This is a genomic window from Streptomyces coffeae (genome assembly GCF_016741875.1).
Classification (GTDB): Bacteria; Actinomycetota; Actinomycetes; order Streptomycetales; family Streptomycetaceae; genus Streptomyces; species Streptomyces coffeae.
Genome location: NZ_JAERRF010000014.1, coordinates 115,344 through 170,431 on the forward strand (window position 1 = coordinate 115,344; position 55,088 = coordinate 170,431).

57 protein-coding genes and 1 tRNA gene (2 of these 58 cut by a window edge) are annotated in these 55,088 nt (G+C 70.5%); 40 read left to right on the plus strand and 18 right to left on the minus strand.

What is annotated here, in order from left to right; all coding sequences use genetic code 11:
- The 4 genes from JK363_RS23620 to JK363_RS23635 all read left to right on the plus strand — a co-directional run.
- Positions 1-432 carry the 3' portion of a YeiH family protein gene (locus JK363_RS23620; RefSeq protein ID WP_201877200.1) on the plus strand. Its footprint begins 624 nt before the window's first position, so 432 of the gene's 1,056 nt are visible here — the last part of the coding sequence; its start codon lies beyond the left edge, outside the window; its stop codon occupies positions 430-432.
- Positions 433-616: 184 nt separating this feature from the next.
- Positions 617-2,413: a DEAD/DEAH box helicase gene (locus JK363_RS23625; RefSeq protein WP_201877057.1), complete on the plus strand. Its 1,797-nt coding sequence runs from the start codon at positions 617-619 to the stop codon at positions 2,411-2,413.
- 386 nt (positions 2,414-2,799) lie between these two features.
- Entirely contained in the window at positions 2,800-3,441 is a 642-nt protein-coding gene (locus JK363_RS23630) for an IclR family transcriptional regulator (protein ID WP_201877065.1), read from the plus strand.
- A 143-nt stretch (positions 3,442-3,584) separates the two neighbouring features.
- Positions 3,585-4,370: a S16 family serine protease gene (locus JK363_RS23635; protein WP_201877066.1), complete on the plus strand. Its 786-nt coding sequence runs from the start codon at positions 3,585-3,587 to the stop codon at positions 4,368-4,370.
- Here the strand turns inward: JK363_RS23635 and JK363_RS23640 are convergent.
- From JK363_RS23640 to JK363_RS23655, 4 genes are all read right to left on the minus strand, one after another.
- Positions 4,309-5,667 (minus strand): MFS transporter, encoded by a 1,359-nt coding sequence (locus JK363_RS23640; RefSeq protein WP_201877067.1) that lies wholly within the window; start codon positions 5,665-5,667, stop codon positions 4,309-4,311. The genes JK363_RS23635 and JK363_RS23640 overlap by 62 nt on opposite strands.
- 21 nt (positions 5,668-5,688) lie before the next feature.
- The gene (locus tag JK363_RS23645) at positions 5,689-5,889 is read right to left on the minus strand and encodes a hypothetical protein (protein WP_201877068.1); all 201 of its coding nucleotides are present in this window, start codon (positions 5,887-5,889) and stop codon (positions 5,689-5,691) included.
- Between the two features lie 39 nt (positions 5,890-5,928).
- A complete protein-coding gene (locus tag JK363_RS23650) occupies positions 5,929-6,525 on the minus strand; it encodes an ArsR/SmtB family transcription factor (protein ID WP_201877070.1) in 597 nt (198 codons plus the stop codon).
- Positions 6,526-6,606: 81 nt separating this feature from the next.
- On the minus strand, positions 6,607-7,074 hold the full coding sequence (locus JK363_RS23655) for an Lrp/AsnC family transcriptional regulator (RefSeq protein WP_201877072.1): 468 nt from the start codon (positions 7,072-7,074) through the stop codon (positions 6,607-6,609).
- Positions 7,075-7,220: 146 nt separating this feature from the next.
- On the opposite strand from JK363_RS23655, the gene hppD reads away from it, so the two are divergent.
- Positions 7,221-8,366 (plus strand): 4-hydroxyphenylpyruvate dioxygenase, encoded by a 1,146-nt coding sequence (gene hppD, locus JK363_RS23660; RefSeq protein ID WP_201877073.1) that lies wholly within the window; start codon positions 7,221-7,223, stop codon positions 8,364-8,366.
- A gap of 112 nt (positions 8,367-8,478) precedes the next feature.
- Positions 8,479-9,846, plus strand: a complete 1,368-nt coding sequence (locus JK363_RS23665; RefSeq protein WP_201877075.1) for an FAD-binding oxidoreductase — start codon at positions 8,479-8,481, stop codon at positions 9,844-9,846.
- A gap of 15 nt (positions 9,847-9,861) precedes the next feature.
- Here JK363_RS23665 and JK363_RS23670 read toward each other — a convergent pair whose 3' ends face one another.
- The gene (locus tag JK363_RS23670) at positions 9,862-10,623 is read right to left on the minus strand and encodes an SCO2400 family protein (RefSeq protein WP_201877077.1); all 762 of its coding nucleotides are present in this window, start codon (positions 10,621-10,623) and stop codon (positions 9,862-9,864) included.
- Positions 10,624-11,072: 449 nt separating this feature from the next.
- Here JK363_RS23670 and JK363_RS23675 point away from each other — a divergent pair, with 449 nt between their 5' ends.
- The 3 genes from JK363_RS23675 (at position 11,073) to JK363_RS23685 (ending at position 13,977) form a co-directional block, all read left to right on the plus strand.
- Positions 11,073-12,686, plus strand: coding sequence for an RDD family protein (locus JK363_RS23675; RefSeq protein ID WP_201877079.1), 1,614 nt, complete (start codon positions 11,073-11,075; stop codon positions 12,684-12,686).
- A gap of 76 nt (positions 12,687-12,762) precedes the next feature.
- Entirely contained in the window at positions 12,763-13,380 is a 618-nt protein-coding gene (locus JK363_RS23680) for an RDD family protein (RefSeq protein WP_201877081.1), read from the plus strand.
- Positions 13,381-13,476: 96 nt separating this feature from the next.
- A complete protein-coding gene (locus JK363_RS23685) occupies positions 13,477-13,977 on the plus strand; it encodes an RDD family protein (protein ID WP_201877083.1) in 501 nt (166 codons plus the stop codon).
- Positions 13,978-13,989: 12 nt separating this feature from the next.
- Here JK363_RS23685 and JK363_RS23690 read toward each other — a convergent pair whose 3' ends face one another.
- A complete protein-coding gene (locus JK363_RS23690) occupies positions 13,990-14,286 on the minus strand; it encodes a hypothetical protein (RefSeq protein WP_201877085.1) in 297 nt (98 codons plus the stop codon).
- A 331-nt stretch (positions 14,287-14,617) separates the two neighbouring features.
- Here JK363_RS23690 and JK363_RS23695 point away from each other — a divergent pair, with 331 nt between their 5' ends.
- Both JK363_RS23695 and JK363_RS23700 read left to right on the plus strand, forming a co-directional pair.
- Positions 14,618-17,005 (plus strand): immune inhibitor A domain-containing protein, encoded by a 2,388-nt coding sequence (locus tag JK363_RS23695; RefSeq protein WP_201877087.1) that lies wholly within the window; start codon positions 14,618-14,620, stop codon positions 17,003-17,005.
- 133 nt (positions 17,006-17,138) lie between these two features.
- Entirely contained in the window at positions 17,139-17,456 is a 318-nt protein-coding gene (locus JK363_RS23700; protein ID WP_201877089.1) for a hypothetical protein, read from the plus strand.
- 66 nt (positions 17,457-17,522) lie between these two features.
- Here the strand turns inward: JK363_RS23700 and JK363_RS23705 are convergent, their stop codons facing one another.
- Both JK363_RS23705 and JK363_RS23710 read right to left on the minus strand, forming a co-directional pair.
- Positions 17,523-18,107, minus strand: a complete 585-nt coding sequence (locus JK363_RS23705) for a nicotinamidase (protein ID WP_201877090.1) — start codon at positions 18,105-18,107, stop codon at positions 17,523-17,525.
- Positions 18,108-18,244: 137 nt separating this feature from the next.
- Complete coding sequence (locus tag JK363_RS23710) at positions 18,245-19,579, minus strand: nicotinate phosphoribosyltransferase (protein ID WP_201877091.1); 1,335 nt, start codon at positions 19,577-19,579, stop codon at positions 18,245-18,247.
- Positions 19,580-19,668: 89 nt separating this feature from the next.
- Here JK363_RS23710 and clpS point away from each other — a divergent pair, with 89 nt between their 5' ends.
- The 8 genes from clpS to JK363_RS23745 all read left to right on the plus strand — a co-directional run bounded on the left by clpS (position 19,669) and on the right by JK363_RS23745 (position 25,291).
- Positions 19,669-19,968, plus strand: a complete 300-nt coding sequence (clpS, locus tag JK363_RS23715) for an ATP-dependent Clp protease adapter ClpS (protein WP_201877092.1) — start codon at positions 19,669-19,671, stop codon at positions 19,966-19,968.
- Entirely contained in the window at positions 19,968-20,576 is a 609-nt protein-coding gene (locus JK363_RS23720; RefSeq protein WP_201877093.1) for a DUF2017 domain-containing protein, read from the plus strand. The genes clpS and JK363_RS23720 overlap by 1 nt, the downstream gene beginning before the upstream one ends.
- Positions 20,577-20,772: 196 nt before the next feature.
- Positions 20,773-22,197, plus strand: coding sequence for an amino acid permease (locus JK363_RS23725; RefSeq protein WP_201877094.1), 1,425 nt, complete (start codon positions 20,773-20,775; stop codon positions 22,195-22,197).
- 136 nt (positions 22,198-22,333) lie between these two features.
- On the plus strand, positions 22,334-22,756 hold the full coding sequence (locus JK363_RS23730; protein WP_201877096.1) for a M67 family metallopeptidase: 423 nt from the start codon (positions 22,334-22,336) through the stop codon (positions 22,754-22,756).
- A gap of 89 nt (positions 22,757-22,845) precedes the next feature.
- Positions 22,846-22,962: a putative leader peptide gene (locus JK363_RS44730; protein WP_372444831.1), complete on the plus strand. Its 117-nt coding sequence runs from the start codon at positions 22,846-22,848 to the stop codon at positions 22,960-22,962.
- 113 nt (positions 22,963-23,075) lie between these two features.
- Positions 23,076-23,354 (plus strand): MoaD/ThiS family protein, encoded by a 279-nt coding sequence (locus JK363_RS23735; RefSeq protein ID WP_201877097.1) that lies wholly within the window; start codon positions 23,076-23,078, stop codon positions 23,352-23,354.
- Positions 23,354-24,304, plus strand: a complete 951-nt coding sequence (locus tag JK363_RS23740; protein WP_201877098.1) for a PLP-dependent cysteine synthase family protein — start codon at positions 23,354-23,356, stop codon at positions 24,302-24,304. The genes JK363_RS23735 and JK363_RS23740 overlap by 1 nt, the downstream gene beginning before the upstream one ends.
- A 234-nt stretch (positions 24,305-24,538) precedes the next feature.
- The gene (locus JK363_RS23745; RefSeq protein ID WP_201877099.1) at positions 24,539-25,291 is read left to right on the plus strand and encodes an MBL fold metallo-hydrolase; all 753 of its coding nucleotides are present in this window, start codon (positions 24,539-24,541) and stop codon (positions 25,289-25,291) included.
- 87 nt (positions 25,292-25,378) lie between these two features.
- Here the strand turns inward: JK363_RS23745 and JK363_RS23750 are convergent, their stop codons facing one another.
- Positions 25,379-26,620, minus strand: a complete 1,242-nt coding sequence (locus JK363_RS23750; protein WP_201877100.1) for a PTS transporter subunit EIIC — start codon at positions 26,618-26,620, stop codon at positions 25,379-25,381.
- A 215-nt stretch (positions 26,621-26,835) separates the two neighbouring features.
- Here JK363_RS23750 and JK363_RS23755 point away from each other — a divergent pair, with 215 nt between their 5' ends.
- The 4 genes from JK363_RS23755 (at position 26,836) to rdgB (ending at position 29,176) form a co-directional block, all read left to right on the plus strand.
- Positions 26,836-27,162 carry a PTS sugar transporter subunit IIB gene (locus JK363_RS23755; protein WP_268981080.1) on the plus strand — a complete coding sequence of 109 codons (327 nt, stop codon included), beginning with the start codon at positions 26,836-26,838 and terminating at the stop codon, positions 27,160-27,162.
- A gap of 85 nt (positions 27,163-27,247) precedes the next feature.
- Entirely contained in the window at positions 27,248-27,979 is a 732-nt protein-coding gene (gene rph, locus JK363_RS23760) for a ribonuclease PH (protein WP_201877101.1), read from the plus strand.
- 142 nt (positions 27,980-28,121) lie between these two features.
- On the plus strand, positions 28,122-28,517 hold the full coding sequence (locus JK363_RS23765; protein WP_201877103.1) for a hypothetical protein: 396 nt from the start codon (positions 28,122-28,124) through the stop codon (positions 28,515-28,517).
- A 23-nt stretch (positions 28,518-28,540) separates the two neighbouring features.
- On the plus strand, positions 28,541-29,176 hold the full coding sequence (gene rdgB, locus JK363_RS23770; protein ID WP_201877105.1) for an RdgB/HAM1 family non-canonical purine NTP pyrophosphatase: 636 nt from the start codon (positions 28,541-28,543) through the stop codon (positions 29,174-29,176).
- A gap of 47 nt (positions 29,177-29,223) precedes the next feature.
- Here rdgB and JK363_RS23775 read toward each other — a convergent pair.
- Together JK363_RS23775 and bcp are read right to left on the minus strand one after the other, a co-directional pair.
- Positions 29,224-29,307 (minus strand) — tRNA-Leu (locus tag JK363_RS23775).
- Positions 29,308-29,426: 119 nt separating this feature from the next.
- Positions 29,427-29,894: a thioredoxin-dependent thiol peroxidase gene (gene bcp, locus JK363_RS23780; RefSeq protein WP_201877106.1), complete on the minus strand. Its 468-nt coding sequence runs from the start codon at positions 29,892-29,894 to the stop codon at positions 29,427-29,429.
- 136 nt (positions 29,895-30,030) lie between these two features.
- On the opposite strand from bcp, the gene JK363_RS23785 reads away from it, so the two are divergent.
- Together JK363_RS23785 and JK363_RS23790 are read left to right on the plus strand one after the other, a co-directional pair.
- Entirely contained in the window at positions 30,031-30,351 is a 321-nt protein-coding gene (locus tag JK363_RS23785) for a DUF3618 domain-containing protein (RefSeq protein WP_201877107.1), read from the plus strand.
- Positions 30,352-30,464: 113 nt separating this feature from the next.
- Entirely contained in the window at positions 30,465-30,767 is a 303-nt protein-coding gene (locus JK363_RS23790) for a GroES family chaperonin (RefSeq protein WP_051886695.1), read from the plus strand.
- Positions 30,768-30,854: 87 nt separating this feature from the next.
- Here JK363_RS23790 and JK363_RS23795 read toward each other — a convergent pair whose 3' ends face one another.
- Positions 30,855-33,158: a transglycosylase domain-containing protein gene (locus JK363_RS23795; RefSeq protein ID WP_201877108.1), complete on the minus strand. Its 2,304-nt coding sequence runs from the start codon at positions 33,156-33,158 to the stop codon at positions 30,855-30,857.
- A 349-nt stretch (positions 33,159-33,507) separates the two neighbouring features.
- On the opposite strand from JK363_RS23795, the gene JK363_RS23800 reads away from it, so the two are divergent.
- The 4 genes from JK363_RS23800 (at position 33,508) to JK363_RS23815 (ending at position 37,006) form a co-directional block, all read left to right on the plus strand.
- On the plus strand, positions 33,508-34,308 hold the full coding sequence (locus tag JK363_RS23800; RefSeq protein WP_201877109.1) for an ABC transporter permease: 801 nt from the start codon (positions 33,508-33,510) through the stop codon (positions 34,306-34,308).
- Between the two features lie 70 nt (positions 34,309-34,378).
- A complete protein-coding gene (locus JK363_RS23805; RefSeq protein ID WP_201877202.1) occupies positions 34,379-35,143 on the plus strand; it encodes an ABC transporter permease in 765 nt (254 codons plus the stop codon).
- Between the two features lie 3 nt (positions 35,144-35,146).
- Positions 35,147-36,196: an ABC transporter ATP-binding protein gene (locus tag JK363_RS23810; protein WP_236076050.1), complete on the plus strand. Its 1,050-nt coding sequence runs from the start codon at positions 35,147-35,149 to the stop codon at positions 36,194-36,196.
- Positions 36,197-36,232: 36 nt separating this feature from the next.
- Positions 36,233-37,006 (plus strand): DUF1707 SHOCT-like domain-containing protein, encoded by a 774-nt coding sequence (locus JK363_RS23815; RefSeq protein WP_236076051.1) that lies wholly within the window; start codon positions 36,233-36,235, stop codon positions 37,004-37,006.
- Positions 37,007-37,374: 368 nt separating this feature from the next.
- On the opposite strand, the gene JK363_RS23820 is transcribed toward JK363_RS23815, so the two are convergent.
- Positions 37,375-38,682, minus strand: a complete 1,308-nt coding sequence (locus JK363_RS23820; RefSeq protein WP_201877110.1) for an SGNH/GDSL hydrolase family protein — start codon at positions 38,680-38,682, stop codon at positions 37,375-37,377.
- A gap of 276 nt (positions 38,683-38,958) precedes the next feature.
- On the opposite strand from JK363_RS23820, the gene JK363_RS23825 reads away from it, so the two are divergent.
- The 5 genes from JK363_RS23825 to JK363_RS23845 all read left to right on the plus strand — a co-directional run bounded on the left by JK363_RS23825 (position 38,959) and on the right by JK363_RS23845 (position 43,365).
- Positions 38,959-40,281, plus strand: a complete 1,323-nt coding sequence (locus JK363_RS23825; RefSeq protein WP_236076052.1) for a DUF445 domain-containing protein — start codon at positions 38,959-38,961, stop codon at positions 40,279-40,281.
- Positions 40,282-40,456: 175 nt separating this feature from the next.
- A complete protein-coding gene (locus JK363_RS23830) occupies positions 40,457-41,167 on the plus strand; it encodes a class E sortase (RefSeq protein WP_201877206.1) in 711 nt (236 codons plus the stop codon).
- 60 nt (positions 41,168-41,227) lie between these two features.
- On the plus strand, positions 41,228-41,554 hold the full coding sequence (locus JK363_RS23835; RefSeq protein ID WP_201877113.1) for a DUF6412 domain-containing protein: 327 nt from the start codon (positions 41,228-41,230) through the stop codon (positions 41,552-41,554).
- A 146-nt stretch (positions 41,555-41,700) separates the two neighbouring features.
- Entirely contained in the window at positions 41,701-42,369 is a 669-nt protein-coding gene (locus tag JK363_RS23840; RefSeq protein WP_201877114.1) for a YidC/Oxa1 family membrane protein insertase, read from the plus strand.
- Positions 42,370-42,498: 129 nt separating this feature from the next.
- Positions 42,499-43,365 (plus strand): fumarylacetoacetate hydrolase family protein, encoded by an 867-nt coding sequence (locus tag JK363_RS23845; protein ID WP_201877116.1) that lies wholly within the window; start codon positions 42,499-42,501, stop codon positions 43,363-43,365.
- Positions 43,366-43,538: 173 nt separating this feature from the next.
- On the opposite strand, the gene JK363_RS23850 is transcribed toward JK363_RS23845, so the two are convergent.
- Both JK363_RS23850 and JK363_RS23855 read right to left on the minus strand, forming a co-directional pair.
- Positions 43,539-44,042, minus strand: a complete 504-nt coding sequence (locus JK363_RS23850) for a heme-degrading domain-containing protein (RefSeq protein ID WP_201877118.1) — start codon at positions 44,040-44,042, stop codon at positions 43,539-43,541.
- The gene (locus JK363_RS23855; RefSeq protein WP_201877120.1) at positions 44,039-45,133 is read right to left on the minus strand and encodes a Gfo/Idh/MocA family protein; all 1,095 of its coding nucleotides are present in this window, start codon (positions 45,131-45,133) and stop codon (positions 44,039-44,041) included. The genes JK363_RS23850 and JK363_RS23855 overlap by 4 nt, the downstream gene beginning before the upstream one ends.
- A gap of 56 nt (positions 45,134-45,189) precedes the next feature.
- Between JK363_RS23855 and JK363_RS23860 the strand changes: the two genes are divergently transcribed.
- A complete protein-coding gene (locus JK363_RS23860; protein ID WP_201877122.1) occupies positions 45,190-46,344 on the plus strand; it encodes an ROK family transcriptional regulator in 1,155 nt (384 codons plus the stop codon).
- Positions 46,345-46,514: 170 nt separating this feature from the next.
- Positions 46,515-48,191: a hypothetical protein gene (locus JK363_RS23865; protein WP_201877124.1), complete on the plus strand. Its 1,677-nt coding sequence runs from the start codon at positions 46,515-46,517 to the stop codon at positions 48,189-48,191.
- 24 nt (positions 48,192-48,215) lie between these two features.
- On the opposite strand, the gene JK363_RS23870 is transcribed toward JK363_RS23865, so the two are convergent.
- A complete protein-coding gene (locus JK363_RS23870; protein ID WP_201877126.1) occupies positions 48,216-48,404 on the minus strand; it encodes an antitoxin in 189 nt (62 codons plus the stop codon).
- A 239-nt stretch (positions 48,405-48,643) separates the two neighbouring features.
- Here JK363_RS23870 and JK363_RS23875 point away from each other — a divergent pair, with 239 nt between their 5' ends.
- From JK363_RS23875 to JK363_RS23890, 4 genes are all read left to right on the plus strand, one after another.
- On the plus strand, positions 48,644-49,426 hold the full coding sequence (locus tag JK363_RS23875) for an HAD-IIA family hydrolase (protein ID WP_201877127.1): 783 nt from the start codon (positions 48,644-48,646) through the stop codon (positions 49,424-49,426).
- A 155-nt stretch (positions 49,427-49,581) separates the two neighbouring features.
- On the plus strand, positions 49,582-50,139 hold the full coding sequence (locus JK363_RS23880) for a hypothetical protein (protein WP_201877128.1): 558 nt from the start codon (positions 49,582-49,584) through the stop codon (positions 50,137-50,139).
- Between the two features lie 104 nt (positions 50,140-50,243).
- Positions 50,244-50,921: a class F sortase gene (locus JK363_RS23885; protein ID WP_201877207.1), complete on the plus strand. Its 678-nt coding sequence runs from the start codon at positions 50,244-50,246 to the stop codon at positions 50,919-50,921.
- A gap of 373 nt (positions 50,922-51,294) precedes the next feature.
- Complete coding sequence (locus JK363_RS23890; protein WP_201877129.1) at positions 51,295-52,371, plus strand: glycoside hydrolase family 6 protein; 1,077 nt, start codon at positions 51,295-51,297, stop codon at positions 52,369-52,371.
- Positions 52,372-52,380: 9 nt separating this feature from the next.
- Here the strand turns inward: JK363_RS23890 and glxA are convergent, their stop codons facing one another.
- Positions 52,381-54,348, minus strand: coding sequence for a radical copper oxidase GlxA (gene glxA, locus JK363_RS23895; protein WP_201877130.1), 1,968 nt, complete (start codon positions 54,346-54,348; stop codon positions 52,381-52,383).
- Positions 54,349-54,351: 3 nt separating this feature from the next.
- Positions 54,352-55,088 carry the 3' end of a glycosyltransferase family 2 protein gene (locus JK363_RS23900; protein ID WP_201877131.1) on the minus strand. The gene runs 1,165 nt beyond the window's last position, so only the last 737 of its 1,902 coding nucleotides appear in the window; its start codon lies beyond the right edge, outside the window; its stop codon occupies positions 54,352-54,354.

The window sequence follows — 55,088 nt, forward strand, 5'->3', positions numbered from 1 at the left end:
GCGGTGCTGGTCAAGCTGGTGCGAGTGGCGCTGCTCGCACCACTGGTCGCGGCTCTGGCGCTGTCCGTACGGGCGCGCCGGAACGCGGCCGAGGCGGCCGTGGTGACCAACACGGCCGCGGGGGGTAACGGGGGCGAGGAAGCCGGGGGTTCGGAGCGGGCGGGGACGCGGCGACCGCCGCTGGTTCCGCTCTTCGTCCTCGGCTTCCTGGCCATGGCCGCCGTGCGCAGTACGGGCGTGCTGCCCACCGCCGCGCTCGACACCGCCGGCGACGTCCGTGAACTCCTCCTCGCCGCCGCCCTCTTCGGCCTCGGCAGCGCGGTCCACCTCCCCTCGCTGTCCCGGACGGGGGCGCGGGTGGCGGCGCTGGGGCTGTGTGCGTGGGTGGTGATCGCGGGGGTGTCGTACGCGGGAGTGCTGTTGACCGCATGACCGTGTGACCGCGGGCCTTCGCCCCACCCGGCCGCGGACCGGAAGACGATCCGGTTCGCGGCCGCGGTGTGAGCCTGGTCCCACCCTCGGGTGGTCTCGTGGCGTACCCCCGAAGCGTGAATGGCGGCACAGGTAGGCTGACGCGGTTCCCGAACCACGCCGCCGAGCCAGCCCGACGGAGACCGTGACTACTACCGCCTCCAGCACCAGCCATCACCTCTCGCCCGCCTTCCCGGGGCGGGCGCCCTGGGGTACCGCGAGCAAGCTGCGCGCCTGGCAGCAGGGCGCCATGGACAAGTACATCCAGGAGCAGCCGAGGGACTTCCTCGCGGTCGCGACGCCCGGCGCGGGCAAGACGACCTTCGCGCTGACCCTCGCGTCCTGGCTGCTGCACCACCATGTGGTGCAGCAGGTGACGGTCGTCGCGCCCACCGAGCACCTGAAGAAGCAGTGGGCGGAGGCCGCCGCGCGGATCGGGATCAAGCTGGACCCGGAGTACAGCGCGGGCCCGGTCGGCAAGGAGTACCACGGGGTCGCGGTGACCTACGCGGGCGTCGGCGTCCGCCCGATGCTGCACCGCAACCGCAGCGAGCAGCGCAAGACCCTGGTGATCCTGGACGAGATCCACCACGCCGGTGACTCCCGCTCCTGGGGCGAGGCGTGCCTCGAGGCGTTCGAGCCCGCGACCCGGCGGCTGGCGCTCACCGGTACGCCCTTCCGGTCCGACACCAACCCCATCCCGTTCGTCACCTACGAAGAGGGCAACGACGGCATCCGCCGCTCCTCCGCCGACTACACCTACGGCTACGGCAACGCGCTGGCCGACGGTGTCGTCCGGCCAGTCATCTTCCTCTCCTACAGCGGCAATATGCGCTGGCGCACCAAGGCGGGCGACGAGATCGCGGCCCGGCTGGGCGAGCCGATGACCAAGGACGCCGTCTCGCAGGCGTGGCGCACCGCGCTCGATCCGCGCGGCGACTGGATGCCCAATGTGCTGCGCGCCGCCGACCAGCGGCTGACCGAGGTCCGCAAGGGCATCCCGGACGCGGGCGCGCTGGTGATCGCCGCCGACCAGGAGTCGGCCCGCGCCTACGCCAAGCTGATCCGTGAGATCACCGGCACCAAGGCCACGCTGGTGCTGTCCGACGAGGCCGCGGCCTCGCAGCGGATCGAGGACTTCAGCCACTCCGACGACCGCTGGATGGTCGCGGTCCGCATGGTGTCGGAGGGGGTGGACGTGCCCCGGCTGGCGGTCGGGGTGTACGCCACCACCATCTCCACCCCGCTCTTCTTCGCCCAGGCCGTCGGCCGCTTCGTACGGTCGCGGCGGCGCGGCGAGACCGCCTCGGTGTTCCTCCCCACCATCCCGATGCTGCTCGGCTTCGCCAACGAGATGGAGGTCGAGCGCGACCACGTCCTGGACAAGCCGAAGAAGGACGGCGAGGAGGAGAACCCGTACGCGGAGGAGGAGAAGCTCCTCGAGGAGGCCGAGAAGCAGCAGGACGAGGACACCGGCGAACAGGACCAGCTGCCCTTCGAGGCGCTGGAGTCGGACGCGGTCTTCGACCGGGTGCTCTACGACGGCGCCGAGTTCGGGATGCAGGCGCACCCCGGTAGCGACGAGGAGCAGGACTACCTCGGCATCCCCGGGCTGCTCGAACCCGACCAGGTGCAGATGCTGCTCCAGCGGCGGCAGGCCAAGCAGATCGCGCACAGCCGCAAGCGGCCGGACACGGAGGCCGATCTGCTGGAGATCCCGGCCGAGCGGCGGCCGGTGGTCACCCACAAGGAGCTGCTGGAGCTGCGCAAGCAGCTCAACACGCTGGTGGGGGCGTATGTCCACCAGAGCGGCAAACCGCATGGGGTGATCCACACCGAGCTGCGCCGGGTGTGCGGAGGGCCGCCGAGCGCGGAGGCCACGGCCGGGCAGATCCGTGAGCGGATCAAGAAGGTGCAGGAGTGGGCCACGCGCATGCGGTGACGGAAGGCCGCGCATGTGGTGATGCGAGGGGTGGTGCGGATGGTGTCCGCACCACCCCTCGCGCTTTTCACAACCCCTTTGAGGGAACGTCGCCAACTCGCCACTGAATATCCGGGCGTATGGCGCTAAACGTCACAAATTGCCGACCGGCGGGGCGGTGACAGCGGAAAGCTCTGCTCGGATTCTGGACGGACTCTTCCGCTCAGCGAACCGGGTCGCTAGCGTTCGGGCACGCACACGCCCCGTGGCAGCGCCGCCGCGGAGCGCAGCCGGATGCGTACCAGCCGTACCAGCCACCGCGACCGGCGGCCTCTGCGCGCGCCGTCGTCGGGACCGGCGGTGCACCTCCGCGAAGGGCCGCCACCCATCACCGAGGAGGGGGCGTCGTGACCGCGGAGACCTCTCAGACGCTCGACCGGGGACTGCGTGTCCTCAAACTGCTCGCCGACACCGACCACGGGCTGACCGTCACCGAGCTGTCCACCAAGCTCGGCGTCAACCGCACCGTGGTCTACCGACTTCTGGCCACCCTCGAGCAGCACTCCCTGGTCCGCCGTGACATCGGCGGACGGGCACGCGTCGGGCTGGGGGTGCTCCAGCTCGGCCGCCAAGTGCATCCGCTGGTCCGGGAGGCGGCACTGCCCGCACTGCGCTCCCTCGCCGAGGACATCGGCGCGACCGCCCACCTCACCCTGGTCGACGGCACCGAGGCCCTCGCGGTCGCGGTGGTCGAGCCGACCTGGACCGACTACCACGTGGCCTACCGGGCCGGGTTCCGCCACCCGCTGGACCGGGGCGCCGCGGGCCGGGCGATCCTGGCCGCCCGCGCGGCCCGCATCGACGACCCGGGCTACGCCCTCACCCACGGCGAACTGGAGGCGGGCGCGAGCGGTGCGGCCGCCCCGCTGCTGGGGGTGACCGGGATAGAGGGCAGTGTGGGTGTGGTGATGCTCTGCGACGCTGTACCGGAACGGGTCGGTCCGAGGGTGGTGGACGCCGCCCGGGAGGTGGCCGACGCGCTGAGGTGACGGCCGGGCCGCCGCCCCGGTCCGTGCGGTGGCCGCCCCGGGCGGTCAGGAACGGTCAGGGCGGCAGCCGGAACGGTCAGGGCGCCGGTAGGAACGGTCAGGGCGGCGGCACACTCATCTCGGGCGTCAACTAGATTCACAGCATGCCTGCCGTCTCCCCCCGCGCCCGCATTCTCATGATCTGCTCCGCGATCGTGCTCGCCCTGCTGGCGGTCGCCGCGTTCGCGCCGCTGCCGTTCACCATCGCCCAGCCGGGCACCACCGTGAACGTCCTGGGCTCCGACCAGGGCAAGCCGGTGATCACCATCTCGGGAGCCGACACCCGCAAGACCACCGGGCAGCTGCGGATGACCACGATCGTGGCGACCGGACCGGACGCCACCGTGCGGCTGGGGGACGTGATCGGCGGCTGGCTGGACACCGACCGCGCCGTGATGCCGCACGACTCGGTCTACGTGGGCGGCACCACCGAGGAGATCGAGCGGCACAACACCGAGGAGATGGAGAAGTCGCAGTCCACCGCCACCAGCGCGGCGCTCGGCTATCTCCACCGGTCGGCGAAGGACGTCAAGGTCACCCTGCGGCTGGCCGATGTGGGCGGCCCGAGTGCCGGGCTGCTGTTCTCGCTCGGCATCATCAACAAGCTGGACGGCGACGGCAGCGGTGGCGATCTCACCGGCGGGCGGACGATCGCGGGCACCGGCACCATCGACGCCAAGGGCAAGGTCGGCGCGGTGGGCGGCGTTCCGCTGAAGACCCAGGCGGCCAAGCGGGACGGCGCGACGGTCTTCCTGGTGCCCAAGGACGAGTGCGCGGACGCGAAGGCCGAGCTGCCCAAGGGGCTCCGGCTGATCCCCGTCACCACCCTCAAGGGCGCGGTGTCGGCTCTGCGGGGGCTGCGCTCGGGCGGGGCGGTCCCGCACTGCTGAGCGCGGCCGGGACCCCTGCCGCCGGGGCCACGGGTTCGCGGTCCATGCCACGCCAGACCGGGAAGGCCAGCGGGCTCAGCGTGGTCAGGAAGTACACCCCGCCGGTGACCAGGAACGCGGTGGTCAGCCCGGCGCCCTCCACCAGATAGCCGGCCGCGAGCCCGCCCAGCGGGATCACCACCCACACCCCCGCGGTGAGCGCCCCCATCACCCGGCTGCGCAGCTCGTCCGGTACGGCCTCGTACGTCACCGTGGTGAGGATCGGATTGAGCATGCCCGCCGCGAGCCCGCTGACCACCATCGTCACGGCGAGCGGCGGGAGGCCCGGGACGAACGCGGCGACCGCGAACCGCGGCAGCCCGCAGAGCAGAAAGCAGACCCCGAAGACGGTACGCCGCGGGAAACGGTCGCCCACCGCCCCGTACAGCAGCGCGCCCGTCAGCGCCCCGCCGCCGAACAGCGCGGTCACCAGCCCGAGATCGACCGAACCGTCCAGGTGGTGTTCGGCGTGCACCGGCAGCAGCACCGAGGAGTAGCCCTGGTCGAGGCCGTTGGTGACCATCACCATCAGCACGATGGCCAGCAGCAGCCGGTGGCGCAGCAAGAACGCGTACCCCTCGCGGAGTTCGGCCCGGTACGCGCGGAGCGAGACCGGCGCGGCCGCGCGGCGCGGGGCGGCCGCGGGCAGTCCGCGCAGCCCCGCCGCGATCAGCAGCGCGGAGACCCCGAACGTCACCGCGTCCAGCAGCAGGACGGAGGCCGGGCCGAGTAAGGCGATCAGCACACCCCCGAGGGCCGTGCCCAGCATCCGGGCGCCACGCGAGGCGCCGTCGTAGAAGCTGGCCGCGCGGCTGAGGGTGGTGCCCGCCCGTTCGGCCAGCGCGGGCACCAGCACCTCGCGGGCCGTCTCACCCGGTGCGTGCAGCAGTCCGGAGAACGCCATCAGGGCGCAGAGCTGCCAGAACCGCAGCAGCCCGGCGAAGTGGAGCAGCGGGATCGCGGCGACGGCCACCCCGCACAGCGCGTCCGAGGCGATCGAGACCCGCCGCCGCCCCAGCCGGTCGATGACCGGTCCGCCGACGACGGCGGAGACGACCACCGGGAGAGTGGCGCAGAAGGCGACGAGCCCGGCCCTGGCGGCGCTGCCCGTGGTCTGGAGCACAAACCACGGGACGCCGATCAGGGTGAGTGAATTCCCCGCGATGGAGATGGCGTTGGCGGCGAGGACGAGCGCGAGCGGCCGTCGGTCGGGTCTGCCGCCGGGTCTGCCATCGCCCTTGCCGTTCTTGTCGCTCATGGTCCCCCCTGTACGTCTCGGTCAGTAGTCGAGCCGTGCCGTCAGTGCCGCCTGCGGGCCGCGCGGTGTCGCCAGCCGCAGCCCGACCTCCACGAGCGTCCAGCCCAGCCGGGTGCGCAGCGGGCGGGCGTCCGGGCGGTGCGCGGTCGCTTCCCGGGCCTCCTGCCGGAGCCGTTCGGCGCGGATGCGGTGCAGCCGCAGATGGATGTCGTCGCTGTACACGGGTGTCCCCCCTGGGTTCCCTGGATTCCCTGGATTCGGTCAGTGCTCATCGCGCGGGAAGGCATGCAGATGGACCCGGAACCGGGCCGAGTTCTCGGTGTCCTGGTCCACCTCCTTCTCGCGGTAGCTCTCGATCACTTCGTGCACCCGGTCGCGCAACTCCTGGGCGAGTTCGGGCGTCAGCCGCAGGGTGAAGTCACTGATGTCCCAGGAGAGTTGCCACTCGTCGGACCAGGTGTGCAGGGTGCCGAGCCAGGTGGACAGATCCTGGGTGTGGGTGGTGGCCACCTCGTGGAGCAGGGTATTCATCGCCCCGCGCACGGAGGGGTCGGAGTGGCGCAGCAGTTCGTCCGTGCCCAGCCGGGTGCCCCGCTGCGCCGCCTTCCACCACCGCTCCCGGCCCTTGCCGCGCTCCGGGTCGTCCTTGACGAAGCCGTGTGCGGCGAGCTGCCGCAGGTGGTAGCTGGTGGCACCGCTGGACTCGCCCAGCCGCTCGGCGAGTTGGGACGCGGTCGCCGGTCCGTACTCGCGCAGCGCGCCGAGCAGGCGCATCCGCAGCGGATGCGCCAGCCCGCGCAGGGAGCGCGGGTCGAGCTCCCGTACGTCGTCGGGCAACGGCTTCTTGTTCTCTGCCATGCCCGGAGGGTAAGCATGCAAAGGTTCCGTTGCAAGGACTTCTTTGCAACGGAATCTTTGGATCCGCTCATTGCCCCCGGATCAGTCCAGCGCCGCCTGCTGCACCAGCGGGATGATCCGCAGCGGCACCGGGTTCTCCATCACGATCGCCGTCGAGGCCCGGACGATCCCCTCGAACCCCACGACCAGGTCGATCACCCGCTGGAGATCGGCGTTCGAGCGGGCGACCAGACGGCACAGCATGTCGCCGTGGCCGGTGGTGGTGTGCAGCTCCAGCACCTCCGGGACGCCCGCCAGATGCGTCCGTACGTCCGCCCCCTGGCCCTGCTTGATCTCCAGCGTGGCGAACGCGGTCACCGGATAGCCCAGCGCCGCCGGATCCACCTCCGGACCGAACCCGCGGATCACCCCCTGCGCCCGCAGCCGGTCCAGCCGCGCCTGCGCCGTACCGCGCGCCACCCCGAGGCGGCGGGACGCCTCCAGTACGCCGATCCGCGGCTCGTGCGCGAGCAGCTCGATCAGCCGGGCGTCGAGCGCGTCGATTCCCATGGGCACCTCCCGTCACGTGATGACCAGCCCTGTGATGGTGGTCACTGTGTGCAGAATGCCGCCTCCGTTGCGCGTGTGGCTATACAGAGTGCTCAGCATTTTCGCGAACTATTGCGCACCCTGAATCACGGGGAGACGCTTTCTGTATGACTGAGATCCTGAATCCCACCCCGTCCACCGCGCGGCAGGCCGACCCCTTCCCGGTGAAGGGGATGGACGCGGTGGTCTTCGCGGTCGGCAATGCCAAGCAGGCGGCCCACTACTACGCCACCGCCTTCGGCATGAAGCTCGTGGCCTACTCCGGACCGGAGAACGGCAGCCGGGAGACCGCCAGTTACGTCCTCGTCTCGGGCGGCGCCCGCTTTGTGTTCACCTCCGTCATCAAGCCCAGCACCGACTGGGGCCGCTTCCTGGCCGAGCATGTCGCCGAGCACGGCGACGGGGTCATCGACCTGGCCATCGAGGTGCCGGACGTACACGCCGCGTACGCCTACGCCGTCGAGCACGGCGCCACCGGCATCGAGGAGCCGCACGACGTCAAGGACGAGCACGGCACCGTGGTGCTCGCCGCCATCCGCACCTACGGCAACACCCGCCACACCCTGGTGGAGCGCAGCGGCTACGACGGCCCCTATCTGCCCGGTTATGTGGCCGCCGCCCCCATCGTCGCCCCGCCCGCGAAGCGCACCTTCCAGGCCATCGACCATTGCGTGGGCAATGTGGAACTCGGCCGCATGGACGAGTGGGTGGCCTTCTACAACAACGTCATGGGCTTCACCAACATGAAGGAGTTCGTGGGCGACGACATCGCCACCGAGTACTCCGCCCTGATGTCGAAGGTCGTCGCCGACGGCACCCGCAAGGTGAAGTTCCCGCTGAACGAGCCCGCGGTCGCGAAGAAGAAGTCGCAGATCGACGAGTACCTCGAGTTCTACGGCGGCCCCGGCGTCCAGCACATCGCGCTCGCCACCAACGACATCGTGGCCACCGTCCGGACCATGCGGGCCGCCGGGGTGCAGTTCCTGGAGACCCCCGACTCGTACTACGACACCCTCGGCGACTGGGTCGGCGACACCCGGGTGCCGATCGAGACGCTGCGCGAGCTGAAGATCCTCGCCGACCGTGACGAGGACGGCTATCTGCTCCAGATCTTCACCAAGCCGGTCCAGGACCGGCCGACCGTCTTCTTCGAGATGATCGAGCGCCATGGCTCGATGGGCTTCGGCAAGGGCAACTTCAAGGCCCTGTTCGAGGCGATCGAGCGGGAGCAGGAGAAGCGCGGAAACCTCTGATCTTTCCTGCATCTCCCCCTGACGGCCCCGGGCGACCCCCCACCGCCCGGGGCCGTCGTCCGTCCACCGCGGCGATCTTCCCTGGCGGGCGGCCGGGTGCGACGCTGGACGCATGACCGACCTCATCGAGCTGCTGCGGGAGGGCCTCCCGGAGGAGGCGGTGCTGACCGACCCCGATGTCACCGGGTCGTACGCACACGACATGGCCGGCTTCTGCGAGGCGGGGGCGCCCGCCGTGGTCGTCCTCCCTCGCACCGTCGAGCAGGTGCGGCACGTCTGCCGTACCGCCACCGCGCTGCGCGTCCCGGTCGTCCCCCAGGGCGCGCGCACCGGCCTGTCCGGCGCGGCCAACGCCTCCGACGGCTGCATCGTGCTGTCCCTGGTCAAGATGGACCGCATCCTGGAGATCAACCCGGTCGACCGGATCGCGGTCGTGGAACCGGGCGTGGTCAACGCGACGCTGTCCCGCGCGGTGATGGAGAAGGGGCTGTACTACCCACCGGACCCCTCCAGCTGGGAGCAGTGCACCATCGGCGGCAACATCGGCACCGCTTCCGGCGGACTGTGCTGTGTGAAGTACGGGGTCACCGCCGAATACGTACTGGGCCTGGATGTGGTGCTGGCGGACGGGCGGCTGATGCGCACCGGCCGCCGTACCGCCAAGGGCGTCGCGGGCTATGACCTCACCCGGCTGTTCGTCGGCTCCGAGGGCAGCCTCGGCATCGTCGTACGGGCGGTGCTCGCGCTCAAGCCCAGTCCGCCCGAACAGCTGGTGCTGGCAGCCGAGTTCCCGTCCACGGCCACCGCGTGCGACGCCGTCTGCCGGATCATGGAGCGTGGACACACCCCCGCGTTGCTGGAGCTGATGGACCGTACGAGCGTCCGCGCGGTCAACGCGATGGGCAGCATGGGGCTCCCGGAGACGACCGAGGCGCTGCTGCTGGCCGCCTTCGACACCCCCGACCCGGCCGCCGACCTCGCCGCCGTCGGCGAGCTGTGCACGGCGGCGGGCGCCACCGAGGTGGTTCCGGCCGAGGACGCCGCGGAGTCCGATCTGCTGCTCCAGGCCCGCCGGATGACCCTGACCGCCCTGGAGGCGGTCAAGGGCGTCACCATGATCGACGACGTCTGCGTACCGCGCTCCCGGCTGGCCGAGATGATCGACGGCACCGCCGCCATCGCCGAGAAGTACCGGCTCACCATCGGTGTGGTCGCCCACGCCGGTGACGGCAACACCCATCCCACCGTCTGCTTCGACGCCTCCGACCCGGACGAGTCCCGGCGGGCCCGGGAGTCGTTCGACGAGATCATGGCGCTCGGTCTGGAACTGGGCGGCACGATCACCGGTGAGCACGGTGTCGGGGTGCTCAAACGGGAGTGGCTGGCCCGTGAACTCGGCCCGGTGGGCGTGGAGTTGCAGCGCGGCATCAAGGACGTCTTCGACCCGCTGGGCCTGTTGAACCCGGGCAAGCTCTTCTGACCACCGCGCGTCCGGTCACCGGTCGCGGTCCGGGGACGACGCGGAGCCGGACGGTGTGGGCGTGGCCGTCCCCGACGCCGTGGGCCCAGGGCGGCTGGTCGACGAGGGCTTGGGAGGCTTGGGCGTGTGGCTGGGCCGCCGACTCGGGGTCTCCTTGGGCGGCTTGCGGGTGGCCGACGGCGACGCGCTGGTCTTCTCGGGCTCCGGTTCGCTGGTGCTGGGCGACGGCCGGGGCGGGGCCGCCGTACGCGGGGGAGCGGTGAACGTGGGCCGCGACTGACGGCTGGCCCGGTCCGGCTCACGTGTCGCGGACGACGCCGCGTTGCCGGGGGTGGACTCCGACGGATCGGCCCCGGGCTTCAGGGGCGGTTCGCTGGCCCGCTCCGCGACCGCGTGCGACGGACTCTGCGACCGCTGGGTCAACAGCAGCGAACCGGCGGCCAGTCCGCCGACCACCGCGAGGGCCGCCACGGCCACCGCCCTGCGCCGCCGCCGGTTCCCTCCGGGGGTGCGCCGCCGCCGTGAGCGGTCCGGCTCCGTGAGCGTCACGGCACCGAGCTGAGCGGTCAGCGGGGCGACGGCGTCGGACGCGGAAGCCTCCGCTCTGCGGTCGGCCCCGAAGACCTGCTCGGCGATGGCTTGCGAGCTCAGCGCCTTGGGGTCGGCCGGTCCGGCCAGCGGGTCGTACGCACCGCACTCCGGGCAGGTCACGACCCCGTTGAGAGTCCTGCGGCACGAGGCGCAGTAGTCCATCTGTTGCCTTTCCGTCGTCGGCACGTCCCGCGCCGCCCTCCTGAGGCGATCGGCCCGGGGGCGGGCTCGGGTTCCATGCCGGATGGTGCGGTCCGCCGTCCGACGCGGTATCACGTAACGGTAACGGCCGACCGAAACGAGGTACGCCACCCCACCCTGTGGTGTTCAACTCCCCGGCCGGCCAGGCCCCCATCGTGGCCCGATTCACACCGGCCCCGCGGGAGGCGGCGGTTCGCCCCGGGCGGATGCCCGGTCCTTCGTACGACCGCGGACGGCTCGATGGCTCGCACGGGAGGGTGGTGCCGAGGCGTGACGGGCACATGACGCCGGTCCGTCTGATAGACCTTGACCCGCGCGCTCCGGGTTGCACCGCGGCTCTTGTACGGCAGACTGCTTAGGCCCCCCACCCGCGAGGCACCACACAGGCGCAGCGCAGGACAGCACGGCAGAGCAGATACGGGATATCGGAGATCATGAGCGCCTCTACCTCGGGATCCGCGGACGGTAGCTCCATTCCTGGCTTTTATCCGGATCCGTCCATCCCCGGCTACATCCGTTACTGGAACGGCGCGGCCTGGGTGCCGGGCACCAGCAGGCCCGCACCGGCCGAGGGCGAGTCCATGCCCGCGCCGCCGCCCGGCGTCACCCATACCCAGGTGATCGCCCCGGCGGGGGACGAGACCGGTCCGATGTTCCTGGACGAGGACCCGGCGCCGGGCTCCGCGGAGGAGACCGGCGGGGCGCTGCCCGAGCTGCGTCCGCGCGGTGAGATGGACGTCCGGGACACCGGCGCGGGTGACGCGGGTGGGGCGGGGGCCCAACCGGTGCCGCCCGGTGGGACCGCGGGCCCGGTGGACTGGGACGATCCGCGGCGGCTGCACGGCTCCCGGCCCGAGCCCGCCACGGCCTGGCAGGCCGACGCCGCGCGGCAGGGCGGGTTCGGCGGTGAGCAGGACCACCGGGTCTCCTGGGGTTCGGAGCACGACGGGCCGGGCGGCGCCCCGGCCGGGCCGCTGCCCGGGGTGCCCGATCCGCGGCGCCCGGCGGAGGACCCGGCCGGTGGTGGCGACCAGCCGGGCGGCCCGGACCATTCCACGCTGACGATGCGTGGGGGCGGGACCCGGCCGCCGAAGGACCGTTCCACCCAGGCGCTGCCGCCGGTCCGGCGGAACCCGGAACTGCCCCCGGCGGACGGCGGGGAACCGGCGCCCGCTTCCGGCGACGGCACGCTGTCGATCCGCGCCCCCCGTCCGCAGGGCGGCAAGGACGCCCCCGCGACCGGCCAGAGCCAGGGGCAGGGACAGGGGCAGGGACAGGACCAGGGCACTATGGCGTTCCGCGCGGTTGGCCGCGGTGGACCGGGCCAGGGTGCCGGTACAACACCCCCGGCCCAGCCGCAGCAGCCACAACAGCCGCAGCAGTCCTACGGCGGTGTGCCCCCGCAGGGCGGCGCACCGGGCGCACCGGCCTGGCAGCAGCAGGTGCACCAACTCGCCCAGCAGCACGGGCAGCAGGCCGGTCACCAGGGCGGCGCGCCCGAGGGCGTCATCCCCTGGAAGCCGCCCGTCGACAACCCCTTCCTCCAAGCCGCCCAGAGCCAGGGGCGGCCCGTCGCGCTCGGCCGCCGTCTCATCGCCCGGCTGATCGACACCGTCGTCCTGCTCGGCATCGTCGGCGCCGCCGCGCTGCCCCTGTGGAGCAAGGCGAGCGACCACATCGACGAGAAGGTGGAGACGGCGAAGCAGACCGGCGAGACCGTCACCGTCTATCTGCTGGACGGCACCACCGGCGGCTATCTCGGCATGGTGCTCGGTCTGCTGCTGGTGCTCGGCATTGTCCTGGAAGCGCTGCCCACCGCCGTCTGGGGACGCACCCTGGGCAAGAAGCTGGCCGGGGTACGGGTCCTGGACATCGAGGGGCACGACAAGCCGTCGTTCGGCGCCGCGCTGCGCCGCTGGCTGGTCTACTCGGTGCTGGGGCTGCTGGTGATCGGTGTGCTCAACGTGATCTGGTGCCTGTTCGACCGCCCGTGGCGGCAGTGCTGGCACGACAAGGCGGCGCGCACCTTCGTGGCGGCGTCCGGCTGAGGCGGATGGACCATCCGGGTCGCCCGAACGGGGCATGCCGGATGCGGCGGCCCCGGCTCCGGGTTCGACTCGGGCCATGAGCACCGACCAGCCGCCCCCCGGGGCCGATGAGCCCCGGGACCGGGGCAGCGATCCGTTCGCCAAACACCCGCCGACCGGCGGTGCCGAGGGCACCGGCGGTACCGGGAGCACCGGCGGCACCAACGGCACCCCGTACGGCGACCACCGCGACGAAGGCGATCCGCTCGCGGGCATGCCCCCGCTGGCGCATCTGGGCCGCCGTCTGATCGCCCGGATCATCGACGCGCTGCTCATCGGCATTCCGGTGGGTCTGGTCATGGCCGCGATCCTGGGCGGTTATGACCCGATCGACGGAAGCGCCCGGTCGTCCACCGTCACCATCGTGTACGTGCTGGTGTACTTCATCTACGAAGGATTGATGCTCACCCGCTACGGCCAGACAGTGGGAAAAAAGGCGATGAAGATCCGGGTCGCGATGCTGGAGAACGGCCAGACGCCGGCCGGTCAGCCCGGCTGGGTGCGCGCCGGGATCTACGCCCTTCCGGAGATCGTGCCCTGCTGCGGTTTTCTTTTCTGGCTGGTCAATGTCTTGTGGTGCACCTGGGACCGGCCGTACCGGCAGTGTCTGCACGACAAGGGGGCCAAGACGGTTGTGGTGTCCGCCGTGCCCTGACGCCATGCCGTGACGCCGTGTCCCGAGGCCGTGCCTGCGGACGTTCCGCCGACCCTGAGCTACCGGCCCGTCAAGGGCTGCTGATGTAATCGGGCCATGAGCCCCGATCCGCTGACGCCACCGCAGACCCCCCAGCTCGCCGGGATGCCGCCGCTGGCGACGCCCGGTCAGCGCTTCGCCGCCCGGCTCATCGACACCGTGGTCCTCGGCGCCATGTGGACGGTGGCACTGACCGCCACCGGTGCGCTCCAGTACACGCTGGACCACCCGGGCAAGCAGGACATGGGCAAGGTGACACTGGCGCTGGTGATCACCATGGCGGTCTATTTCGGCTACGAAGGGCTGATGCTGTCCCGTACCGGTCAGACACTCGGCAAGATGGCGCTGCGGATCCGGGTCGCGATGCTCTCCGACGGGGACATCCCGGGGCGGCAGGGCTGGGTGCGGGCCGCGGTGTACGCACTGCCGGGGATGCTGGTGCCGGTGCTGGTCGGCACGGTGTTCTGGGTCGTCAACTCGGTCTCACTGCTGTGGGACAAGCCGTACCGGCGCGCGCTCCACGACAAGGCGGCGCGGACCGTTGTGGTGACGGCCTGAACGACAGCGGTGTCAGCCGTGGAACGAGTGCTCGCCGACGCCCGCCGTCTCGGCGGAGGCATGCGCCGGAGTGCCCGTCCGTGGCCGGTTCGTCCGGACCGTACGGGAGCCCCGGGGCGCATGGGGCGCACGGGTCGCACGGGCGAACGGCCCGGTGACGGCCACCAGGAGCCCGAGCAGAAGACCGGCCACGGCGATGACCCCGACCCACAGCGCTGACCTGGCCTGGGACAGCAGCAACAGGGCGAAGGTCGTGCATACGACGGTGGCCGAACCGTAGGCGAGCTGTGCAGGAGTCGGACGCGGCATGGCGGGATCCGTCCTCAAGGCATCGGTATGCGGGGGGTTATGCGTCTGGCAGGAGTCAGGCTGAAGTGCACCGTCAAAATGACTCTACGGTGCTGGATGCCCGAGGGGGAACGCCGGTAAGCGTGACCTCACCCACGGTGCCGTTGCATGAGGGGCGCACGGAATCATCGCACCGTCCAACTGGCGAGATGGACGCGCCCGTTGGCGTCCGGTAACCGGTAACCCACAAACCGGTGAACGTACTTGTCACACCAGTCCAAGTCAAGGTCTGTCTTTTCTCCTGCCACTCCGGTCAAATGTCCGCACCGGCGTAAAGGGGAGGAATCAACAAGTGAACAGACAACGGAGGGCGGCCAGATCGGCTGCCATAGCCACGGTGGTGGCCGCGCTCGGCGCTGCGGCCCTGTCCACCGGTATGGCACAGGCAGACGCACCGTCTACGCGAGTGGAACGCCATGACCCGGCGCCCGCGAAGACGGATGTGAAGCACGATCTGGCCGGCCCCTACAGCAAGACGCAGGAAGCGCAGCGCGAGGAGGCCCTGCGTCAGGTCATCTCCGGGGACGCCAAGGCCACCAAGCGCGGTGGGTCACAGGTGGTGAAGCTCGGCAAGGGGAAGTATGTCGAGCTGGCCCGGGAGAAGACGGACAAGATCTTCACCATCCTGGCCGAGTTCGGCGACAAGGTCGACAACACCACGATGGTCGACCCGGACGGCGACGGCCCCAAGCCCCCGGTGAAGAAGTACGGCGGTGACCCGGGCCCGGCCCACAACACCATCGCCGAGCCGGACCGCAAGGACGACAACAGCACCGCCTGGCAGAAGGACTACAACCGCCGGCACTTCCAGGACCTGTACTTCTCCAAGGACAAGAAGAAGCAGTCCCTGAAGAAGTACTACGAGCGGCAGTCCTCCGGCCGGTACTCGGTCGACGGCGAGGTCTCCGACTGGGTCAAGGTCGACTGGAACGAGGCCCGCTACGGCTCCAACTACTGCGGTGACACCAACTGCTCCAACGCCTGGGACCTCGTCCGCGACGGGGTCAACCAGTGGGCGAAGGACCAGAAGGCGGCGGGCCGTACCGACGCGCAGATCAAGGCGGACCTGGCCAAGTACGACCAGTGGGACCGCTACGACTTCGACAGCGACGGCAACTTCAACGAGCCCGACGGCTACATCGACCACTTCCAGATCGTCCACGCCGGTGAGGACGAGTCCGCGGGCGGCGGCGCCCAGGGCGAGAACGCGATCTGGGCGCACCGCTGGTACGCGTACGGCCCCGACAAGGGCCGCACCGGCCCCGGGGAGAACAAGTCGGGCGGTACGCAGATCGGCGACACCGGCATCTGGGTCGGCGACTACACGATGCAGCCGGAGAACGGCGGCCTCGGGGTCTTCGCCCATGAGTACGGCCATGACCTCGGTCTGCCGGACGAGTACGACACCAGCGGCAAGGGCGAGTCGTCCGTGGCCTTCTGGTCGCTGATGTCCTCCGGTTCCTGGCTGGGCACCGGCAAGGACTCCATCGGTGACCTCCCCGGCGACATGAACGCCTGGGACAAGCTCAAGCTGGGCTGGCTGAACCACGCCACCGCCAAGGCCGGGAAGAAGTCGACGCACACCCTGGGTGTCGCCGAGTACAACACCAAGAACAAGCAGGCGCTGGTCGTCGAGCTCCCCGACAAGCCGGTCACCACCGAAGTGGTCAAGCCCGCCGAGGGCGCCAAGCAGTGGTGGAGCGGGATGGGTGACGACCTGAAGAACACCCTGACCCGGTCGGTGGACCTCACCGGCAAGTCCAAGGCCACCCTGGACCTCCAGGGCTGGTGGGACATCGAGGAGAACTACGACTACCTCTACGCCGAGGTCTCCACGGACGGCGGCGCCAACTGGACGCCGGTGGACGGCACCGCGGACGGCAAGGCCATCCCGCGGGACGCCGCCGACCAGCCGGCCCTGACCGGCACCTCGGGCGCCTACAAGAAGCTCTCCTTCCCGCTGGACGCCTACGCGGGCAAGAAGATCGACCTGCGCTTCCGCTACCAGACCGACGGCGGAGTGGCGCAGAAGGGCTTCGCGGCCGACGCCATCACGCTGACCGCGGACGGCTCCCAGGTCTTCTCGGACAACGCCGAGGGTGACGACAACGGCTGGACGGCCAAGGGCTTCTCGCGCATCGGCGGCTCCTTCACCAAGGACTACCCGCAGTACTACCTCGCCGAGAACCGCCAGTACGTGTCGTACGACAAGACCCTCAAGACCGGTCCGTACAACTTCGGTTGGTCCTCCACCCGGCCCAGCTGGGTCGAGCACTTCCCCTACCAGAACGGTCTGCTGATCTGGAAGTGGGACACCTCGCAGCCGGACAACAACGTCAGCGCCCACCCGGGCAAGGGTCTGATCCTGCCGATCGACGCGCACCCGACCGCCGAGAAGTGGGCGGACGGCTCGCTCATGCGCAACCGGTTCCAGGCGTACGACTCGCCCTTCAGCTGGTACCCGAGCGATGGCTACACCGTCCACAAGGACGGGAAGGCCGCCAAGGTGAAGCGCAAGGCGGGCATCCCGGTCTTCGATGACCACAAGGGGACGTACTGGGATGAGAGCAACCCCACCGGTGGTGTGCAGGTTGCTGACACCAACACCCGGATCAAGATCCTCAAGGAGCTCCCGGGTGGCTCGACGATGACCGTACGCGTCGGACCGTCAGCTTCATAAATCAACAAAATCTGCGTCTTAGCAGGTCAGAGCGGTAGCGGCCGCCGCCCCCTAGCGGGCGGCGGCCGTACGCGTTTAGATGCCCCTACGACCTTCTTATTGACACGACGTCTCACGGGGGACATGAACCGCAATGGCCGATGGAGGATTCACCAAGCTGCCCGGCGGCAGTGTGGTGGTCGCGATCACACTGCCGCGCCCGCTGGGCGACGGCGGCGTCCGCGTCCTGGTGCACGCCGCCAACCGTCAGCGCGCCCTGACCAGGCTGCGCAATCTCGGGCTCCGCGCCGTCTATCTGCGCGGCAACAGCGCACCGCCGACACCCGATGAGGTGACGGCGGTCCTGCACCATCCGGACGGGCTGGTCTGGCGCACCGCGCCGGACAGCGGAGGGGAGCTCTGGCACCCCATCGCCGCCCTGCTCAGGCCCCCGGCGGCGCGTACGCCTTAGGGCCCCAGGGGCCCCTTTGAGCCGCGGCGCGGCTGAGGGGGCCCTTTCAGGCGCGCCCTCGGGGCGTCAGACGACCGGGGTGCCGGTCAGCTCCACACCCGCGGCCCGCATCTCCTCCAGGGCCTGCCCGGTCGTCTTCTCGGCGACCCCGGCGGTCAGATCCAGCAGGACGTGGGTGGTGAACCCCTCGCGGCGCGCGTCCAGCGCCGTGGCCCGCACACAGTGGTCGGTGGCGATGCCGACGATGTCCACCTCGGTCACCCCGCGCTCGCGCAGCCAGCGCGCCAGCGGGGTGCCGTGCTCGTCGCTGCCCTCGAAGCCGCTGTACGCCGCGGTGTACTGACCCTTGTCGAAGACCGCGTCGATCGCCCCGGAGGCGACGGCGGGCGCGAAATTCGGGTGGAACCCGATGCCCTCGGTGCCCGCGACACAGTGCGGCGGCCAGCTGTCCACGTAGTCCGGGTTGGCGGAGAAGTGATCACCGGGCTCGATGTGGTGATCACGGGTGGCCACCACATGGCGGTAACCGGGCGTCGCCTCCCCGATCAGATCCGTGATGGCGGCGGCGACCTCGGCCCCGCCCTTCACGGCGAGGCTGCCTCCCTCGCAGAAGTCGTTCTGGACGTCGGCCACAATCAGTGCCCGGTGCATGACACACGCCTTCCGACGAGAAACGGACAGGACCGGGAAACCCCTCGTCCCGAAGCGGATGATGTGGTAGTGGCTGTCACCGAGGGTAGACACTCGGCGCCTGATACGACAGTGGGCATGGTCCTCGCTCGCCTCCTTCAGTTCCGCGGGTATTCGGTGGGGATCACCGGCTCACCGCGCGAGAGCTGGGTCGCCGACAGCGGCAGCCCTGCCCGTGCCACCCGGTGCCGGTCGCGCGCCGCGTCCAGCGGCTCCCGCCCGACGATCTCGCCGCCGCGCACCAGCTCCACCAGCAGCTCCCGCCCGGCCAGCTCCGCCGGGACCTCACCGCCGCCGATCACCTCGGCCTCGGCCACCCCGTCCGCGTCCAGCCGCCGCGCCGCCCACTTGCGGCCGCCGACCGAGCTCTTGGCGCCCATGGACTTCTTGGCCACCGGCAGCAGCGGCGCCCCGGGTGCGTCCGAATTCGCCCGCGCGACCAGCTTGTAGACCATCGAGCAGGTGGGGTGGCCGCTGCCGGTGACCAGCTGGGTGCCGACCCCGTACGCGTCCACCGGGGCCGCGGCCAGCGAGGCGATGGCGTACTCGTCGAGATCGCTGGTGACCACGATCTTCGTACGCTTCGCGCCCAGGTCGTCCAGCTGCTGGCGGACCCGGTGGGCGAGCAGCAGCAGATCGCCGGAGTCGATGCGCACCGCGCCCAGCTCCGTACCGGCGACCTCCACCGCGCTGCGCACCGCCTCGGCGACGTCGAAGGTGTCCACCAGCAGAGTGGTTGCGCTGCCGAGTGAATCGACCTGGGCGGTGAAGGCGTCGCGCTCGGTGTCGTGCAGCAGGGTGAAGGCGTGGGCGCTGGTGCCCACGGTGGGGATGTTGTAGCGGAATCCGGCCGCGAGGTCGGAGGTGCTGGCGAAGCCGCCGACATAGGCGGCGCGCGAGGCGGCCACGGCGGCCAGTTCATGGGTGCGGCGCGCGCCCATCTCGATCAGCGGGCGGTCGCCCGCGGCCACCGACATCCGGGACGCGGCGGCGGCCACCGCGGAGTCGTGGTTGAGGATGGAGAGGATGACCGTCTCCAGCAGCACCGCCTCGGCGAAGCTGCCCTCCACCCGCATCACCGGTGAACCGGGGAAGTAGACCTCGCCCTCGGGGTAGCCCCAGATGTCCCCGGAGAAGCGGTAGTCGGCGAGCCAGGCGAGGGTGGGTGCGTCCACGATCCGGTGGTGCGCGAGGAAGTCGAGCATCCCGGTGTCGAAGCGGAAGTTCTCGACGGCGTCCAGGACGCGGCCGGTGCCCCCGACGACTCCGTACCGACGGCCCTCGGGCAGCCGGCGGGTGAAGACCTCGAAGACCACGCGGCGGTCGGCGGTGCCGGACCGCAGCGCGGCCTGGAGCATGGTGAGTTCGTACCGGTCGGTGAAGAGGGCGGTCGACGGCACGTCCACCGGCAGTCCCAAGTCCGCAGTGTCCATGGATCTGATGCTACCGCATTCTCGTCAGAGTGACGAGATCTGGGTGCCGGTTTGCGCGACGGCCCGTACCGGGTGGCAGCATTGGGGGTGTGAGTGTCCCAGTGGAGATCGAACGTCCCGAGTCCAGTGAAGCGCCGTCGATGGTGCCGGAGCCTGACGTTCCCTGGGTGACGGTGGTGCACAACGACCCCGTCAACCTCATGAGCTATGTGACATACGTCTTTCAGAGCTACTTCGGCTACCCCAAGGACAAGGCGCACCGACTGATGCTCGATGTCCACCACAAGGGCCGCGCGATCGTCTCGAGCGGCAGCCGTGAGGAGATGGAACGCGACGTGCAGGCGATGCACGGCTACGGCCTGTGGGCGACCCTTCAGCAGGAGCGCTGATGTCGGGACGATTCGAACCGCTGCCCAACGGCGGTGCCGCGCTCGCCCTCGACGAGGTCGAGATCTCCATTCTGCGCAGCCTGGCCGTACAGCTCGCCGAGCTGATCGGCCCCGGTGGCCAGCCGGAGGGCGCGACCGATCCGCTGGACGCGCTGTTCGCCGAGGGGCCCAGCAAGCCGCCCGCCGACCCGGCGCTGGCCCGGCTGTTCCCGGATGCCTATGTGGCCCCGGACGAGGAACTGGGCGCCGAGAAGGAGAAGGAGGCGCGGGCCGCCTCTGCCGAGTTCCGCCGCTACACCGAGAACGACCTGCGGGCGCGCAAGCGTGATGACGCCCTGGCGATGGTGCGCGACCTGGACGCGCTGACCTCCGCGGAGGTCACCCGGGTCCCGGCCGTCCTGGAGCTGGAGCCGGCGAAGGCCCGGCAGTGGCTCGGCGCCCTCAACGATCTGCGGCTGGCCATCGGCACCCGGTTGGAGGTGACCGAGGAGGACGACGGCGGCGAGCTGCTCCAGCTGCCGGACTCCGACCCCCGGAAGCCCATGGTGATGGCCTACTTCTGGCTGGGGGGTCTCCAGGAGACTCTCGTGGAGACGCTCATGCCGTAGTCGTTGAGTGTTCGTTTAGAGGATGCTCAAGTCCGGATAACGATCGCATCACCGCGGGCGGTTACTTTGTTACGCCGGTTAACGATTTGTCCGCTTCTTCCTGTGTCCTGCCCCACAAACGCCTGAGTCGATCAGTGCTGTGACCGTGGTAAATCTTCACGATCGCCAGCCGCCACAGATCGAAAGGCGCAGCAACATGACCTCAGAGGCTCCTGAAGAGGGCTATGAGCGCGGCCTTGGCAGCCGCCAGGTCCAGATGATCGCCATCGGTGGTGCCATCGGTGTCGGCCTGTTCATGGGTGCCGGTGCGAACATCGCCAAGGCAGGACCCAGCATCATCCTGATGTACGCCCTCGCAGGCGTGATCATCTTCTTCATCATGCGAGCGCTCGGCGAGCTGCTCCTCTACCGGCCGGTCTCGGGTTCCTTCGCGGAGTACGCCCGTGAGTTCCTCGGTCCGTTCTTCGGTTATGTCACCGGATGGACGTACTGGCTGATGTGGGTGGTGACCGGCATGGCCGAGCTCACCGCCGCGGCCATCTATATCCACTTCTGGTTCCCCTCGATCCCGCAGTGGGTCAGCGCCCTGGTCTTCCTGGTGGTGCTCTTCGGGGTCAACCTGATCTCGGTGAAGCTCTTCGGTGAAGTCGAGTTCTGGTTCTCGATGGTCAAGGTCACCGCGATCATCGGCATGATCGTCATCGGTCTCGGTGTGCTCACCCTGGGCTTCTCCGACGCCGGTGACACCGCCGCCGCCTCCAACCTCTGGTCCCACCACGGCGTCTTCCCGAACGGCATCGGCGACAGCCTGATGACCCTCCAGGGCGTCATGTTCGCCTACCTGGCCGTCGAGCTGGTCGGCGTCACCGCCGGTGAGTCCGAGGACCCGGAGAAGACCCTGCCCAAGGCGATCAACACGCTGCCCTGGCGCATCCTGATCTTCTACGTCGGTTCGCTGCTGGTCCTGCTGGCCGTCGTCAAGTGGACCGAGTTCTCCGCGGGCGAGAGCCCCTTCGTGCACGCGTTCTCGAAGATCGGCATCCCCTTCGCGGCGGGCATCGTCAACTTCGTCGTGCTCACCGCGGCCCTGTCCTCCTGCAACTCCGGTATGTACTCCACCGGCCGGATGCTGCGCGACCTCGCCTCCAACAACGAGGCCCCCGGGGTCTTCGGCAAGCTCAACTCCCGTAAGACCCCGGCCGTGGGCATCACCGTCTCCGTCGCCCTCATGGGCATCGGCGTGATCCTCAACTACATCGTCCCGGAGAAGGCGTTCACCTACGTCACCTCGGTCGCCACCGCCGCCGGTATCTGGGCGTGGATGATGATCCTTGTCAGCCACATCAAGTACCGCCGCGCGGTCACCCAGGGCCGGCTTCCGGCCTCGTCCTTCCCGGCCCCCGGCGGCTCCGCCTTCAGCTGGGTCGCGCTGATCTTCCTGTTCCTGGTGACCGGGATGATCGCGTACGACAAGGACGCCCGGATCTCGCTGTATGTGGGTGCGGGCTGGGCGGTCTGCCTGGCGATCGGCTGGATGGTCCTCAAGCGCCTCGGCCACGTCTCCGACCTCCCCCGGGCCGTGCAGGCCGACGAGGGCGAGAAGGAGTTCGCCCGCAAGTGACGGCACGGCGGCGGCGCCCCGGGCGCATGCCGCGGACGGGCCCCGGACACCGGTCCGGGGCCCGTTCCCGTGCGTCCGCGACGCCGGGAGCCGAGGCCCCGTACACCCCGCCGGACGGCTTTCTTATTCTGTGGCCATGCTGACCATCACCCAGGCCCTCCGCGACCAGATCGTCGCGCACGCCCGCGCCGACCACCCCGACGAGGCATGCGGCGTGATCGCGGGACCGGCCGGAAGCGGCCGACCCGAGCGGTTCATCCCGATGCTGAACGCGGCCCGCTCACCCACGTTCTACGAGTTCGACTCGGGCGATCTGCTCAAGCTCTACCGCGAGATGGACGACCGCGACGAGGAGCCCGTCGTCATCTACCACTCGCACACCGCCACCGAGGCGTACCCCTCCCGTACCGACATCTCCTACGCCAATGAGCCCGGCGCCCACTATGTGCTGGTCTCCACCGCCGACGCGGACGGCGCGGGTGAGTTCCAGTTCCGCTCGTTCCGGATCGTGGACGGCGAGGTCACCGAGGAGGAGGTCGAGATCGTCGAGGCGTACTGAGCCCGTTCGATCCCGCATACCGGAACCTACGCGTCCGTATCCCGGGACATACTTCCTGGGGTCCGAACGGGAATCGATACGATGAGTCCATGGTTTTCGATGATGTGAGCGACAAGACGCCGGGCACGCTGCTCGTGGCGCGGCTCCACGTCGACCTGTGCAGGCTCGCCAGCGCGATGTGTCCGCGCGGCGCCGTGGCCGCCTGACCCGCGGCACCCGTACTCAGCCCTGCCCGGCGCCCTCGCGCACACCCGCCACGCCCGCCCGGAGCCCCTCCGGGACCCGCCTTCCACCCCGCCCTCCGACAGGAGCCCCTGACATGGCCATCGAGGTCCGCATCCCGACCATCCTCCGCACCTACACCGACGGCCAGAAGGCGGTCGAGGCCAGCGGGACCACCCTCGCCGAGCTCTTCGCCGACCTCGAGTCTCGGCACACCGGCATCCAGGAGCGCCTGATCGACGGCGGTGAGCTGCGCCGCTTCGTCAACGTCTATCTGAACGACGAGGACGTCCGCTTCCTGGACGGCATCTCCACCAAGCTCGCGGACGGCGACAACGTGACGATTCTCCCGGCGGTCGCCGGCGGGATGCGCTGATGCGGTACGACAGTCCCCTGGCCGCGGTCGGCAATACGCCGCTCGTCCGCCTGCCGCGGCTCTCGCCCTCCTCCGAGGTACGGATCTGGGCGAAGCTGGAGGACCGCAACCCGACCGGCTCGATCAAGGACCGCCCCGCGCTCCATATGATCGAACAGGCCGAGAAGGACGGCCGGTTGACGCCGGGCTGCACCATCCTGGAGCCCACCTCCGGCAACACCGGTATCTCGCTCGCCATGGCGGCCAAGCTCAAGGGCTACCGCATCGTGTGCGTGATGCCGGAGAACACCAGCGAGGAGCGGCGCCAGCTGCTCGCCATGTGGGGCGCGGAGATCATCCCCTCGCCCGCCGCCGGAGGCTCCAACACGGCCGTCCGGGTGGCCAAGGAGCTGGCCGCCGAGCACCCCGACTGGGTGATGCTCTACCAGTACGGGAACCCGGACAACGCGGGCGCCCACTACGCCACCACCGGCCCGGAGATCCTGGCCGACCTGCCCTCGATCACCCACTTCGTGGCAGGGCTCGGCACCACCGGCACGCTGATGGGCGTCGGCCGCTTCCTGCGCGAGAACAAGCCGGACGTCCAGATCGTGGCCGCCGAGCCGCGCTACGACGACCTGGTCTACGGGCTGCGCAACCTGGACGAGGGCTTCGTCCCCGAGCTGTACGACGAGACCGTCCTCACCACCCGCTTCTCCGTCGGCTCCGAGGACGCGGTCACCCGCACCCGTCAACTCCTCGCCGAGGAGGGCATCTTCGCGGGTGTGTCCACCGGCGCCGCACTGCACGCCGCGCTCGGAGTGGCCCGTAAGGCGGTACAGGCGGGCGAGAGCGCCGATGTGGTCTTCGTGGTCGCCGACGGTGGCTGGAAGTACCTGTCCACCGGCGTCTACACCGCGGCCACCACCGAGGAGGCGATCGAGACGCTGCACGGCCAGCTCTGGGCGTAGCGGCGACGGCCGGCGCGGGCGGTCCCGGAGCGGACCGCCCGGAGGCCGCGGAGGGGGCCCGCGGGGGCGGCAGGGCCCGGGTGGCTTCGGCTCCGTCCTGGTGATTCCGCCCACAACGCGGGCCTGTGGAGGAGCTACCTGGGCTTTAGCGCCTTACGCTCGGGGGCACCGCATGACCCCCCGCACCCGCCCATGGCCTTCGGCATGGGGACCCCCCAAGGAGGTTCCTGCTCCATGAAGCTCACCGTCGTCGGATGCTCAGGGTCGTTCCCGTCCGCGGAATCGGCCTGTTCGAGCTACCTCGTAGAGGCCGACGGCTTCCGGCTGCTTCTCGACATGGGCAATGGCGCCCTCGGCGAGTTGCAGCGCCACTGCGGTCTCTACGACCTCGACGCCGTGCTTCTCTCCCATCTGCACGCCGATCACTGCATCGATATGTGCGGATATTTCGTGGCGCGTTACTACCGCCACGACGGAGGCCGCGCCGAGGCGATCCCCGTGTACGGACCGGAGGACACCGAGCGGCGGCTGGTGCAGGCGTACGACGACGTCCCCGATGAGAAGGCCATGCGGGAGGTCTTCGACTTCCGCACCCTGGCACCGGGCACCTTCGAGGTCGGCCCGTTCACCCTGCGCACCGAGCGGGTCTGCCACCCGGTGGAGGCGTTCGGCTTCCGGATCGAGCACGGCGGCCGCGCGCTGGTCTACTCGGGCGACACCGGCCCCTGTGAGGCCCTGGTGGAGCTGGCCCGGGGCGCGGATCTCTTCCTGTGCGAGGCGGCCTTCACGCACGGCAAGGAGGACATCCCGGAGCTGCACCTCAACGGACGCCAGGCGGGCGAGCACGCCCGGCGGGCCGGGGTGGGCTCCCTGGTGCTGACCCATATCCCGCCGTGGACGGATCCGCAGATCAACCAGCGGGACGCGCAAGCGGTCTTCGGCGGCCCGGTGGAGCTGGCGAAGGCGGGCGCGGTCTACGAGGTCTAGGCCCACAGACATTGAACGACGGCGATGCGCCGGACCGGATTCCTCCGGTCCGGCGCATCGCCGTTGTGCGGGGTGAAGGAGAAGCGCCTAGCGCTTCGTTCCGGCCTCGGCCGCCGCGGCGGCGTCGTCCACCGTGTCGTCCGGTTCCCGTCCCGGGGTCGGGATGTTGAACTTCGTGATCACGAAGCGGAACACCACGTAGTAGAGGACCGCGAAGGCCAGCCCGATCGGGATGATCATCCAGGCCTTCTCGCTGTGCGACCACCCCAGCAGATAGTCGAAGAGGCCGCCGGAGAAGGTGAAGCCGCTGCGGATGCCCAGCGCCCAGGTCAGCGCCATGGAGATACCGGTCAGCACCGCGTGGATGCCGTACAGCACCGGCGCGATGAACATGAACGAGAACTCGATCGGCTCGGTGACACCGGTCACGAAGGCGGTCAGCGAGACCGAGAGCATCATGCCCATCACGGCCTTGCGGCGCTCGGGGCGGGCGCAGTGGGCGATGGCCAGACCGGCGGCGGGCAGGGCGAACATCATGATCGGGAAGAAGCCGGTCATGAACATTCCGGCCGACGGGTCATCGTGGAAGTAGCGCGCGATATCGCCGTGGTAGGTCTGGCCACCGGCGGAGAAGTCACCGAACTGGAACCAGGCGAACGAGTTGAGCAGCATATGCATGCCGACGGGGATCAGCAGCCGGTTGACCACACCGAAGATCCCGGAGCCCGCCGCGCCGTTGTCCGACAGCCACTCGGAGAAGGTGTTGAGGCCATCGCCGATCGGGGCCCAGAGATAGCCGAAGGCCACCCCGTAGAGCAGGCCCGCGAAGGACATCAGGATGGGGATGAAGCGGCGTCCGCTGAAGAAGCCCAGCCAGTCCGGGAGCCGGGTGCGGTGGTACTTCTCCCACAGCACCGCGGCGGTGATACCGACCACGATGCCGCCGAGCACGCCCGGGTCCTGCGGCTTTCCGGTGACATCGCTGACGAAGCCGGTCAGTACGTTCTTGTAGACGAGGAAGCCGACGAGACCGGCGAACGCCGTGGTGCCGTCCGACTTCTTCGCGAAGCCGATGGCCACGCCGATACAGAAGAGCAGGGCCAGGTTGTCGAAGAGCGCGCCGCCGGCGTGGGCGAAGATCTCCGCCAGCTTGTTCCAGCCGAGGCCGTCCTTGCCGAAGACATCGTCCTGGCCGAGCCGGCTCAGGATGCCCGCGGCGGGCAGTGCGGCGACGGGCAGCTGGAGGCTGCGCCCGATCTTCTGCATACCCTTGATCAGACCGGCACCCCGCTTCTGGGCGGGCGCCGCCGAGGCGGTGGCCGTACTCATCGGATTCCTCCTGGTGAGGCGGGCGCTCGAAGAAGGGGGTGGCCCGCAATATGGTCTACACCACTGAGTGGTGTAGACCTGTTGTAGCACGTGAGGATCCGATAAAGGAATCCATCGTTTCATGTGGTCTGAACCACCGGACTCCGAGGTGTCAGGGTGCCATCCGGGGTGTCAACGCGCATAATGGTGTAGACCACTTGGGAGGGCGGACAATCATGGCCCTGCGAAGGTGGGCCGGCGTGGGTAACGTGGATGGACCGCTCGCCGGAATCCCGGAATCCCGAAGGGCCGAGACAACAGGAGTGGACATGGCCAGCAAGGCTGAGAAGATCGTCGCCGGGCTCGGCGGACTCGACAACATCATCGAGGTCGAGGGCTGCATCACGCGGCTGCGCACCGAGGTCAAGGACCCCTCCCTCGTCGACGAGGCCGTCCTGAAGGCGGCGGGCGCCCACGGCGTGGTGAAGATGGGCAGTGCGATCCAGGTCGTCATCGGCACCGACGCCGACCCCGTCGCCGCCGACATCGAGGACATGATGTGACCACCCCGTGAGCCACGGCTCCCACGCGTCAGGGCCCTGGTCCGCCCCGGACCGGGGCCCTCCGCGTTCCCGATAGGCTCATCCCATGTCTCGTATCGACGGCCGCACCCCTGATCAGCTCCGTCCCGTCAGCATCGAACGCGGATGGAGCAAGCACGCCGAGGGCTCCGTCCTCGTCTCCTTCGGCGACACCCGAGTGCTGTGCACCGCGAGCGTCACCGAAGGCGTGCCGCGCTGGCGCAAGGGCAGCGGCGAGGGCTGGGTCACCGCGGAGTACGCGATGCTGCCGAGGGCCACCAACACCCGCGGCGACCGGGAGTCGGTCCGCGGCAAGATCGGCGGCCGTACCCACGAGATCTCCCGTCTCATCGGCCGCTCGCTGCGCGCCGTCATCGACTACAAGGCGCTCGGCGAGAACACCATCGTGCTGGACTGCGATGTCCTCCAAGCCGACGGCGGCACCCGCACCGCCGCCATCACCGGCGCCTATGTGGCCCTCGCCGACGCCGTGGAGTGGGCCCGCGCCAAGAAGCTGATCAAGGCGTCCCGGCAGCCGCTCACCGGCACCGTCGCCGCCGTGAGCGTCGGCATCATCGACGGCGTCCCGATGCTCGACCTCGCGTACGAGGAGGACGTGCGCGCCGAGACCGATATGAACGTCGTCTGTACCGGCGACGGCCGCTTCGTCGAGGTGCAGGGCACCGCCGAGGGCGAACCCTTCGCCCGCGACGAGCTCAACGCCCTGCTGGACCTCGCCGTCGCGGGCTGCGGCTCACTGGCCGGGATGCAGCGCGCGGCGCTCGGCGCCGAGGACTGAGTGACGCGGCGCCGGAGATCGAGTCATCGGCCGGGCAACTCCCGGGCCGCCTCCGGCGTGTAGTCATGTAGCACATCGACCGTCCATGGTCCCGGGGCCGCGTCCGCGCGCCCCGGGACCGCTTCCCGGGAGGAACTGTCCCATGGCTCCGCGCCACCCCCGCCGCCGTACCCCCGTCACCCTCGCCCTCGCCGCCGTCGCCCTCACGGTCCCCCTGGCCGTCGGATGCAGCGCCGTGGAGAAGGCGTTCGACTGCGCCCAGCTCGCCGTCGAGATATCCAACGACGTGGACAACCTCCAGGACGCCGTGACCGGCGCCGCGGCCGACCCCACCCAGGCCGACAAGGTGCTCGACGCCCTCGACAAGGACATCGACAAGCTGGACGACCGCACCGACAACGCGGACGTCAGCAAGGCCGTCGACAACCTCCAGACGGCCGTGGACAACGTCCAGAAGTCCATCGACAACGGCAAGAAGCCCGATCTGACCCCCGTCCGGGACGCGGCTGGCGAGCTGACCAAGGTCTGCACCCCCTGACCGTCCCTCGATAATCGAGAGCTATGCAGCAACGTTCAGAGGGACATCTCCCGCACCCCCGCCGTCTGATCCTCGCCACCCGCAACGCCTACAAGATCACCGAACTGCGCTCGATCCTCGGCGAATCCGGGCTCGACGTCGAACTCGTGGGCGCCGACGCCTATCCGGAGCTCCCCGACGTCAAGGAGACCGGCGTGACCTTCGCGGAGAACGCCCTCCTCAAGGCCCACACCCTGGCCGACGCCACCGGACACCCCGCCATCGCCGACGACTCCGGCCTGTGCGTGGACGTCCTCGGCGGCGCCCCCGGCATCTTCTCCGCCCGCTGGTCCGGCCGCCACGGCGACGACCGCGCCAACCTCGAGCTCCTGCTCGCCCAGATCGCCGACGTCCCCGACGAACACCGCGGCGCCCACTTCGAATGCGCCGCCGCCCTCGCCCTCCCCGACGGCACCGAACGCGTCGTCTCCGGCCGTCTCACCGGAACACTCCGTCATGAGCCCACCGGCGGCGGTGGTTTCGGCTACGACCCCATCCTCCAGCCCGACGGCGACACCCGCACCTGCGCCGAACTCACCCCCGAGGAGAAGAACGCCATCAGCCACCGCGGCAAGGCCTTCCGCGCCATCGCCCCGGTGGTGCGCGAACTGCTGGGCTGAACCGCTGAGGGGCGCCTCACTGGGTTTGTGAGGCGCCCCTGGACATGTGCGGCCGGTGGGACTCGAACCCACACGGGATTTCTCCCACGGCGACCTAAACGCCGCGCGGCTGCCAGTTACGCCACGGCCGCAATCGCAGGCCATGCTACCGGGCCGGCAATGGTGAGAGTATCCGTGCACTTGTGTGTGTGCGACCACCTGTCGCACGAGTCCCGCACCATGTGGTGCGGGACCTGCCGGGAGGGCGGGGTCAGAGCCCCAGGTCCTTGATGATCTTGGTGACGTGGCCGGTGGCCTTGACGTTGTAGAGGGCGCGCTCGACCTTGCCGTGTTCGTCGACGATCACGGTGGAGCGGATGACGCCGGTGACGACCTTGCCGTAGAGCTTCTTCTCGCCGTAGGCGCCGTAGGCCTCGAGGATCTTCTTGGAGGGGTCGCCGAGGAGAGTGACCTTGAGGTTCTCCTTCTCGCGGAACGTGGCCAGCTTCGTGGGCTCGTCGGGGGAGACGCCGATGACGTCGTAGCCGTGGCCGGCGAGGAAGGCGAGGTTGTCGGTGAAGTCGCACGCCTGCTTGGTGCAGCCCGGGGTGAGGGCGGCGGGGTAGAAGTAGACGATGACCTTGCGGCCGGCGTGGTCGGCGAGCGAGACCTCCTTGCCATCCGCGTCGGGGAGGGTGAAGGCGGGGGCGGTGTCGCCGGGCTGAAGTCGCTCGCTCATGGTTCGGGTGCTCCTCGTGGCATCGGGTACATACCGACATTAGCCAGCTTTGCGACCGGGGGTGCCATGGGGCGGCGAAGAGGACGAGCTGACAGACTGTCCATTACGAATCATCGAGACTGACGGAGGCAGCGCGGTGTCGGATGCCAGGACCCCTGCGCAGATCGAGGCGGATATCGCCCGCCGGCGGCAGGAGCTCGCCGTGACGCTCGACGAGATCGGAGTGCGGCTGCACCCGAAGACCATCGTCGGGGACGCGAAGGCGAAGGCGGCGTCGGCCGTGGACCGGACCGCCGGGCGGGCCTACGTCTCCGCGAACCGCATGGTCACCAGCGTGCGCGGCCAGCTGGTGAGTGAGGACGGGGCGCCCCGGATGGAGCGGATCGTGCCGGCCGCGCTGGTCGTGGTGGGGCTGGTCGGGCTGCTCGCGATGTCCTCGCGGCGCCGCCGCTGCTGACCCGCCCCGGCTCCGGTCCGTGCTCCGGCCGCCCTGGGGCCTCAGTACACCCCGCGGCCAGGTACGGTCATGACGTGAGTGCGAACACGACCCATGACAAGCTGCCCATCCGGATGCTGCACGACCGTGTGCTGGTCCGTACCGACATTCCGGAGGGCGAGCGCCGGTCTTCCGGCGGCATCGTCATCCCCGCGACCGCGGCGGTCGGCAGGCGGCTGGCCTGGGCCGAGGTGGTCGCGGTCGGGCAGAACGTACGGACCGTGGAGCCGGGCGACCGGGTGCTCTACGACCCGGAGGACCGGGCCGAGGTCGAGGTGCGCGGGGTCGCCTATGTGCTGATGCGGGAGCGCGATCTGCACGCGGTGGCCGCCGAGCGGCTGGAGGGCGCCGAGGACTCCACCGGGCTGTATCTGTAGCGCCATCGGTAAGGCTGCCCGGAGTCCTCTCGAAGCAAGGGAGGGTGGTGACCGCGTCACCACCCTCCGTCATGTTTTCGGCGGCCCTCAGCCGCCGTCCAGACCACCGCCGGGATCCGGTACTTCGCCCCCGCCTTCGTCACCCTCGCCGTCACCGGGGTCCTCCGCCGATGGCTCCCCGGTCGGGAGCCCCGTGGGCGCCTCGAAGGTCGGGACGTCGGTCGGCACGTCCGGGACGTCGGTGGGCAGGGTCGGGACCGAGGTGTCCGGCGGGGTGGGCGCCGGAGGCGTGGTCACCACCGGCGGCAGGGTGGCCGGGGCCTCGGGGGTGGTCGGGACGTCTTCCGGGGTGTCGCTGCCGTCCTCCAGCCGCAGATCGAACTCGGCCGCCGGCTTCCCCTCCAGCGCGCTCGCGGTGTACTCGGCCCAGATCTCCGCGGGGTAGTCGCCGCCGGCGACCCGCTCCAGCCCGGTCGCCCCGTACAGCGGCTTCTGCACGCCCGTATTGGAGTCCTGGCCCATCACGGCCACGACGGTTGCCAGATCCGGGGTGTAGCCCGCGAACCAGGCCGCCTTGTCCTCCTCCGCGGTGCCGGTCTTGCCCGCGGCCGGGCGCTCGGCGGCCTGGGCGGCGGTGCCGGTGCCGCCGTCGACCACGCTCTGGAGCACCTGGGTGGTGGTGTCGGCGGCGACGCGCGGAATGGCCTGCCGGCTGTCCCGGGACGGGAGCCCGACCGGCTCGCCGTCCTTGGTGATCTCCGAGACCAGCGAGTAGTGCCCGTGCTTGCCGTGGTTGGCCAGGGTCGCGTACGCCTCGGTCATGTCCAGCACGCTGGCGGTGGCCGGGCCCAGCGCGATGGAGGGGGAGGAGTGCAGATCGGGGGTCTTCGCGGGGATGCCGAGGTCGAGGGCGGTCCGCTTGACCTTGCCCGGACCGACGTCCTCGGCCATCTGCGCGTAGACCGAGTTCACCGAGTTGTCGGTGGCCGCGGTGACGTCGATGTCGCCGTAGTCGACGTTGTCCTCGTTTTCGGGGGAGTAGCCGGTCGGGCCGTCCCGGCCGATCACCTCGCGCTTGTTGTCGCCGTTGTAGAGCGTGTCCGGCGTGATCGTCTGGCCGTCCTGGGTGGTGGACCCGTAGCGCACCGCCGAGGTGAACACAAACGGCTTGAAGGTGGAGCCCACCTGGTAGTCACGGCGGGTCGCGTTGTTGACGAACTGCTTGGTGTAATCGATGCCGCCGTAGAGCGCGACCACCTTGCCGGTCTTCGGGTCGATCGAGGCGCCGCCCGCGCGGACGTAGGAGTCGACCTTCCGGTCCTTGCTGAGCTTGCTCATCAGCCGCTCGCGCACGGCCGCGGAGAAGGCGTGCTGCCGCTCGGGGTCGATCGTGGTGGTGATGCGGTAACCGCCGCGCGCCAGGGTCTGTTCGTCGATGATCCCGTTGCTGGTGAGGTAGTCCTGAACGGCCTCGATCAGATAGCCGCGCTGCCCGGACAGACCGGAGGGGGCGCGGGCCGCGGTGGGCGCGGGGAAGGTCATCTTCTGCCGCTCGGCCCGGCTCAGCCAGCCCTTCTTGACCATGCCGTCCAGGACGTAGTGCCAGCGGGCCACGGCCTGCCGCTTGTTCTGCGGGTGGGAGACGACGTCATAGGCGCTGGGAGCGTTGAGCAGGGTGGCCAGATACGCGCCCTCGGCGGTGTCCAGCTGCCCGATGTCCTTGCCGTAGTACGCCTGGGCGGCGGCCTGGATGCCGTAGGCGTTGCGCCCGAAGTAGCTGGTGTTGAGATAGCCCTCGAGGATCTTGCCCTTGCTCACCTCGCGGTCCAGCTTTATCGAGATGAAGAACTCCTTCACCTTGCGGGAGACGGTCTGCTCCTGGTCCAGGTAGTAGTTCTTCACGTACTGCTGGGTGATGGTGGAGCCGGACTGCTTGCCCTTGCCGGTGGCGGTGTTCCACCCGGCCCGGACCATCGCCACGGGGTTGATCGCCGACTCGGAGTAGAAGTCCCGGTCCTCGGCGGCCAGCACCGCGTGCTGGGTGTTCCTGGGCACCTGGCTGAGCGGGACGCTTTCCCGGTTGACCTTGCCCTCGCGGGCCAGCGGGGTGCCGTCGGAGTAGGTGAACACATTGCTCTGGGCGATGGCGGCCTTGTTGGCCGGAGGGATGTCGACGAGCAGATAGCCGGTGACGAGCCCGCCGGCGACCAGCAGAACGATCAGCAGGAAGCCGCCCAGCACCATCCGCCAGGTGGGGATCAGCCGACGCCATCCGGTGCGCTGGGGACGGTTCTTTCTGCCCTTGCCGGACCTGCCGCTGCTACTGCCTCTGCCACTCTGGGCGCCCGTGCCGGCTGCGCTGCCGACGATCAGCTGGGGCTCGTCGCTCATGTCTCCTGAGACTCCTCGGCCGCCGTCGAGGGTTGCGCCGCGGCGGAATCGTACCTGGTCGGGCGATTCGCGTTGTACGCCCCATAAAGCACTGTCGCATCATCCGTTCCGGCCCGCTTCCTTGGCGCGCACCCGTGATGGGTCTGTGACCGGCTGAACGGATGATTTCCCTCACACCTTTCGGTGAAAAATCCCTCGCCGCTCGTCCGGCAGCCGGGCTAGGCTCCTGAACTTTGGTGCCGGTGGGGCCAGTCGGGGGGTGCCGGGCGGACCGGGCAGAAAAACGGGGGAGCGTCTCAAGGGATCTCGAGGGGCCTCGAGGGGGCTCAAGGGAGGGGGGAACGGGCGGATGCGGCTGTACGCGGCCGTCGCGGTGAGCGGCTTCAAGCGCTACTCGACCTACCGGATCGCCACCGTCGCCGGGGTGTTCACCAACACCGTCTTCGGCTTCATCATCGCGTACACCTACACCGCGCTGTGGGACGAGCGCCCGCATCTGGGCGGCTACGACCTCTCCCAGGCGCTCACCTTCGTCTGGCTGGGGCAGGCGCTGCTCGCGGCCACCGCGCTGATGGGCGGCGGCTTTCAGGAGGAGCTCCAGGAGCGGATCCGCTCCGGTGACATCGCCGTGGACCTCTACCGCCCGGTCGACCTCCAGCTGTGGTGGCTGGCGGGGGATCTGGGGCGGGCGCTGTTCCAGCTGCTCGGGCGCGGTGTGGTGCCGATGCTCCTCGGAGCGCTGGCCTTCCGACTCACCCTGCCCGCCTCGCCGTTGACCTGGCTGTGGTTCCTGGTGTCGGTGACGCTCGGGGTGTGTGTGGGGTTCGCGGTGCGCTATCTGGTGGCGCTCGCCGCCTTCTGGCTGCTCGACGGCGCGGGGCTGAGCATGCTGAGCGGACTGCTGTGCCTGTTCTTCTCCGGGATGATCCTGCCGCTGCATGTCTTCCCGGGGCGGCTCGGCGAGGTGGCACGGGCCCTGCCCTGGTCGGCCATCCTCCAGGTGCCCGCCGATGTCTTCCTGGAGGAGCACCGGGGCACCGGGCTGCTGTGGGCCTTCGGCTTCCAGACGGCGTGGGCGGTGGTGCTGTTCGCGGCCGGGCGGCTGCTCCAGTCGGTCGCCACCCGGAAGGTGGTGGTCCAGGGTGGGTGAGCGTACGGCCGACCGGGCGGACGGCTCCGTAGTGCTCCAGGGCTTGCGCGCCTATGTGCTGATCGTGGGGATGTGGGTGCGCTCGACGATGGCGTACCGCACCTCGTTCCTCATCATGACGCTGGGGAACTTCGCCGCGACCGGGCTGGACTTCGTGGCCATCACGCTGATGTTCTCGCACATCGGCAGCCTCGGCGGGTTCAGCCTGCCGGAGGTCGCCCTGCTCTACGGCACCACCAGCACCGCCTTCGGTCTGGCCGATCTGCTGCTCGGCAATATGGAGCGAGTCGGCCGCCGGGTGCGCGACGGCACCATGGACACCCTGCTGGTGCGGCCGGTGCCAGTCCTGGCCCAGGTCGCCGCCGACCGGTTCTCGCTGCGCAGGCTCGGCCGGATCAGTCAGGGGGCGCTGCTGCTGGGCTGGGCGCTGGTCCGGCTGGACATCGACTGGACGGCCGACCGGGTGCTGCTGGTGCCGGTGATGCTGCTGAGCGGCGGTGCCATCTTCGGGGCGGTGTTTGTGCTCGGCGGCGCCTTCCAGTTCTGGGCCACGGACGCCAGCGAGGTGCAGAACTCGGTGACGTACGGCGGGAACACGCTGTTGCAGTATCCGCCGACGATCTTCGCCAAGGAGCTGCTGCGCGGTGTCACCTTCGTCATTCCGCTGGCGTTCGTCAACTGGCTGCCCGCGCTGCACATCCTGGGCCGCCCCGATCCGCTGGGCCTGCCCGGCTGGATCGGGTTCTGCGCGCCGCTGGTCGCGGCCGGGTGCGGTGCGCTGGCCGGGCTGGCCTGGCGGGCGGGGCTGCGGGCGTATCAGAGCACGGGGAGCTGAGCGATGAACGGGACGGGCGCTGTGGACGGTAGGGATGGTACGGACGGGACGGGCGGCTCCGGTGACGCCCTGATCGAGCTGGACGGCGTCGAGAAGGTCTTCGAGGTACGGCGCCGTGCCGGGCTGCTGCGCCGTGAGCGGCGCCAGGTGCGTGCCGTGGACGGCATCAGCTTCCGGGTGCGGCGCGGTGAGATGGTCGGCTACATCGGGCCCAACGGCGCCGGGAAGTCCACCACCATCAAGATGCTGACGGGGATTCTGCTGCCCAGCGGAGGGCGGCTGAGGGTCGCGGGGATCGATCCCGCACGGGAGCGGACCCGGCTCGCCCGCCGGATCGGAGTGGTCTTCGGCCAGCGCACCACCCTGTGGTGGGATCTGCCGCTGCGTGACTCCTACGCCCTGGTGCGGCGGATGTACCGGATTCCCGACGCCCGGTACCGGGAGAACCTGGACCGCTGTGTGGAGCTGCTGAACCTCGCCGCGCTGCTGGAGGTGCCGGTGCGTCAGCTCTCGCTCGGCCAGCGGATGCGCGGTGATATCGCGGCGGCGCTGTTGCACGATCCGGAGGTGCTGTATCTCGACGAGCCGACGATCGGGCTCGATGTGGTCAGCAAGGCGAAGGTTCGGGAGTTCCTGCGCGATCTGAACGCCGAGCGCGGCACCACCGTGCTGCTGACCACGCATGACCTCACCGATATCGAACAGCTGTGCCGACGGGTGATGGTGATCGACCACGGTCGGCTGGTCCACGACGGCGGGCTCGACGCGCTGCACGCGGTGGGGGAGAGCGAACGCACGCTGGTGGTCGACCTGGAGCGGGAGATGCCGCCCATCGAGATCCCCGGTGCCCGCACGGTACGGGTCGAAGGGCCCCGGCAGTGGCTGGCGTTCCCGGCGACCAGCAGCGCGGCGCCCGTGGTCGCGGCGGTGGCCGACGGCTATCCGCTGGTGGATCTGTCCCTGCGGGAGCCGGACATCGAGGACGTCATCGCGCGCATGCTGGTCCCCGGCCGTGCGGCGGCCGGTGACGACGTCCGCGGCACGGATACCTGACCCGCCGAGCTGGGCGGCCGCCATTACGCTGTCCGCATGACAAGCGCTGGTTCTTCCCAGGGGGCGAGCCCCGACATCCCGGGCGAATCCCAGATGCGGGCCTCCGATGCCGAGCGCGAGCGCATCGCCGAGGTGCTCCGGGAAGCCGTCGCCGAAGGCCGCCTCGACATGGAGGAGTTCGAGGAGCGGCTGGACGCGGCCTACACGGCGCGTACCCACGCCCAGCTGGAGCCGCTGGTCCGCGACCTCCCGGTGCCCGGAACCACCCCCGGCGCGCTGTCCGCGCCCGAGAGCTGTGGGGACGGGGACGGGCGGATCGGGGGCACGCCCACCTCCCGCATGGCCGTCGCCATCATGGGCGGCTTCCAGCGCAAGGGCACCTGGACCGCACCGCGCAACTTCACCGCCTTCACGCTCATGGGCGGCGGGGAGATCGATCTGCGCGAGGCCCGTTTCGAAGACCGCGAGACGGTGATCCGCTGCTTCGCCCTCATGGGCGGGGTACAGGTCATCGTGCCGCCGGACATCGAGACGCATGTGGGCGGCATCGGCATCATGGGCGGCTTCGACCAGAGCGGGGAGGCCGACGGCGACCCCGGCGCGCCCCGGGTGACCGTGACCGGGCTGGCGATCTTCGGCGGGGTCAGCGTGGAGCGCAAGCTGCGCAAGGCGGAGGCGCGGCGGCTGAAGGCCGAACGCCGCCAGCTCAAGTCCGAGCGCAAGGAGCTGGCGCGGGCCGAGCGGCGGGAGCGCAAGGAGGGGCGGCGAGTGTCCTTCGAGAAGGACCGGCCGCGGGAGGACCGGGACTGAGGCGCTCCGGCCGGGGCAGGGTACGCCGCGTCCTGGCGGACCGCCTCGCGGGGCCCGGCGAGTGAGCCGAGTACGGTGCACCGTCGACAGGGGCTGAGGCGCTCCGGCCGGGGCAGGGTACGCCGCGTCCTGGCGGACCGCCTCCCGGGGCCCGGCGAGTGAGCCGAAGGGGCGCGCCGCTGTCGTAAGGGAGAGCGCGCGGAGGCCCTGAGGCACGAAGGGTCGAGCACGGTCGACTGTCGGCAGGGGCTTTGGCGCCCTGGAGGCGAACCGAGCCCTCAAAAGGGGGGTCGAGCACGGTCGACTGTCGGCAGGGGCTTTGGCGCCCTGGAGGCGAACCGAGCCCTCAAAAAAGGGGGCCGCGCGCCTTACAGCTCGGCTGCCGCGGTGCCCTTCAGGTGGTCCAGGTTCAGCGACTGCGCCATCGCCCGGTAGCCCGCGTCGCTCGGGTGCAGATGGTCGCCCGAGTCGTAGACGGGCCGCAGCCGCAGCGGGCTGATCGGGTCGCGCAGCGCCTTGTCGAAGTCCACGACCTCGTCGAAGACCTTGCCGGAGCGGATCTGGGCGTTGATCTGCTCCCGTACGGCGTCCAGCCGCGGGGTGTAGCCGCGGTGGCCGTAGAACGGGGTCAGGGTGGCGCCGACGACCCGCATACCCCGGGCGTGGGCCTGCTCGGTCATCCGCTTCAGCCCGGCCACGATCTTGTTCGGGTCGGTCTGATGGGGGATACGGAGTATGTCGTTGATGCCCAGCTCGATGACCACGGCCTTCACACCGGTGCGGGAGAGCACATCGCGGTTGAACCGGGAAAGTCCGCTGGGGTTGTTGGGCGGGTACTGGGTGCCGTCGCTCAGCACGCGGTTGCCGCTGATCCCCTGGTTGAGCACGCCCAGCCGGGGCGCTCCGGGCTCGGTGCGCAGCCGCTCGGCGAGGAAGTCGGTCCACCGGCGGTTGGCCCCGGCGGTGGAGGTGATGCCGTCGGTGATCGAGTCGCCGATCACGGCGACCGAGCCCTGTGCCTCCTTGGACCACACGTCCACGCCGGTCAGATAGCGCCAGTACGGGCTCTGCTCGGTGTACGCCGCGCCCGCGGTGTCTTCCGTACGGTCGCCGCGCGCCATGTAGGAGGTCTGGCGGGCGTGTGGGTGGTAGGTGACCGAGCCGGACGCCTGCGGGGCGTAGGTGGTGACCAGCAGATCCGCGGCGTCCGGGATGGTGAGCCGGACCGGGTCGCTGGTGGCCGCCTTGCCGGGCGGAATGGTCACCCAGGAGCGGTTGCCGAAGGTGAGGCGGCGCATCGTACCGGTCGCGGCGGTGGGATTGCTGGGCGCGGCCGCCAGCGCCAGCGAGGCATGCGTGATCGTCAGCGGGCGGGCGCTGTAGAAGTTGGAGAGCTGGATCCGGGCGCTGGAGCCGCCGACGCTGCTGCGCACCACATTCCGTATCGACATGCCGGACAGCCCGCGGAGCGTGGCCCTCGGCTCGGCGGCGGCCGCCGAGGTGGACCAGGTGCCGACCCAGGAACCGGACGAGGCCGGGTCGGCGGAACCGCGGGTGCGGGCATCGGTGTCCATGTCGCCCTTGTCGCCACCGAGCCCGACGAATATCGCGGTCGAGACGAGGATCACCACGGCCGCCAGCGCAGCGAGCACGGTATAGCCCGTGCGTCTGGGCATAGAAGGCACGCTCATGGGCGGGTTGTCTCCTCGGGCGGCGGAGCCCGGGGCTCCGATACGTGGACAGGAACTGCGAGTGTGTCAGCAGCGCCGAAAGGGTCCGGTCGGTCCCCCCATGATCCCACGGCGGGCTATGGGTCCGCCCGTCGGCCTTCCCCCAAGTGTGCGGGGTCGCTACCCCGGACAGACGACGGGAACTCGCCGTTCGTTCCACAAGTGGGGGACTGAAACAGGAAAGAGACAATGCATGAGGGGCAGCGCGACCGGGTGGAGCGAATGAACCGGACAACAGCGGGTGATACGGCGCACAGACCGCCCGGCGGCGGTCCGGGCGGCCTCATCGCGGACACCCCGCTCGACCAGGAGCGTCGGCGTGGTGTGCGGCGGATGAAGACGCTCGCCACCGGCATGCTGCTCGCCGTCGCGCTGGTGTACACCCTCGCCAAGTGGGCAGCGTCCTCCGGGGCCGGCGGCTGGACGGGATATGTCGCCGCGGCGGCCGAGGCGGGCATGGTCGGTGCGCTGGCCGACTGGTTCGCGGTCACCGCGCTGTTCCGGCGGCCGATGGGGCTGCCCATCCCGCACACCGCCATCATTCCCACCAAGAAGGACCAGTTCGGGAGCGCCCTGGGCGAGTTCGTCGGGGAGAACTTCCTCTCCGGCGACGTCGTCCGGATGCGGCTGCGCTCGGTCGGCATCGCCGAACGCCTCGGCACCTGGCTGGCCGAACCCCCGCACGCCGACCGGGTGACGGACGAGCTGGCCACCGCGCTGCGCGGTGCGCTCACGGTGCTGCGCGACTCCGATGTGCAGGCGGTGGTGGGCGAGGCCATCACCCGCCGGGCCGACGCCCAGGAGATCGCGCCGGGCCTCGGCAAGCTGCTGGCGCACATCGTCGCGGACGGCGGCCACCACCGCGCCGTGGACCTGGTGTGTCTGCGCGCCCACGACTGGCTGGTCGAGCACAACGAATCGGTGATGGACGCGGTGACCGGCGGCGCCCCCGGCTGGACGCCGCGGTTCGTGGACCGCAAGGTGGGCGAGCGGGTCTACCGGGAACTGCTGCGCTTTGTGAGTGAGATGCGTGACATGCCCGCCCATCCGGCGCGCGGCGCCGTGGACCGTTTCCTCACCGACTTCGCCGAGGACCTCCAGACGCACACCGACACCCGGGCGCGGGTCGAGCGGCTGAAGCGGGAGGTGCTGGGACGCGCCGAGGTGCAGGATCTGATCGCCTCGACCTGGGCCTCGGTCCGTTCGATGATCGTCGCGGCGGCCGAGGACGAGCGCAGTGAGCTGCGGCGCAGGGCGCGGACGGCCATTCTGTCGCTGGGCACACGGATGATGACGGACACACGGCTGCGCGGCAAGGTCGACGGCTGGCTGGAAGACGCCGCCGTCTATGTGGTGACGACCTATCGGGACGAGATCACTTCGCTGATCACCGAGACGGTGGCGGGGTGGGACGCCGAGCACACCTCACGCAAGATCGAGGCCCATATCGGGCGGGATCTCCAGTTCATCCGGATCAACGGCACCGTGGTGGGCGCGCTCGCCGGGCTGGTCATCTACACGCTCTCGCGCGCGCTGGGCGGTTGACGTCGGCACGTCTCTGGCAGGTGTGAGCGGCAGGGCCTATGGTGCCCCTCCCCGGAGGGAGACCGGTGTGCGACGTCAACGAGGCCAGGGGCCGCGGGAGCGGTGGTTACGGCGCAGTGGCGCACGGCGGGGGCGGCGTGCGGTGGCCGCCCGGGTGCTGTGGACCGCGGGTGAAATGGCGGTCACCCTCGGGCTTGTTGTGCTGCTCTTCGTCGTCCATCAGCTGTGGTGGACCAACCGTCAGGCGCATCAGGGCGCCCAGCGCGAGGTGGCGGCCCTGGAGCGGGAGTGGCGTACCGGGGGCCACGACACCACCGCACCGGACGCGGGCCCGCGGGACTCCTCCCCGGGGCGGGGCCCGGACCACGAACGCGCCACCACGGCCCGCACCGGCCCGGGGGCCGGTGGCGCCCGCGCCCCGCGGCGGGACCAGTCGTACGCCGTGCTGCGCATCCCGCGCATCGGGCTGACGGTCCCGGTCGCCGAGGGCGTCAGCCGGTCCGCCGTGCTCAACAAGGGGTACGTGGGCCACTACCCGGGCACCGCCCAGCCCGGCCGGGCGGGGAACGTCGCGCTCGCCGGGCACCGCAACACCCACGGTGAGCCGTTCCGGCAGCTCGACGAGGTGCGCCGCGGGGACACGGTGCGCATCGACACCGCGGAGGCCCGCTACACCTATGTGGTCGAGCGCACCGTGCCGCGGACCTCGCCGTCCGACGGCACGGTGATCGCGAAGGTGCCGTACAGCTCGGCCCATCCGCGGCAGCGCTACACCGCGCCCGGCTACTACCTCACCCTGACCACCTGCACCCCCGAATTCACCTCCCGCTACCGGCTGGTGGTGTGGGGGCGGCTGAAGACGGCAGTACCGCGCACGGCCGGGTAGGGCGCGGGGACGCTTACACTGAACGGACCAAAGTGACGGGGGAGTAGGGGGAACGGCGGGATGACCCACCGGTTCGAGCGGCTGCGGATGCACCTGGGTGTGTGTCTGTTCCTGCTGACCGGCGCCCTGCTGACCCAGACCGGGCTGGTGAGCGCGGTCGCGTTCGCCGCCACCACGGCCGCCACCGCCGCCGTCGCGGCGGCGCTGCTGACCCGCGCGTTGCTGGCCTCCCACGGCCGGGTGCCCACCCCGCCGGGCCGGATCCGCACCGCGATCAGGGACCGGGAGCGCCGTACCGCCTTTCTGCCCCAGCGGGATCCGGACGCCTCGGGCCGCCCGAGGCCGCGAGCGCCCGGCCGTCGTCCGTTGACGGCCGCGCAGGCGTAACGCGCAGGGCCGCACGGGCCTTACGCACCGGCGCATCTCCACCCGTACCGCCACGCCGCGCGGTTCGTCACGCCGATTCACCCATCCGGCCACCGGTCATCCGGTCATCCGGCCGTCCGGCACGACGAGATCCGCGGAGTTCTCCCATGTCTCTTTTCTCCTGCCTCGGCACCCTGTTGTCCACCATCGCCGATCAACTCGACCCGCTCTTCGGGGCGTCCGCGACGGCCGCCGCGATCGTGGTCTTCACCCTCTGTGTCCGCGCCGCGCTGCATCCGCTGACCCGCGCGGCGGTGCGCGGTGAGAAGGCACGGGCCCGGCTGGCCCCGAAGTTCGCCGAGGTGAGCCGCCGCCACCGGGACGACCCCGAGCGGATGCGGCGCGCCCTGGGCGAGTTGCGAGCCAAGGAGGGTGCCTCGCCGATGGCGGGCTGTCTTCCGGCCCTCGTCCAGCTCCCCGTCTTCTTCGTCATGTACCACGTCTTCTCCACCGGCAGCGGCGCCGGTGACCTGCTCGACCACACCCTGGCGGGCGCCCCGCTCGGCGGCCGGTGGGACGGGGCGCTGGACGGTTCGCGGGGGCTGGTCCACCTCGCCCTCTTCACCCTGATCGCGGCGGTGGCGACGTGGACCTGGTGGCGCGCCCGCAAGACGGTCGTGCCCGGCGCGCCCGGCATGGCCCGTGTGCTGCCGCTGCTGTCCTTCGGCACCCTCGTCACCGCCGCCGTGGTCCCGCTGGCGGCGGGTCTGTACCTCGCGACCAGTACGACATGGACGGCGGTGGAGCGGGCGCTGCTGCACCGCGGCGGAAGCTGACGCCCGGGCCGGGTCGGCGGCCTCCGGTCCGGTCTGTGAACAAGGTCTTGCGGAGTGGACAGAGCTCTTGGAGGATCGTCCGACCCGGCCGTCCCCCGGACTTGCCCCTTCGACCACGGGAGTCGTGAGATGAAGCTGCTGCGTGTGGGACCGGCGGGCGCGGAACGCCCGGCACTGCTGGATGCCTCGGGCACCCTGCGCGACCTGTCCGGCCTGGTCCCGGACATCGACGGCGCCCTGCTCGCCGATGACGCCGCCCTCGCCCGGATCCGCGAGGCGGCGTCGGCGCAGGGCGCCGGGGCGCTGCCCGCGATCGACGACGGCGGGGTGCGGATCGGCCCGCCGCTCGCCCGTATCGGCAAGATCGTGTGCATCGGGCTGAACTACCACGACCACGCCACCGAGACCGGCGCCGCCCTCCCGCAGGAGCCGATCCTCTTCATGAAGGCACCGGACACGGTCGTCGGCCCGCAGGACACCGTGCTGGTCCCGCGCGGCAGCGCGAAGACCGACTGGGAGGTCGAACTCGCCGTGGTCATCGGCCGTACCGCGCGCTATCTCGACTCCGACGAGGCGGCCCTCGCCGCGGTCGCGGGCTACGCCATCGCCCATGACGTCTCCGAGCGCGCCTTCCAGATCGAGCGCGGCGGCCAGTGGGACAAGGGCAAGAACTGCGAGACGTTCAACCCCCTGGGCCCCTGGCTGGTGACCGCCGACGAGATCCCCGATCCGCAGTCGCTGGGCCTGCGGCTGTGGGTCAACGGCGAGCTCCAGCAGAACGGCACCACGGCGGATCAGATCTTCGGGGTCGCCCAGGTGGTCCGCTATCTCAGCCAGTTCATGACCCTCTACCCGGGCGACATCATCAACACCGGCACCCCGGCGGGGGTGGCCCTGGGCCGTCCCGAACCCAAGCCGTATCTGCGCGCGGGCGATGTGGTCGAGCTGGAGATCGACGGACTGGGCCGCCAGCGCCAGGAGTTGAAGGACGCGTAGCGCCTACCGCGCTGCGGGAGGCGGGGTGAGGGTGTCGCTTGTCCCTCCGGGTGCGTCGTCCGCGGGTGCGTCGTGGCTGGTCGCGCCCACGCGGCGGAGCCGCACATCGACACAGCCCCGCGCCCCTTCGGGGCGCGGCGGCCCCGCCGTACGCCGGTCGGGCCGTGACGGACTCAGGCCGTCGCCGACAGATGGCGCTCCAGCGCCTCCACCACCAGCGCGTGGTCCTCCGCCTGCGGAAGGCCCGATACCGCGACCGCGCCGATGACGCCGGTGCCCGTCACATGGAGCGGGAAGGCGCCGCCGTGGGCCGCGTAGCGGTCCGGGTCCAGGCGCGAGGACTCCTCGAAGGTGGTGCCCTTGGCCCGGAAGCGGGCGCCCACGAGATACGAGGCGGCGCCGTAGTGCTCCACCACCCGGCACTTGCGGTCCAGCCAGGCGTCGTTGTCCACGCTGGTGCCGGGCAGCGCGCGGTGGAAGAGACGCTGTCCGGCGCGGCGCACCGAGATGGTGACGGCCGCGCCGCGCTCCCGGGCGAGGTCGGCGATCAGACAGCCGAGCCGCCAGGCGTCGTCGTTGTCCAGCCGGGGCAGCCGCAGCCGGCGCTCCTGCTCCTCCAGCCGGGCGATCAGATCGCCCGCCGCGTCGGCGCGTTGAACGGTGGAGTGCGTGCTCATGCCGTGGCCTCCAGAGGGACCGTACGGCGCTCGGCGGCCGACAGCCGGGCCGCCTCCAGGACGTGCAGGGCCGCCGCGGCCTCGGCGGCGGTGACCGGCGGGCGGCCGCCGTCGCGCAGGGCGTCGGCCACGCCCGCGTAGTAGGCCGGATAGTCGCCGGGCAGGGTCGGTACGGGGAGACCACCGCCGGTCAGCGGCGATTCCCCCGCACCCAGCCGGCCCCAGGCGCCCTCCGGTTCGGCGCCCCACTCGATGCCGTTCGCCGGGCGCCGGCCCTCGCGGAGGGCGGCCTCCTGGGGGTCCAGGCCGTACTTCACATAGCCGGCCTCGCTGCCCAGCACCCGGAAGCGCGGGCCGAGTTGGGCCGTGATGGCGCTCATCCACAGATGGGAGCGGACGCCGCCGGCGTGGGTGAGGGCGATGAAGGTGTCGTCGTCGGTCTGCGCGCCGGGGCGGCGTACGTCGACCTCGGCGTAGACGGAGACGACCGGGCCGAAGAGGGTGAGCGCCTGGTCGACCAGATGACTGCCCAGGTCGTAGAGGAGTCCACCGACCTCGGCCGGGTCGCCGGACTCCCGCCAGCCGCCCTTGAGCTGGGGCCGCCACCGCTCGAAGCGGGACTCGAAGCGCTGGACATGGCCGAGCGCGCCATCGGCGATCAGCTTGCGGAGAGTACGGAAGTCGTTGTCCCAGCGGCGGTTCTGGAAGACGCTCAGCAGCAGTCCGCGCGCGTCCGCGAGCGCGGCCAGCTCCTCGGCCTCGGTGGCGGTCGCGGCGAGCGGCTTGTCCACCACGACCGGCAGCCCCGCCTCGAGGGCGGCGCGGGCCAGCGGCACATGGGTGCGGTTCGGGGAGGCGACGACGATCAGATCCAGCTCGTCCGCGCGGCCCCACAGCTCGTCGGCGGAGTCCGCCAGGACGACGTCCGGGTACGCGGCGCGGGCCTGTCGCTGCCGCTCGGGGCTGGAGGTCACGACGGTGTCGAGGACGAGGCCGTCGGTGGCCGCGATCAGGGGCGCGTGGAAGACGGAGCCCGCCAGGCCGTAGCCGATCAGTGCGACGCGGAAGGCGCTGTTGTGGTGGTCGTCCATGGGAGTCACTTTGACAACACTGTTGCGAAAGTGCAAGCGAGCGCCACAATGGAAGAGTGAACGGTTCCATTTCCGGGGCGACCGGGTCCGGCGCCAATCTGTCCGCCCTGCGCAGCCATAATGCCGCGCTGGTCCTCGGCCTGCTGCGGGACGCGGGCGAGGAGGGCGCCAGCCGGCTGGAGCTGGCCGACCGCACCGGCCTCACCCCGCAAGCCGTCAGCAAGATCACCGCCCGGCTGAGGGCGGAGGGCCTGGCCACCGAGGCCGGGCGCCGCCCTTCCACCGGCGGAAAGCCGCGCACCGTGCTCCGGCTGGTCCCCGGCGCCCGCCACGCCATCGGGCTCCACCTCGACCGCGACGAGATGACAGCCGTCCTCGTCGACCTCGCGGGCACCCCGGTGGCCGTACGGACGGGCGACTTCGACTTCGGCGCGGGGGCCGAGCGGGCGCTGACCGCCGCCTCGACCCAGGTCCGGGCCCTGATCGAGGACGCGGGCGAGCTGCTGGCCCCGGCCGTGGACCTGGCCGCGGCGGCGGACGACGAGAGCGGAGACCAGGCGGCCCAGGGCGGACTGCTCGGGGTCGGTGTCGCCGCGCCCGGCCCGCTCGACCACAGCGCCGGGGTGCTGCACCGGGTCACCGGCTTCCCTCAGTGGGACGGCTTCCAACTGCGTGACGCGCTCGCGCGGCGGCTCGGCCTCCCCGTCGTCCTCGACAAGGACACCAACGCCGCCGCGCTCGGCCTGGTGACCGCGGAGTCGTCCGCGTATCTGCACCTGGGCACCGGTCTGGGCGCCGGGCTCGTGCTCGGCGGGGACGTCTACCGGGGCTCGCGGACGGACGCGGGGGAGTTCGGCCACCAGGTGATCCAGCTGGACGGCCCGCGGTGCGGCTGCGGCAACCGCGGCTGTCTGGAGGCGCTGTGCCTGGCCGCCGTCGCACGCGGCGAGACCGCTGTGGCGGCCCGGCTGCTCGGCATCGGCGCGGCCAACCTGGTGCGGCTGCTCGACATCGACCGGGTGCTGCTCGGCGGCCGGGTGGTGCTCGCCGACCCCGAGCCGTACGTCCACGGGGTGTCCATGATGCTGGCCGAGGACTCCGCACGCGCCAGCCGTCCCATCATTCCCGTGGAGGTCGTGGAGCGCGGCAACCGCGCGGTGGTCGAGGGCGCGGCCCAGCTCGTGCTCGCGCCGCTCTTCGCCCGCGGCTGACGGGTGCGGGCCGGCGGGCGGGCGAGCCGAGGCGGGTCCGACTAGGCCGATCGTGTGGGTTGTTGAGGGCCAGACGAGGGCAATCGGCGGCTTGTGCGGTGTGTCGGCGTGCGGAGGTGGAAGGGACCTGAGTGCTCGGGGAAACGCCGTAGCACTCCAGAGGGTGACTCATGCGCCTGTCCACCGCACTGTCCCTGCGTGCCGTCCTCCCGGCGGCCGCGATCGCGCTCGTCCCGGCTCTCTACGGGCTCGCGCCCCATGCCGACGCGGCCGATACGGAGGCCGAGCCCGGATCCGACACCAGACCGGAGTCCACGGCGGTGGCCGCACCGGTCTGCGGCAGCCAGGACAGTACGGAGTTCCCGATCGCGACCCGCCTCCACGGCGGGCCGGACCACTACGCGCGCGGCGGTGCCTGGCGCACCTGGCACCTGGAGCTGCGCAACACCACGGACACCGGCTGCCGCGCCATCCACCCCATCGCGGTGCTCGTCGACCGCGCCCACGCGTTGCGGCCCGAGCACATCCGCTTCGAGTTCCTCGACCCGGCCGCCGACGGTGGCACCTGGCGACCGGTCTCCTTCGAGACGACCGACCAGGACGAGAATCTCGGGGTCTTCGACGACCCATTCGAGGGCTTCACCGTGCCCGCGGGCAAGGCCGTGGACGTACAGCTACGGACGCGGTTCGCGGACAACGCGCCGCGCGGGAAGGTGACCACCAACGCCATCGCCGTCCAGCGGCGTGAGGACGACGGCGACTGGGTCGGGCAGTCCAACGACTACGAGTTCAGCATCGACAGCGCGGGGACACAGACGCCGGAGACGGAGCCCACGGACACGGCGACGGGCGGTACGGACGCCTCAGGGAAGACGGACGCCTCGGGGGAGACCGGCGCCTCGGCCGGTGTGGGCACGGGCGGTACGGACGACGCGGGCTCCTCCGCCACGGCGCGCCCCAAGGACACCACCGGCACCGGTGGTACGGCCGCCTCGAGCGCGCCGTCGACCCGGAGCCTGACCCCGCCCCGCGCCAAGCCCCCGTCCCCGAGCGCGAGTCCGAGTCCGAGCCCGAGCCCGTCCCGGTCGTCCGGCACCGGGCTCAAGGAGAGCAGCCCCGTCCCGGTGCCGCCCAGCGCCGACACCGGCAGCAGCAGCGGCAGCGATACGGAGACCGGGGACGACACCGAGGCTCAGCCCGAGACCACACCGGAGGACTCCGGTACGGAGACGGACACGGGCACCGGCACGGATGACACCGCCGGTACGGACACCGGCACCGGCACGGACACGGACCTCGGGTCGGACACCGGGACCGACCTCGACACCGGCAGTGGCACCGACACCGACACCGACACCGACACCGGCACCGACACCGGCAGCGGCACCGATGAGGACACCGGAGCCGACGTCGACCTCGGCACCGAAGAGCCGGGCACGGAGGACCCCGGCGTCGAGGACCCGGGTACGACCGACCCCGGCACCGGCACCGGCACTGAGGACCCGGGCATGGAAGACCCCGGAGCCGAGGACCCCGGTGCGGAAGACCCGGGCACCGAGGACCCGGGCTTGGAGGACCCCGGCACGGGCACCGAGGACCCCGGTCTTGAGGACCCGGGCACCGAGGACCCCGGCCTGGAGGACCCCGGCACCACCGACCCCGGATCCGATGCCGGCGGTGAGGAAAAGGGCGAGCAGGAGGACGGCGACCACCAGTCCGGCCACCGGCCGCCCGAGCTCGCCGAGACGGGCCACAACGCCCTGCTCGCCGGGCTCGGCGTCCTCAGCGTCGCGCTCCTGGCCGGCGGCACCGTCCTCCTGGTGAAGTCCCGCCGCCCGGGGCGATGAGAACGGGCGGCGGCGATACGGCGGTTACTGGCCCCGGGGCCCCTCGCCCCGGCGGCGCAGCTCTTCGTCGAGCTTGTCCGAGCCGGTCTGGATCTGCTCCGAGTGCTTGCCGCCGGTCTTCTTGTCGGCGGTGTCGGCCCCCTTACGCGCGGCCTGCCGGCTCTTGTCCGGGTGCTTGCCGAGCGCGCCCTTCAGCTTGTCCATCATGCCCATGACGGTCTCCTTACGGTCCGGCTCGTTCCAGGGACGAAAGCCCCCTCGGGGCGGAAGCCACCCCTCCCCTCAGCATCGGACACCTGTGCTGGTCTGTCGCGCTGGACCGCCGCATCCTGCGGTGACACGTCTGGTTACCCCGCCGCCCTGCCCGGTTAGGCTGAGCTCGTCACCAGCCGGTCGGCCCGATCCCAGGGTCGTGCCGACCCTCAGTGGTCAAACCGAGCGGAGAGCAATCAGTGGCAGAGCGCAAGCCGATCAAGTCATGGCTCACCGACATGGATGGCGTGCTGATGCACGAGGGGATACCGGTCCCCGGTGCGGAAGCCTTCATCAAGCGGCTGCGGGAGACCGAGACGCCCTTCCTCGTGCTCACCAACAACTCCATCTACACCCAGCGCGATCTCCAGGCCCGGCTGTCCCGAATCGGGCTCGATGTCCCGGAGCAGAACATCTGGACATCGGCACTGGCCACCGCCCAGTTCCTGGACGAGCAGCGCCCCGAGGGCACCGCGTATGTCATCGGTGAGGCGGGGCTGACCACCGCCCTGCACGACATCGGCTATGTCCTCACCGACGTGGAGCCGGACTACGTCGTGCTCGGGGAGACCCGTACCTACAGCTTCGAGTCGCTGACCAAGGCCATCCGGCTCATCAACAACGGGTCGCGGTTCATCGCCACCAACCCCGATGAGATCGGCCCCTCCGCCGAGGGAGCGCTGCCCGCCACCGGATCGGTGGCCGCGCTGATCACCCGGGCGACCGGCCAGGAGCCGTACTTCGTGGGCAAGCCCAATCCGCTGATGATGCGGGCCGGGCTGAATGTGATCGGTGCGCATTCCGAGTCCAGCGCGATGATCGGCGACCGGATGGACACGGATGTGCGAGCCGGTCTCGAAGCGGGTATGGAGACCTTCCTCGTCCTCACCGGTGTCACCAAGCGCGAGGAGGTCGACCGGTTCCCCTACCGGGCGTCCACCGTGGTCGAGTCCATCGCCGATCTGGTCGAGCGCATTCTCTGAGCTCCTCTGAGCTCGCTGAACCTCTCCGGATTCCTCCGGATTCCTCCCGACTTCTTTCGAACCTCCGCTCAGCGACCCGATCGGCCCAGTCGGGGTCCGCAGCGGATGCGGGCCCCGGCCGGGCGCGTGAGCCTCGTTGATGGAGGAGGTTCACCATGCGCTCAGTCGCCCTCACTCTCTGTGCTGTCGCCCTGGGTACGGTCACTCTCTGTCCCGTCGTCTCCGCTCCGGCCCTCGCCGACCAGCGGCACGACGGCACCGCCACGATCCGCGTCAGCCCGTTCGCCATCCCCCCCGGCGCCGAGGTGGACGTACGGGCCTTCGGCTGCCCCGGCAAGGTGGCCACCGCCTCGTCACCCGTGTTCGTGGACGACGCCGAGCTGACACCGGACGGGGACGGGCTGTTCAGCGAGGCCACGATCCGTTCCACCGCGACCAGCGGCGCCCACCGGGTCACCGTGGAGTGCGGTGACCGGGCGAGCGCCGTGGAGCCGCGGGAGAAGGTGTTCGTCGCCGTCGAGAGCCCGCCCGCACCCATCGCCCCGGTCCACGCGGGCGGCGGGGGCAGCGCACCCGCCGAGGAGCGGATGCGCCAGGACTTCGGCGGCGCGGAGGCGTACGGCCTGGTGCTCTCGGGCGGTACGGCGCTGGCCGTCGGCGGGATCGCGGTGCACCGGCGCCGCCGCCGTCCCACCGGCTCGGGGTCGGGCTGAGCGCCATGGACGGATACGGCTACGGACTGGGGAGCGGCCGGGCCGACGGGCCCGGGGACGAGGACGGCGGCGCCCGGAGGTTCCGCGGCGCAGGGCGGCTGGCCATGGGCGTCGCCTGGGCGGTGCTGCTGCTCGGCCTGTGGATGTGGGGCCGGGACAGCACGGAGGGGACGGGCGGATCGGTGCCGATGACCGGTGATGTGGCCGCGGTCGGACGCCCGCCCGCGCATCCGCTGCCCCCGGCGCACGCCCCGCTGCCGTCCGCGCGGCCGAAGAGCGTCGAGATCGAGGCGGCGCGCGTCCGCGCCCCGGTTGTCGCCAGCGGCCTGGACAGTGCGGGCGCGCTCAAGCCGCCGTCGTACAAACAGGCCGGTACGGTCGGTTGGTACCGCGCGGGCCCCGAACCCGGTTCCGCGGGCGCCGCGCTGCTGGTGGGTCATCTCGACACCCGGTCCAAGCCCGCGGTGTTCCACGGGCTGAGCCACCTCAAGCGCGGAGAGACCGTGCGGATCGCGCGGACGGACGGCACCACGGCGGAGTTCACCGTGGAGAACGTCGAAGTGGTGGCCACCGAGCGGTTCGACGCCCGGCGGGTGTACGGGGCGCGCGCCCGGAACCGCGCCGAACTGCGGCTGATCACCTGCGGGGGACGGTTCGACAAGGCGACGCGGTCGTACACCGCCAATGTGGTCGTCTCCGCGTATCTGACGGGCACCAGCGGGCAGCCGCGGCATCCGGTGGGCGCCGCGGGCGGCGACTCCGGCCGACACGACTCCGGCTGACGCGCGCTCACCCATGGACGGGCGCCCCTCGGCGCGGTGCCGCCGGATGTGAGACTCGCCACCCACCGGGCCGCTGGCCAAGCGGATTCGCCGAAGTCCGGTGCGGTTCGGGTGCGCCCCGAAGGGGCGCGGGGCTGTGCCGATGTGCGGCTCCGCCGCGTGGGCGCGACCAGCCACGACGCAGCCGCGGACGCACGACGGCACCGCGCGGCACTTCCCGCGGAGCGCTTAGTGCGGCGGGGCGAAAACGCGGGCCGGGGTCGCCGATGCGCCCCCGAGCCTCCGGCGCGTTGTGTAAGGATTGATTCGACCGGTCTTGTCCCGCCGGGGGAGCACGGCGTGTTCCTCGCAGCGTGCACCCAAGGGGGAGTGGATGTACGGCAGTTACACCGGCCGTCGGCATCACGTTGCCCGTCTTCGCAGCCGTCGTGCCCGTGGCCGTACCCGCGCGGTCTCCACCGCCGGAGCCCTGCTGTCGCTCGTGACGCTCTCCGGCTGCTTCGGCTCTTCCAGCAGTGGCGAGGGCGATCACGCGGCCGCGGCCGAGCGACCCCGGCAGCGGCCCAAGGCCACCGTGCCGTACTGGGTGAACCCGGACGGGAGCGCCGCCAGGCAGGTGGCGGCGTACCGCAAGAAGGGCGAGCGGGACCAGGCGAGGCTGATAGAGAAGATCGCCGACCAGCCGGTCGCGGAGTGGCTCGGGCTGGACGACCCCGAGGGGCAGGCGAGCGGTTTCACCCACGCCGCCGCGAAGGCGAACCGCAGCGCGCTGCTGGTCTTCTACGAGATCCCGCACCGCGACTGCGGGCAGTACAGCAAGGGTGGTGCCGCGGACGGCAATGCCTATCGCGCCTGGCTGGACAAGGTGGTCCGCGGGATCGGCAACCGCCCCGCGACCGTCATCCTGGAGCCCGACGCGCTGCCGCACCTGGTGGACGGCTGTACGCCCAAGCAGTTCCACGAGGAGCGGTACGACCTGCTGACCGGGGCCGTCGACAAGCTCAAGGGGCTGCCGCACACCAAGGTCTATCTGGACGCCGGGAACCCGCACTGGATCAAGGACCCGCGCCGGATGGTGCAGCCGCTGAAGCGTGCGGGCATCGCCAAGGCCGATGGCTTCGCGCTCAACATCTCCAACTACCAGACGACGAAGGAGAACGCGGCATACGGCAGGCAGTTGTCGGCGCTGGTCGGCGGCAAGCCCTTCGTGATCGACACCAGCCGGAACGGAAACGGCCCGGCCCCGGGGACGGACGATCCGCAGGCGTGGTGCAATCCGAAGGGCCGCGCGCTGGGCGAGACGCCGACCACCGACACCGGGGACAGGCTGGTCGACGCCTATCTGTGGATCAAGCGTCCGGGCGAGTCGGACGGTACCTGCAAGGGCGGCCCCCAGGCGGGTCGGTGGTGGCCGCGGTACGCGCTCGATCTCGCCCGTAACGCCGAATAGCGGGCCCGCTCAGTCCCGGGCCTGGGACTTCGTGGTGGCCTTTCCTGGCACCTTCACCCACACCGCCTCCGACGGGGTGCCCTTCTTGTCGACCGCGTTGAGCATGTACCAGCCGGGCGGCACCAGCGAGGAGTCCTTGGGCAGGCGGACCGTGATGCCGTCCTTCTTCCGCTGGAAGTCCAGTGCGATCGACCGCTGCTCCACATTGGTGACATGGGTGAAGGAACTGGGCCGGATCAGCCGCACCTTCTCGATCGCCGAGGGCCGGGAGGTGCCGTAGCTCGTCGTGCCGCCGCGCTTGACCGTCCGGGGCCCGGTGTCGGTGAGCTTCGGGCGCGCGTCCCGGTAGAGGTACGGCGGGGTGTAGATGTCGATCTGCTGCTGGAACTCTCCGGGCTTGGTGTTGGCCTTGTCGCTGAAGAGCGAGTCCGAGCCGAAGGTCATCACCCGGCCGTCGGGCAGCAGCAGCGCGCCGGAGTGGTAGTTGCGGCCCACCAGCGGGTCGGCCACTGCGCGGGAGGAGTTGGTCTTCGGGTCGTAGAGCTCGGCCTTGAGCACATTGCTGTCACCGCGGCCGCGGTAGTCGCCCGAGCCGTTGGTGGTCAGCACCGTGTCGTCGGGGAGGATCACACTGCTGGGATAGCGGGCCTTGGCGTACAGGTCCGGGCCGTCCTTGAAGCGCGGAGTGCTGGCGTGCAGATCGACGATCCGGGTCTTGGCGGTGGCCCGGGAGTCCTCGCCGACTCCGCCGCCGCCGAGCACCATGTACCGCTGGTCCTGTGCCGGGGGCAGCAGGACGGACATCGAGGTCTCCAGCAGCCCGGGGTCGCTGATGCCCGGCACCACGTCGAACTTGTTGCTCTTCAGATCCCAGACACCGGGGGTGCGGCCCTTGTCGTCGGGGCCGTATCCGGCGTTGGAGCCGGTGTAGAAGATGCGGCCCTTGTCGGTGAGGAAGAGCGCGGGGTAGGTCGGGAAGAACCGCTTCTTCGGCAGGTACTTCCACTTCTTGGTCTTCGGGTTGTAGATCTCGTTCTTGCCCGGGACGACCTGGCCGATCTCATCCAGACCGGAGACCGAGAGCACCCTGCCGTCCTGAAGGGTGGTCAGCGTGGGGTACCAGCGGGCCTCGTGCATGGGGTCGACCGGGATGTAGCGCTCGGCCTCCGGGTCGAATTCATAGGCTTCCTTGATTCCCTGGAAGTCCTTCTTGTCGAACGAGAGCTTCTGCGCGATGCCGTAGAAGTTCCGCTTGTCCTTGCCCTCGAGCCCGGAGATCCGGAAATTGTCCTCGGTGCCGGTCTGGTACTTCTTGCCCTTGCGCACCGCCTCGACATAAACGCGTGCGGTGCTGGGGGTGACACGGACCTTTCCGGTCCTGGCGCTCGTGGTCTTCTTGGCGCGCGGGACCAGGACCGGGTCCTTGGATACGAAGGTCTTGCCGCTCTCCTTGCCGGTGAAGCGGGTGCCGGCCGGGAAGGTCTTGGGCTTGTCCGGGTTCTCGTTGTGGACGAACATCAGTCCGCCCGCCTTCTCGACATCGCCCTGGAGCTTCTCATAGCGCTGAGTGCCGCCCGCCACCAGCAGCTTTCCGTCCGGAAGCTGGGTGTGCCCGGAGCAGAAGAGGTCCTTGGGGGTGGGGATGTTCTTGTAGGTGTTCTTCTCCGGGTCCCACAGCACACTGCGGAAGGACTTGGCGGCGAAGTTCTTTGCGTTGTTGCCGGAGCCCGCGACCAGCAGCACTTTCCCGGTGTGGAGCAGCGCGGCGTGGATGGTGTTGATGCGGTATTCCTCGGGGACGTTCACCACGTCCCAGTGGCCGTTGTCGGCCTTGTACTCCGGCTGGTTGATCTTGTAGTTGTGGTACTTCTCGGAGCCGAAACGGTAGAGGGCCGGGCCGTTCATCCCGGCCACCACGATGACAGCCGCCGCACCGAACCCGAAGCGGCGGGTGCGGCGACTCGGTCGGTACTTCACTTCTTATCGTCCCCCAAGGGCGGGCTGCGTTTTCCGTTTCTCCTGGCGGACGGTCCACCGCCAGGCGATGATCGGCGCGGCTGAGACAGCCAGGGCAAGTGATGCCCAAACGGTCATCGCTGGATGACTGTGGCCGAAGTAGAAGGAAGAGGCGAGCGACCCGCCGAAGACCACCAGGAAGAAAAGATGGATCCGGAAGGTGCCGAAGAGGGTGTCGGGGCTCGAGGAGTCGCCCTTGGGAGTCACCACGAAGCGGCTTTTGCGGCGCAGTACGGTGTCGAACAGCGAACGCGCGTAGACGGGCGCGGCCAGCGCGGACATCACCATTCCGGCGACCCCGCCGGAGCCTTCCGGCTCATGCGGAGAGACGTTGTGCCTCCGGTTCCAGATGTACAGGCCGATCTGGAGGGCGGAGGCATTGCCGTAGAGCATCATCCAGATGGCGGGGTCGATCTCGATACCGGAGGCGCCGAACCCCAGGAACAGCGCACAGCTCAGCGCGGCCAGGATCCAGTTCAGCGCCGACATCGGATAGAAGATCACCAGCAGGGTGTAGTTGAAGAGCTTGCCCGGCGGCAGGCTGAACGGGGCCTTCCAGAACTGCTTGAGGATCGTCTCGTAGGTACCCCGGGACCAGCGCAGCTGTTGGGTGAAGAAGTCGGTCCAGGCGGTCGGCCCCTCGCCCACCGCCAGTACGTCCGGGGTGTAGACGGAGGTCCAGTGGCGCCTGGTGGCCGGGT

Excerpts from the sequence above, each read along its gene's own strand:
- JK363_RS23635 (WP_201877066.1), top strand. The coding sequence starts at position 3,585 with ATGCCTGCCGTCTCCCCCCGCGCCCGCATTCTCATGATCTGCTCCGCG.
- JK363_RS23640 (WP_201877067.1), bottom strand. The coding sequence starts at position 5,667 with ATGAGCGACAAGAACGGCAAGGGCGATGGCAGACCCGGCGGCAGACCC.
- JK363_RS23650 (WP_201877070.1), bottom strand. The coding sequence starts at position 6,525 with ATGGCAGAGAACAAGAAGCCGTTGCCCGACGACGTACGGGAGCTCGAC.
- JK363_RS23655 (WP_201877072.1), bottom strand. The coding sequence starts at position 7,074 with ATGGGAATCGACGCGCTCGACGCCCGGCTGATCGAGCTGCTCGCGCAC.
- hppD (WP_201877073.1), top strand. The coding sequence starts at position 7,221 with ATGACTGAGATCCTGAATCCCACCCCGTCCACCGCGCGGCAGGCCGAC.
- JK363_RS23665 (WP_201877075.1), top strand. The coding sequence starts at position 8,479 with ATGACCGACCTCATCGAGCTGCTGCGGGAGGGCCTCCCGGAGGAGGCG.
- JK363_RS23675 (WP_201877079.1), top strand. The coding sequence starts at position 11,073 with ATGAGCGCCTCTACCTCGGGATCCGCGGACGGTAGCTCCATTCCTGGC.
- JK363_RS23680 (WP_201877081.1), top strand. The coding sequence starts at position 12,763 with ATGAGCACCGACCAGCCGCCCCCCGGGGCCGATGAGCCCCGGGACCGG.
- JK363_RS23685 (WP_201877083.1), top strand. The coding sequence starts at position 13,477 with ATGAGCCCCGATCCGCTGACGCCACCGCAGACCCCCCAGCTCGCCGGG.
- JK363_RS23690 (WP_201877085.1), bottom strand. The coding sequence starts at position 14,286 with ATGCCGCGTCCGACTCCTGCACAGCTCGCCTACGGTTCGGCCACCGTC.
- JK363_RS23700 (WP_201877089.1), top strand. The coding sequence starts at position 17,139 with ATGGCCGATGGAGGATTCACCAAGCTGCCCGGCGGCAGTGTGGTGGTC.
- JK363_RS23705 (WP_201877090.1), bottom strand. The coding sequence starts at position 18,107 with ATGCACCGGGCACTGATTGTGGCCGACGTCCAGAACGACTTCTGCGAG.
- JK363_RS23710 (WP_201877091.1), bottom strand. The coding sequence starts at position 19,579 with ATGGACACTGCGGACTTGGGACTGCCGGTGGACGTGCCGTCGACCGCC.
- JK363_RS23720 (WP_201877093.1), top strand. The coding sequence starts at position 19,968 with ATGTCGGGACGATTCGAACCGCTGCCCAACGGCGGTGCCGCGCTCGCC.
- JK363_RS23725 (WP_201877094.1), top strand. The coding sequence starts at position 20,773 with ATGACCTCAGAGGCTCCTGAAGAGGGCTATGAGCGCGGCCTTGGCAGC.
- JK363_RS23730 (WP_201877096.1), top strand. The coding sequence starts at position 22,334 with ATGCTGACCATCACCCAGGCCCTCCGCGACCAGATCGTCGCGCACGCC.
- JK363_RS44730 (WP_372444831.1), top strand. The coding sequence starts at position 22,846 with ATGGTTTTCGATGATGTGAGCGACAAGACGCCGGGCACGCTGCTCGTG.
- JK363_RS23735 (WP_201877097.1), top strand. The coding sequence starts at position 23,076 with ATGGCCATCGAGGTCCGCATCCCGACCATCCTCCGCACCTACACCGAC.
- JK363_RS23740 (WP_201877098.1), top strand. The coding sequence starts at position 23,354 with ATGCGGTACGACAGTCCCCTGGCCGCGGTCGGCAATACGCCGCTCGTC.
- JK363_RS23745 (WP_201877099.1), top strand. The coding sequence starts at position 24,539 with ATGAAGCTCACCGTCGTCGGATGCTCAGGGTCGTTCCCGTCCGCGGAA.
- JK363_RS23750 (WP_201877100.1), bottom strand. The coding sequence starts at position 26,620 with ATGAGTACGGCCACCGCCTCGGCGGCGCCCGCCCAGAAGCGGGGTGCC.
- JK363_RS23755 (WP_268981080.1), top strand. The coding sequence starts at position 26,836 with ATGGCCCTGCGAAGGTGGGCCGGCGTGGGTAACGTGGATGGACCGCTC.
- rph (WP_201877101.1), top strand. The coding sequence starts at position 27,248 with ATGTCTCGTATCGACGGCCGCACCCCTGATCAGCTCCGTCCCGTCAGC.
- JK363_RS23765 (WP_201877103.1), top strand. The coding sequence starts at position 28,122 with ATGGCTCCGCGCCACCCCCGCCGCCGTACCCCCGTCACCCTCGCCCTC.
- rdgB (WP_201877105.1), top strand. The coding sequence starts at position 28,541 with ATGCAGCAACGTTCAGAGGGACATCTCCCGCACCCCCGCCGTCTGATC.
- bcp (WP_201877106.1), bottom strand. The coding sequence starts at position 29,894 with ATGAGCGAGCGACTTCAGCCCGGCGACACCGCCCCCGCCTTCACCCTC.
- JK363_RS23790 (WP_051886695.1), top strand. The coding sequence starts at position 30,465 with ATGCTGCACGACCGTGTGCTGGTCCGTACCGACATTCCGGAGGGCGAG.
- JK363_RS23795 (WP_201877108.1), bottom strand. The coding sequence starts at position 33,158 with ATGAGCGACGAGCCCCAGCTGATCGTCGGCAGCGCAGCCGGCACGGGC.
- JK363_RS23800 (WP_201877109.1), top strand. The coding sequence starts at position 33,508 with ATGCGGCTGTACGCGGCCGTCGCGGTGAGCGGCTTCAAGCGCTACTCG.
- JK363_RS23805 (WP_201877202.1), top strand. The coding sequence starts at position 34,379 with ATGTGGGTGCGCTCGACGATGGCGTACCGCACCTCGTTCCTCATCATG.
- JK363_RS23810 (WP_236076050.1), top strand. The coding sequence starts at position 35,147 with ATGAACGGGACGGGCGCTGTGGACGGTAGGGATGGTACGGACGGGACG.
- JK363_RS23815 (WP_236076051.1), top strand. The coding sequence starts at position 36,233 with ATGACAAGCGCTGGTTCTTCCCAGGGGGCGAGCCCCGACATCCCGGGC.
- JK363_RS23820 (WP_201877110.1), bottom strand. The coding sequence starts at position 38,682 with ATGCCCAGACGCACGGGCTATACCGTGCTCGCTGCGCTGGCGGCCGTG.
- JK363_RS23825 (WP_236076052.1), top strand. The coding sequence starts at position 38,959 with ATGAACCGGACAACAGCGGGTGATACGGCGCACAGACCGCCCGGCGGC.
- JK363_RS23830 (WP_201877206.1), top strand. The coding sequence starts at position 40,457 with ATGGCGGTCACCCTCGGGCTTGTTGTGCTGCTCTTCGTCGTCCATCAG.
- JK363_RS23835 (WP_201877113.1), top strand. The coding sequence starts at position 41,228 with ATGACCCACCGGTTCGAGCGGCTGCGGATGCACCTGGGTGTGTGTCTG.
- JK363_RS23840 (WP_201877114.1), top strand. The coding sequence starts at position 41,701 with ATGTCTCTTTTCTCCTGCCTCGGCACCCTGTTGTCCACCATCGCCGAT.
- JK363_RS23845 (WP_201877116.1), top strand. The coding sequence starts at position 42,499 with ATGAAGCTGCTGCGTGTGGGACCGGCGGGCGCGGAACGCCCGGCACTG.
- JK363_RS23850 (WP_201877118.1), bottom strand. The coding sequence starts at position 44,042 with ATGAGCACGCACTCCACCGTTCAACGCGCCGACGCGGCGGGCGATCTG.
- JK363_RS23855 (WP_201877120.1), bottom strand. The coding sequence starts at position 45,133 with ATGGACGACCACCACAACAGCGCCTTCCGCGTCGCACTGATCGGCTAC.
- JK363_RS23865 (WP_201877124.1), top strand. The coding sequence starts at position 46,515 with ATGCGCCTGTCCACCGCACTGTCCCTGCGTGCCGTCCTCCCGGCGGCC.
- JK363_RS23870 (WP_201877126.1), bottom strand. The coding sequence starts at position 48,404 with ATGGGCATGATGGACAAGCTGAAGGGCGCGCTCGGCAAGCACCCGGAC.
- JK363_RS23880 (WP_201877128.1), top strand. The coding sequence starts at position 49,582 with ATGCGCTCAGTCGCCCTCACTCTCTGTGCTGTCGCCCTGGGTACGGTC.
- JK363_RS23885 (WP_201877207.1), top strand. The coding sequence starts at position 50,244 with ATGGGCGTCGCCTGGGCGGTGCTGCTGCTCGGCCTGTGGATGTGGGGC.
- JK363_RS23890 (WP_201877129.1), top strand. The coding sequence starts at position 51,295 with ATGTACGGCAGTTACACCGGCCGTCGGCATCACGTTGCCCGTCTTCGC.